The sequence below is a fragment of the Bradyrhizobium sp. genome (assembly GCF_016213215.1).
In the GTDB taxonomy this organism is placed as follows: Bacteria; Pseudomonadota; Alphaproteobacteria; order Rhizobiales; family Xanthobacteraceae; genus Bradyrhizobium.
This window is the reverse complement of the sequence record NZ_JACRAW010000134.1, coordinates 1-56,082: the sequence shown is the minus strand read 5'-3', so window position 1 is coordinate 56,082 and position 56,082 is coordinate 1. Positions and strand designations below refer to the sequence as shown.

Here is a 56,082-nt window from a genome sequence, read left to right as displayed (position 1 = left end):
GGAAGTCATTCACGTGCTGGCGCCCCCGCCAACCGGCGTGGCGCCGGACAAGGCAACGGAGACCTGACCCGTCAGGCGGTCTTGATGTAGTCGCGCAGGGCTTCCTGCTCGCGCTCGTACTCCTCAACGCGCGACTTGACCACATCGCCGATCGAGATCAGCCCGACCACCTTGCCGTTCTCGACCACCGGCACATGGCGGAACTTGCCCGTCGTCATCATTTCCATGATCTCGGCGACCGTATCATTCTCGCGGCAGTTCACGACCTTGCGCGTCATGGCGTTGCTGACCGGCTCCTCCAGCACCGACGCGCCCCGCTCACCAAGCACGCGCACGATGTCGCGCTCCGACAGGATGCCGTCGACGCGGGTCTGGTTCATCACCAGCACCGCCCCGATCTTGCGTTCGCACAGCAGCTTGATCACGGCGGAGAGCTGTGCCTCGGGTTCCACGCTCACGACGTGATGACCTTTGGTGTCGAGGATTGAACGCACCGTCATTGTAGCCTCCCTGAATCCGCCCGGGCTGCGTGGGCCCGGCTTGTTCGCGAGTCTTCAATCAACAGTTCCGGCGCCGATGACCGTTCAGGCGCTCTCGAAGCTCCGCCTCTTGCGGTTTACGGCTTCACGACATTTACGAAGATGATGAATGAAATCGCCTTCTCTCGCAAGTCGACGGTTAGACGCGGTGCGACATGTCCTGAGATGACGCATCCGCAGCAACGATTGCTCGGCGCGGCACCGGGTCGAACAGCGAAAACAACAACAGGCCGGCGAAGAAGCCGCCGATATGCGCCTGCCACGCTACCGTGGCACCTTCGGTACCGATCGAAATCGACCCAAGTCCGAAGATAATGTTGACCGCGAACCAAACGGCGAGGAAACCGACCACCCGGCCGTCGCGCAGCGCGCGCGAAAGAGGCAGCGCCGGTACCTTGGCTGCCGATTCGGCATCGCTGCGGCTGAACGACAGGAAGCTGCCGTGCACGAAGGCAAAGCGGATCGCCGCCGCCATGGTGCCGGCCACCGACGCCGACGCGCCGATCATCGGCGCCACCGCGTGCTCGTGAGTGAGGAAATGGGCGAGCGCGCCGGCCGCCGCGGTCACCGCCATGAACAGGAAGAACCTCGACGCGCCGAAACGCCGCGCCAGCGCGCTGCCGAAAGGCAACAGCCAGAGCACGTTGAAGCCGATATGGGCGAGATTGGCGTGCAGGAGCGAATAGGTGAAGAAGGTCCAGACCTTGGCGCCCGTCCCGCCGGGGAAGCTGATGTTCAGCAGCGTGCTGTCGTAGCGCTTGGGGATGAAACCGAAGACATCGATGGTCCAGTTCTCCAGTTCCGGCGGCAGCAGCACCCGAAGGTGAATGACCGCGATGAGGGCTACGTAAGCCGTCAGCGCCGGCGGCAAGGTGAGGACCGGCTCGCGCGGCGGATCCGGGAGCAATTCGGCCGGCCCATGCGGCGGAGATTGTGGCGGAGCATCCAAGGGATCGATGGCCTTCGGCCCGGTTGAGCGTGGATTCCAGATAGGCGTCTTTTCCCGCGCTGTGCAAGTGCACAAATGCAGACCAGTCGCAATGTGATCCGGCCGCTTACGCCTAAAAGGGAAAAGGGAGAGCTCTGGGAAGCTCTCCCTTTCATGCTTGCCGATCTTTCCGCGCCCCAAGGGACGGGAACATCCCCACCCCTCCCCGCGCGCCGACCAGACTGTTTGACGCCCGTGTTCGTGAGCCGCCGGAGACTGGAAGGAACCGGCAAACTGCAACGGTCGGAACCTTACCAGCCGCGCGTCCCGCGCCAAGGACATCGTTAATTTAACGTTAACGACGCAAAGACGCCGCGGATCGGGCCAAACGGCGCCTGCGGCATGGACGCTGCAAAGCCTCTCCTGCACAACTCCACAGGGATTGCGGTGCGCAGAAGCAGGACAGTCTTGTCCCGCCACGTGTGCCGCGGGGCAAGTTCTAGTCATGAAGCATCCTTCGACCCGCGAATTCTTCGCATATTGGGACAAGAAGCGCGGCACTGCGCGCGCGCCCGACCGCTCTGACTTCGACCCAGGCGCCGTGCGCGAGCTGCTCGGCGACATTTTCGTTCTCGCCTACGAGGCCGCGGGCGGCTTCACGTTCCGCGTCGCCGGCACGCGCGTCTGCGCGCTGACCGGCTGCGACCTCAAGGACAAGAGCTTCAGGGCCCTCTTCTCGGAGGAAAGCCGGTCCGAGATCGACGAGATCGCGACCGTCGTCGCCGAGGAGACGCTCGGCGCCGTCGCCGGCATAACGGCGAAGCGGCCGGACAATTCCCCGGCACAGCTGGAATTGCTGCTGCTTCCCTTCAACGCGCGCGCACACAGCCCGCAAAGCATCACCGGCCTGCTCGCTCCTTTCGACAGCGAGCAAGGCCAGCTCGCCGCCTTCAGGCTCACTTCGTGGCGCTACCTGCACCGGCCCGAAAGGCTCGTGCCGCGGGCCATCCGCAAGCTGCAGATCGCGCGCGGCTTCATGGTTTACGAGGGGCTGAGGTAGTCCGGTTTGCGGCCGATGATGCTGCGCCAACGCATCATTCCGGGTTGGCACCGGCGTAGCGAAGCAATTCCAGACCATCACAGCCGAAGCACTCTGGATAACGCCTTGGCTCGTTGAGCTTCGGCGGACAAGTCGCTCGCAGTGACGCGTCCGACGACAACCCCATTCGACTCTCAAACACCAGACGTGATCTTGCATTCTCGCGGCTCAATGCCCAGCACCGTCATTGCGAGGAGCGTAAGCGACGAAGCAATCCAGACTGTCGATGCGGTGGCAGCCTGGATTGCTTCGCTTCGCTCGCAACGACGAGTCCGACGACAAGCCCATTCGACTCCCACACACCAGACGCGACTTCAACACCAGACACGACTTCGCATTCTCGCCCCGCAATGCTCAACGCCGTCATTGCGAGGAGCGTAAGCGACGAAGCAAACCAGACTGTCGTCGCAGTGGCAGGTCTGGATTGCTTCGCTGAGCCTGTTATCGGGCCGCGCTTCGCGCGGACCCGTTGGCTCGCAATGACGCCTGTGACTGCGTTCGATCCAATTCTCAAACACCAGACGCGCTTTCGTATTCCCGCGGCGCAATGCGTCCGAGTTGTGGGTAATCTCCTCGCCCTCTTCAACGCAGCTTCAACGCAGAGGGCGCAGGGAAGACCGGGTGCCGGCTAGCACCCGCGGTCTCGTGTGCAATTGCGCAAAGCAGCACACGAGCATACAGGTGTAGCCGAGACAACCCGGCCTTCCCTGCGCAGTGGTTTGACGGCTTACTTCGTGATCTCCCCGGCGACGAATTCCTTTTTGTCACCGTCATCCGGCGGATTGGCGGCTCCGCGCACCCGGTTGGGGCAACCAGAACCTCCGCCGGACTTGACTGCAGCAACGGCAGCCAGGACCACACGACTTGGCCGTACGCAGCGCCCGCTCATCGCCACAGGGTTCGAGGTCGCGTGCACGCGAGGCCCCGAAATGTTGGCGAGACGAACTTCCAGCGCCGTTCGTCCGCGCGCCGCCTGATCGCTCACGGGAAACCCGCCCTGCGACCACCTTGCGCGCCGACGCTGCCGCGTCCACCGCATTCCACCCCACGCTCGTGACGATCGCGACCCGCCCCTCCGACGGAATGGAACGGGCGGAGTATAAGCACGATCTACGTTTCGGATAAAGCGAATTATCTTTGTCGCTGAGGATTGACAGGTTTTGTACCGATTTGCCTGTCGGGCAATTGTGTGGAGCACTTTGCTTGTTCGGCTTTGCGCCGGAAGAGGACGCGCGGATCCGCTGTTATGCGATGCTTGTTTCGAGGAACGCTGTTTGTTGAAACTCGCTCTGCGCCACTAGCGCTCGACTGCGAACACTCTTACGCCCTCTTTAAGCCCTTTCAGGGCATGACGACCTTCGTCGCGAAAATGAATGTTTGATCCTGCGACGAGATCGCGGACTGTATTCGACACCAGAACCTGCCCGGGCTGTGCCAGCGTCGCGACACGGGATGCAATATGGACCGCGATACCACTCAGATCGTGATCGGCCATTTCGACCTCGCCCGTGTGAAGGCCGGCCCTCACCTGCAGCCCAAGAGCTTCGATGCCTTCATTTATCGCAAGGGCGCACCGGATCGATCGAGCCGGCCCATCGAAAGTTGCCAAGAAGCCATCTCCCAGAGTCCTCACCTCATGACCCCGATGTCGGAGAAGTTCCCGCCGCACGATCGCATTGTGGCGATCAAGCAGATCATGCCATGCGCGATCTCCGATTGTCTCGGCGCGCTTCGTTGAGTTCACAATGTCGGTAAACAGAACTGTGGCGAGCACGCGATCAGCTTCGACCGCCGACCGCGATCCCGTAAGGAATTCCTCGACTTCGTTCAATACCCGCTCGGTATCGCCCGTCCACAACAGGTGATCGCTGCCTGGAAGTTCGACGTACTTGGCGTTCGGGATTTGCTTGGCCATGAAGCGGCCGGCTTCAACGTTGACCCGGGTGTCCCCTTCTCGATGAATGATGAGCGTCGGTACCCGGATCGACGAAAGGATCGGACGAACATCAATCTGGCTGTTCATTCGCATAAGTGCGACGACTGCCGAAGGACTCGCACCAAGCCGTTCGAAACGTGCCCAGGACTGCTTGAACGTCTCATCTGAAGCCACACTTGGGGCGAACAAGCCCAGGCTCTCGCCAGTCCCCCACGCCTTTTCCATGCGATCGAGGGCCGCTTCGATCTTGTCAGGCGGCAAGACCCAAGAGCGGAAGTGTCCATAGGTGCCATATAGGACCAAGGCTCGCGTACGCTCCGGATACGTGGCAGCGAACAAGATCGACATCGCGCCACCTTCAGAGATGCCGAACAGCGCAGCCTGTTGTGAGCCGACCGCATCCATGACGGCGCGAACGTCGTCCATGCGGTCCTCCAGAGTTGGCACACCTGCCGCTCTGTCGGATAGCCCAGTACCTCGCTTGTCGAACATGATCAGCCGGCAGAAGCCGGCCAGGCGTGCCCATACCCGCGCACGGTAGGGCTCCTCCCAAGCGACGTCGAGATTCGAAATGAAACCAGGAACGAACACGAGGTCGAAGGGCCCTTCACCAACCACCTGATAGGCGATGCGAACATCACCGCTCTTGGCGTATTGGGTTTTCGGAACCATTGCACATCACTCCAAAGCGGCGTGATCCACTTCGTCGATCTTACTCGAACGTCCCCTGATAGTATAAATCCTAACGGTCTGCCCGGATACGAGGAACTCGGAAAAAGCCGTGCAGCTCGGCCAACCCTTCACAGAAGCGCAAGTAAGGCCGCCAAGCCTGCCACGCGGATTGTTCGCTACATTCCGTCCAGAACAACTGGACTTCCGTTTGCTGTTTCCTGGTAGTCGGGCGACTTATGCCAACCTGTGGGTTAAAAAGCGCCGCTTTGCCCAGCGCCAATGATTTCCGGTTAACCCCGGACGCGGTTATTGTCCGTCGGCAGACGGCCTGGCTTCGTCGACTGCTTGCAGGCTTTGGCGTTCGACGGCGAAGATTTCTACCGAAGCCGCGCGCCCACGCAATCGGGTTAGCCCAAGGGCCTCAACGCAAACGCCACTCCCGGCTGGGATCTGCCTCAGGAGATCGGCAGAAACCAGCAATGTCCGACCGGCTTCCTTGCAATGTTCTTGAATGCGCGCCGTGACGTTCATGCTGTCGCCAAAGAACGCTATTTGCCGGCGCGAATCTCCGCATTCGCTGATCACGATCGGGCCCGCATGCATGGCAGCGCGGAAATGTGGCACGACGCCAAATTCACGCCGATACCCGTTGGCTTTCCCGGCGATCTTGTCCTGGATGGCGAGAAAGCAGTCGATGCAACGCGCGGGCGACGTCCACCCGGAGAGGGGCCAGCTTACGATCACCTCATCTCCTACATAGGCATGAACTTCCCCGCCATAGGCAAGGATCGGCTCGTCGATATCGAAGAAGAAGCTGGTCAGCAGGTCGTGCATCCGAAGCTCGCCCATCGTCTCGGCCAGAGACGTCGAACCGGATAGATCGAGAAACATCAGCACCCGTTGCTCTCGCTTCGGCCTTCGATATCGCCCGAGCACGACGTTGAGCAACACCCGGCCGCCAACGAGCTGCGTCAGCTCGAATATCGCACCTGTTGCAATGGACATGGCAAATGCGATGCCGAATATCCGCGGGAATTTGGCAACGAGCCATCCTGCTTCCAGGCGGTTGTAATAGAGTGCGACTTGCAGAGCGAGAACCACCGTTGCGATGACGAGCGCCATGCTCATGGACCGAATGGCGAGCTCAAGCCACAGTGGCGATCTTCTGATCCATCCGCTACCGCGAGAAGTGAAGTAAAGATGAACAGCCCAGCCTGACAGGGCTGTCAGCATTCCATGAACGCCGCTTCGGAGATAGTTTCCGAGCGTAGATTCGGCCGGATCATCCGCGAAATAGCGGTACGTGAAGCCCGCGAACGTGCCAACCAGAGCAATGACGATTGAAGGTGTCACGAGACGCCGCACGTCTCCTCCAAATTGAGCCAGACCAGGTATCCTTCTCCGCAATCCCCCGATAACAGGGCAGTCAGACGATGCCTTTCTGCGGCGCGCGTGTTGACGGCGGCCACATCAACGTCGAACCCGCGATGATCTTCAATCAACTCGCTGTCGAGTTCGCCCCGCGCTTGGAGACGTAATCGCGTTGGCGAAAACTAGCACAGTTCAGGAACGTGGTCGTAAGGTCTCGTATAGGTCCTTAACCGTCGGCCAGGTCCGAAAGGGTCATTCGACTAAACCGCTCGGCAGCAAGCGGATGATCATCCGCGTGGAACAGGGCAGCCGCAAAGGATCGCTACGTAATGCCCTCGCCGCATTTGCTCAATCTGCTGCGCGCCTGGTCGAAAGCGGCGCGGCCTCGGGGCTGGCTGTTCCCGGGCGGCGATCCGGCCAAGCCGATGACCACGCGCCGGCTCAATCTCGCCGGCCACGCTGCCGCGCAGCAGGCGAAACCCTTCACAACATCGGCCCTCAGTAAGTTCGGCTGAACCGACGTTCGGCATGAATTTCTTCGCAATGTGTCACAAGACGATGTAACCTTTGCAGCCTGCGTTTGGCTCGTTGTCGTGAAACTGCCGCAAGGTTCAGGCGCATGAAGCGCCTACAGTACGTTAGTATCGTTGTTGTTGTCGCTGCGGGCCTGCTTGGCGCCGGGGCTCTGGTGGTCCGCCAGTCCCACGTGCCGCCACAAGCCATCGCGTCTTCAGTGACACGCACACCGGAGCTTATGGAGCGCGCGTGGCGCCTGCCAGTGGCAGCCGCATTCCAAAGGCAAGTCAGCTGGCAGTCGAATGGGTCGCGTTGCGGGCCCGCCGCCGTTGCCAATGCGTATCGGTCCCTCGGGGAGGCGGCAAGCACGGAGGACAAGGTGTTGGCTGGCACGGGTCGGTGCTGGACAGGCGTATGCATCCTGGGCCTCACACTTGATGAGTTGGCGGAGGTCGCCAGAACCAATACGAGCCGGAAAGTTACGGTCCTGCGCGATCTCAGTGAACACCAGTTTCGGGAGCATCTGCGTCGCTCCAACGATCCGGGCCGACGCTACATCGTGAATTTCAGTCGCGAGCAAATATTTGGCGCTGGCGTCGGACATCATTCGCCGATCGGCGGCTATCTCGAAGCCGAGGATCTGGTGTTCGTCCTCGACGTCAATCCGGACTATCGGCCATGGCTGGTCGAGCGGGCGCGTCTGTTCACCGCCGTAAATACGCTTGACGGCGACACGAAGCGCGGGCTGTTGCTGATAGAGTAACATCGTCGCAAACGCCGATCATCGCTTGCCTCTCTTCGACGTCCGGCCTCAAGCGGTGAGACCTGCACGTCAATTCCGGCGGCCCAACTGCAGGCTCATGTGGGAACTCATCTCGCGAATTCGCCGCCGACAGCGATCCTAAGCAGCGGACCTCAACCATTCCGAGAAGGCTCGGATGGCCCTCTCGCGGGGATGATCGGGCCTGCGGATCACATAGAACCGATAGCCCGGCAAGCTGAGCTTGAACGCTTTCACAAGCGTACCAGCGGCGAGTTCGTGTGCCACCAGCACGTCACTGAAAATCCCGACTCCCTGCCCGCCGATCACCGCCTCGATGGCATGCAGTTCCTCCCGGAAGCTCAAGTGCTGCATGTCCTTGAATTCGGGCACGTCGCGCCACCTGCGCTGAGCCGCGGCGAGCCATTTCTGCCATGTGGGCGGCTCACGGTCGGCCGGCGACCAATAGGAGTGGATCAGAACGTGCTTTGCGAGATCGGCTGGTCTCTTCAGGCGTCCCGTTGAAAGCAAACGCGGATTGCAGACGGGCCAGAATGTATCGCTCAAGAGGCCTTCGGTGATGCCGTCCGGCGGCGCTGCCCGGCTGGTCGCATAGCGAATGGCGACATCACAGTCCCCGGCCTGCAGATCGAGCACGCTGTCCGTGCCGATCACTTCCAGCGGCAGGTTGGGATGCAGCTTCCGCCACGCGGGCAGGCGGGGCACGAGCCATCGGCTGGCAAATGCATTCGTCGTCGTGACGCGAAGAGGCTGTTGGTCGCCATCCCGCTTGACGGCCGCGATGGCGGTGGCAAACACTTCGAGCCCGCCGCGAATGGCGGGGAACAGCCGCGCTCCGGCATCGGTCAGCGTCAAGGGCCGCGGTCTGCGGCGGAACAGGGCGCGGCCGCAATAGCGCTCGAGCAATCGGATCTGGTGGCTGATCGCAGTGGGGGTCACGCCCAGCTCAAGCGCCGCCTTCTTGAAGCTCATATGGCGGGCGGCGGCGTCGAACGCGCGGAGCTCTACCAGGGGCGGCAGCTTGTGCATGCCGGCAGTTTAGATGAAATCAGTTCACCTTTGGCTGAATTCTTCGCGTTTGCTCCGGGGCCGGATTCGATGATGATACGGGGTCCGAATTCGAGGAGAGCAACGCCATGTTGTCGATCCCATCCGTGACAAACGCTGCGGCCGAGCTTGCCGCCACCTTCCGAGGCCAACTCCTGAAACCCGCGGACGTGGGCTACGAAGACGCGAGGAAGGTCCACAACGGGCTGGTCGACAAGCGCCCCGCACTGATCGCCAGATGCCGCGGCGTGGCCGACGTGGTGGATGCCCTCGATCTCACCCGCAGGCTCGGCCTCGAGGTTGCAGTTCGTGGCGGCGGTCACAACGTGGCGGGACGCGCGACGATCAATGGCGGAGTGATGGTCGATCTCTCGCCGATGAAGGGCATCCGCGTCGATCCGGAGAGCAGAACAGTGTGGGCGCAGGGCGGCGTCACCTGGGGCGAGCTCAATCGCGAGACGCAACTGCACGGCCTCGGGGTCACCGGGGGCGTGGTTTCCAGTACGGGCATTGCAGGGCTCACACTTGGTGGTGGAGTCGGCTGGCTGATGGGCAAATACGGCCTGGCGCTCGACAATCTGCGGGCGGTCGAGCTCGTCACCGCTGGCGGCAAGGTCTTGCGGGCGAGCAAGCACCAGGATCCGGAGCTTTTCTGGGCCCTTCGCGGCGGCGGCGGAAACTTCGGGGTCGCCACCAGCCTCGAGTACGAGCTCCACCCGGTTGGGCCGACCGTTATGGGCGGCCCAATCGTCCACCCGATCGAACGCTCCCGTGACGTGCTTGAGTTCTACCGGGACAGCACGCGATCGCTACCTGACGAGCACATGCTGTTCGCATCCCTGACACATGCGCCCGACGGGTCCGGCAGGGAGGTGGCCGCGCTGGTCACCTGTCATTGCGGTCCCCTGGCCGATGCCGAAAAGGCCATGCGGCCGCTGAAACAGTTCGGGGGTCCCGCCCTGGATGCAGTCGGGCCGATGCCCTACTGCCAGCTCAACAGCATGCTAGATGCCAACTACCCGAAAGGCGCCCTCAACTACTGGAAGTCCAACTTCCTCACCGAGCTGAGCGACGCTGCCATCGACACGATGATTAGCTGCTTCGCGCGGTGCCCGACGCCAATGGGCCAGCTGCTTCTCGAGCATTTTCACGGCGCGGTCGCCCGGATCGACGTTGGCGAGGCGGCCTTCCCGCACCGGAGAGAAGGGTACAACTTCCTCGTGCTCGCGCAGTGGATGCAGCCGGCAGACACCAGCGCATGCATCGCCTGGGCTCGCGAAACGTACGACAGGATGCGGCCCTTCTTCGCCCCTGGTCGTTATGTCAACTACCTGGACGACGACGAGACGGGCGAACCGGTTGCTGCTGCATACGGGCCAAATTACCGGCGGCTTCAGCAGATCAAGGCCAAGTACGATCCGAAGAACTTCTTCCGCATGAACCAGAATATCCGGCCGCTGGCCTGACGCCCCTTCTGGATCAGTCGAGTGAAGGTGCGCGCACCGGACGCGCGCTGAAGGATGCTGCGAGGATGAAATGACGCGAGCCCGGCTAGCCAAGACACGGTTCGCGCATCTATGTGAGGCTGTCCTTCGCCTGCGGGGCGCCGACATTGACTGCTCGAGCAGGAGCAGCATCCAACATGATCAAGGGCGGCGGTTCACGCAAGAGCCTGATCGAATGCTCGATCGCCTCAAGGGAACGGGCCAACAGCTCCGCGGTGGCATCGTTCCCGCGCACAAGGCGATCCAGGAATTCGGCGGGATAGGAATCGAGCAATCGGTGATGTGCGTCAGTCATTTCACAACCTTACCCTCAAACCTTACCTCCATAGTGCCGCGGCGCGCACTTACGCAGGTGAATCGAACGCGACAATTTCCGACGGTTTGACTCCCCGTCCGACCGTCAGCAATGATTCTTTCTGTCGTCGGTCCTTGGACCCGCCGCGCAAGGGAGCTTTGTTCGCCCCTCGGCCATCCGAGGGCCGTTTTCCAAGCGACACGCCCCGGCCTTTTTCGGCCGAGTCATTCACATTTGATAAAGACGGAACCACCGGCCCCGGAACAGATTTTGTCACTTGCTGCGGCCCCAAGTCCGTCAGCAAGGAAGAAGACTGCGGCTCCGGTTTGCCGCTCAAGCCGGAGCCGCCCTGTTTGTCCACTCCAGGGAAACACGACTGCGTCGGCTTCTTGCGCGGATGGGGCGTTGTCAACAGCACCTTCGATGCGAGGAGCAAAGATGCCTGCCGGTCTCGTTCAGACTTACCGTGCTTTCGCCTGCAACAATGCCTGGGCCAACCATCGACTGCTCACGGCATGCGAAAGCCTGTGCCAGGCGGATTTTGAAGCCGAGCGGACCGGCTTCTTCCCGAGCCTGCAGCTAACGTTGAACCACATCTACGTCATCGACCTGTTCTACGTCGACGCGCTCGAAGGCGGATGGCTCGGTCCGAAAGCCTGGGAGAACGAGGTGCCGTGTCGATCCGTTAAGGAACTGAAACCTGCTCAAGCCGCGGTCGACAGGCGCCTGATCGCTGTGTGCGATGCGCTGACGCCCGATCTGCTCAACGACACCGTGCGGGTCAACCGCGATACGCTGGTGCAGACCGAACGGCGCGACCGCCTCCTGATGCATCTGTTCCAGCACCAGATTCACCACCGCGGACAGGCCCACGCGATGCTGTCCGGAACGACGGTCGCCCCGCCCCAACTCGACGAATTCTTCGCAGCCGCGGAAGCTCCGCTCAGGGCCGCCGAGTTCGCCGCTCTTGGCTGGACCGAAGAAACTGTGTGGGGACGATGACTCTGGAGCGAAGCGCTAGCCGAGCGCACGAGCTTCTTTCGGCACTCCCTGTCTTCCGTATCGTGCTCACCCCACCAATTCCGGCCAAGGCACGATGGTCGACTTCACCGTCTTCATGGCCATGGCGTCCGCCACCGCGCTCGCGACGCCTTGTTCCGTGAACGGATAGATCGTCTGCATCTTGAGCCAGGGATACTCATCGCGGGCACGGTAAAGCATGTCGACGCCGAGCGGCAGGTCGTTGCCGGTAAAGCCCCAGGAGCCGAGCACGGTGAGGTCCTTGGTGCAGATACGATGCCAGGAGGTCTCGATCGTCCCGGCGTCGGTGAACTGGCCCATCTCGACATAGGTGCCTCCGTCGCGCAGCATCTCGATGCCTTCGGGGCCGGCGCTCGGATGGCCCGAGCAGTCCATCACGAGGTCGGCACCGAAGCCGCCGACGATGTCGCGCACGGCCGCGATGCGCGCCTCGGGTGTCTTTACCTCATCGATGTTCACTGTTGCCTCGGCGCCGAACTCGCGCGCCAGTTTGAGCCGCGGCTCTTCGGGCGCGCCGACGCAGATCACCCGCCCCGCCCCCATCTCCTGCGCGGCGGCAACCGCGAGGATGCCGATCGGGCCAGAGCCCTGGATGACGACGGTGTCGCCCCAGGCAAAACCGCCCGCGCGCGTCGCGCGGTTGAAGGCGCGGATACAGGAAGTCAAGGGCTCCGACAGCGCGCCGAGCCGCAGCGCCATGTCGTCGGGCAACTTATAGATCTTGGTGCCCGGCAGCATATCGAGGTCGACATAGACATATTCGGCCCAGCCACCCCACAGATGCGGCGCTTTGTCGAAGCCGAGATAGCGGCCGTAATAAACCGGAGTCAGACACTTGTTGGCGTGCTCGGGATAATGAATGCAATAGTAGCAGCGGCCGCAGGGCATCAGCGGCGGGATCATCACCTTCGATCCCACTCCAAGCGGCTTGCTCATGAAATCCTCGGTGAACTCTCCGCCGCATTCGACGATGACGCCGCCAAGCTCATGTCCCAGCGTGAACGGCCAGGGCAGCGGTTTCGGCCAGTGGCCTTTGAGGATGTGCAAGTCGGTGCCGCACACCCCGCAGGCACCGATCTTGATCAGCGCCGCCTTCCTCCCGACCTTCGGCCACGGCACGGTGCGAATGACCGGCTGCGCGCCCGGCCCCGCATGGGTACATACGCGGATTCGGTCCATGATGCTTTCCTCGCTGCCTGTTTCTTCTGTTGATCGATGCGCGGGCTGACGCGAAGCCTATGTCAACCCTGCGACAATGTAACTGGGGCCAAGGTTGCGGACACAATCAACCTCAACTTCCGAAGTGGCGGGCGCTAACTGCGCGTTAACCTTGTGGGCCGTAGGGTCGCTCGACTCCGTCAGCGGGGGGTCGGGTAGCGAGATGGCGTTGGCGAGCAAGAAATCCGTTCTTCCGGCCACGGAGGAGCGACGACGTTTCCAGCGGGTGAAAGTACACCTGCTGGGTCGTTATATGCTGCCGGACCGTCGCGAATTCCCCTGCCAGGTAATCAACATGTCGCCCGGGGGGCTTGCACTGCTCGCGCCCGGCATCGGCAGTGTCGGCGACCGCGTGGTCGCCTATCTCGACCATATCGGCCGGGTCGAGGGACGGATCACCCGGATCATCGACAACGGTTTTGCGATGACCCTGGGGGCAACCCCGCGCAAGCGCGACAAGCTCGCCGCCCAGCTCACCTGGCTCGCCAACCGCGATATCCTCAACCTGCCGGAGGATCGCCGCCACGACCGTATCGTGCCGCGCAACCCGATCGCGGTGCTCACGCTCGACAACGGCACCAAGATGACCTGCCGGATTATCGACGTTTCCCTGTCCGGCGCGGCGATCTCCGCAGAGCAGAAGCCGGCGCTCAATTCGCTGGTCACGCTCGGCCGGGTGCAGGCGCGCGTGGTGCGAAACCTCGAAGACGGCTTTGCCATCGAGTTCATTCACGAACAGCCGGCCGAGACTCTCGAAGAGAGCGTTACCGCGCGGTAAAGGCGCTGGCCTCGCAACTGCCCGCCTCCAGGCTGCAATCGCAGGCTTCCGCTGCGCCGGAGGGCGTCGCGACGTGCCTTGGACGCGCCCGGAATGCGGTTAACGCGCCGCCGCTCGCCGCCGCCAAAGCGCCTGTTTGCAGGCACTTCCCAGGTTAATCCATAAAATTTGAATCAATCTGGCTCTTCTAAAATTCTATTCGAATTTATCTCAAGTATAGATCGAATCCGCCGCTCATTTTACTTGCATTCGCCTCAATAGTACTTGGCTGACTTAGGCGCGGCGCAAAAGCTTTGTGCGAAACGTGGTCCCAACAAGAAGCGGGGGCCACAATGTTCGAGGTCAGGGGACAGGGGAAAAGATGGGCGATTGCCGTCATCCTCCTTGGGATCACTGCATCGGCACAGGCAGGTGAAGGACGGGTGCTCTATGCGAGCCTCGGCGACACCGCTCGGGCGCCGATCGGCTGGGTCGAATTCTGCGCCGAAAATCCCACCGACTGCCGCGGCGGCGCGTCGCAACCGCGCGACATCGTGATGTCGCAGACGGCGTGGCGCGACCTGCTCAAGGTCAATCGCTGGGTCAACGAAACCATCAAGCCGATGACCGACATGGATCATTGGGGCGTGATCGAGAAATGGTCGCTGCCGACCGACGGCTACGGCGATTGCGAGGATTACGTGCTGTTGAAGCGCAAGATGCTGGTCAACGCCGGCTGGCCGCGCGAAGCACTGCTGATCACGGTGGTGCGCGACAAGAAAGGCGAAGGTCACGCCGTGCTGACGGTGAAGACAGACAAGGGCGAGTTCGTTCTCGACAATCAGAACGAGAACGTCCTGTCCTGGACGGAGACCGGCTACCGCTTCGTCAAGCGTCAGTCGCAGGCCGATCCGACTATATGGGTCTCGCTCGGCGACAACCGCCCGGCGGTGGCCACCGCGAGCGCCAAGGATCAAGCCAAGGATCAATAGGCGCAGCGACGACAGAGAATTTGAGAGGAAGAGTTACGCGAGCCGGTCACATCCCCACCCCTCCCCGTCCCAGACCGGTTCGCGCGCGGCCAGCCCTCCCCCAAGGGCTGGCCGCACCCTTTTGGAAAGGCCTCAAACGCCGGAGATCGGCTGGATCACCGGCGCCTGGCGTTAGGGCCGCATCCTAAGTCCCGATGGCAAGTCGGTTCACTGATTGCCACTCGTTTCTTTCTCCGCACAATGGTGGTCCGCATTCACACGGCCTCGTTTTTCGCTCCTCCTCACGCAGGCGGCACATTGGCAAGATCGGACCGTTGTTTTCCTGTACATTCTGCGATCATGAACCTGGCAAGAGAATCTTCCGGGAACTCCTTCAGGATGTCACGGTAGGCACGCTCTGCGGCCGGCAAATCTCCGGCCTCGAACTTTTGCGAGGCTTGCCAGGTCATCGCGCTCAGTTGCTCATCCCGATCGCGAACCTTTACCTCCGGATCATCGCTCGTACGAAGGGCGAGCAATTCATAGATCATGAACTTGGTCTTGCGGCCCTTCACCTGAACCTGCTTCAGCGGCCGCGCGAGTATGTCCGCCTTTGCCTGGTCATAAATGCTGTCGCTGATGCAGATCGTAGTGCCAAACAGCTTGTTGATGCCTTCCAGGCGGGCAGCAACGTTCACGCCGTCCCCCAATGCCGTGTAGCTCAGCCGCGTCGAAGAACCGACATTGCCGACCAGGACGGTGGCGCAATTGAGCCCGATCCTCAGGCGGATTCGTGGCCGTCCTTCCGCCTGCCAGACATCGTTGACGCGTTCCATGCGGCGCGCGGCCCGCAATGCGGCGGTGCAGGCGCGTAGAACGTGGTCAGGGCGTTGCACCGGGGCATTCCAGAACGCCATGACGCCGTCCCCGATGAACTTGTCGACGGTGCCGCCTTCCTCCGAGATCGCAGACGAGACTTCCTCCAGATAGGTCGAGATCTGGATTAGAAGGTCGCCAGGCGCCAGCGTTTCGGCGTGGCTGGAAAAATTCTCCAGATCGGAAAAGAATACGGTGAGGAACCGCGGCTCGACCCCGGGTGTCAGTGGGACGCCCGACTTGATCAGTTGGCGGACCACATCGAGCGGGACGAATGAGGAAAAGGATTTCAGCGATGTTCGCAGCAGCGAAGCCGCCGATTCCAGCTTCGCGATCTCCTCGATACGCGATGGTGGACGCGCGGGCGCATCAAAATTGAGGCTTTCGATGGCCTGCAATTGCAGGGACACGTTTTCGACCGGCCGCGATAGCCGGCTCGAGGCGAAATAGATGAAGAACAACTCCATCATGGTGAGAACAATGATCACGACCATTATCAATCGATTGGTTTTCTTCAACGTCCCCACGAAATCGTCGATCGGCGTCAACGTGACCACCTGCCAGGGCTGGCCGAAGCCGCCCGGAAAACTGGCGAACGCCGCCGCAAAGTCCTCTCCATTCGTCGGCGATCGGAACACAAATCTGTCGGCGCCGGTGCCAACGTGTTGCTGATGTGCCTCGCGCACCACGGGAACGTCGATGTCAGCCAGGGTCGCGATCTTGAGCGCTCCGTTATCGATACGGACGCCCTTCTGCTTGTCCGGAAAGGCAATGATCTTGCCGTTGTTGCGGTCCGCGACGAACGTGGTGCTCCCTGCGCTCGCCCGATTCTTGTCGAGAAAGCGCGACAGGACGTCCACGGTGATGTTGGCCGATGCGCAACCAAGGAACTCAGCGCCGCGGAAGATCGGAATGCGCACCGAAATAATAGGAGAGCCGGTATCGGGATTGATTGAAGGTTCAGTCACGGCAAGGGTGCGCGTGGTCTTGGCGGACTGATAGCCGGGCAAGGTGCGAATGTCGGTCTCGGTTGCGACATCATACTTGCCGACTTCATGGGGCCATATGTCGAAGAATGTTCGATGGCGCACCCGCCGCAGGGCATACGTGATTGCATCGATGTAGCTGGAGTGCCAGTTAGCGGTCGCGGGGATCCGGGGATCGGCGCGCCGGCGGTCGTCGTCGATACGGGTGACCACCCGATGATAACCATCCTCGAAACTGACGTAGACGGCGTCGATATGCGCGGCCGAGGTCAGGGCGCGATACAACAGATCGCGGCTTTGTTCGGTACGGAAATAGCCGGGATCGGTGGCGGCCACTTCGGCTAGAAAGCGCAGCGGGCTTTCGGTGTTGTCGATCAGATCCTGGGTGCGTTCAACGCCGGCCTGGCTGGTCTGTGCGACCGCTTCGTTCAGGATCGATACAATGCCGGCCGAATTCCTGTTGTAATTATAGATCAGGATGAAAATGAGGATAGGAATGCTGAGGCCGATGAACAGCAGCGACATGATAAGGCTCAGTCTCGGCCGCCTCATCCTGACAAACGGGCTAAGCGCGCTCAGCCGCGCTGTTGTGACCCGCAAGGCGCGGCGGTTTCGAAACGCGACCAGCGCCGCAAGCGCCAGTCCGACCAGGACGAGCACGAGAGGAATTAGCCAGCGCCGCAGGCTGCCGTCAGTTCCATCCCAGATCAGCGCCGCGGGTATCGTATCGTCGGTCAGCAGCCCAAGTTGCCGATAGACGGCGGCGATGCGTTGCCAGCGCGCGGGATCCTGTTCGCCGATCCGTTCGGCGTCCCTCCCAACCAACGTCGCCGTCTGCTCCGCCTCAAACAGCAGGGCGTCTCGGCTCTTTTCTTCCGAGTACTTCCGCAGGATCAGATCGACTGTGGCCTCTTTATGCGCGAGGGCATAGGCCCAGCCTTTCACGCTCGCCGCCCTGAATGATGCGACCCTGTCCGGATGGGCTTTCACTTCCGCTTCGGGGGCGCACAAATTATCGCCGTAGAAATCGATGCCGGATGCTGCAGGCGCGAAGGTGCGGTAGGCCGCGCCCAGCTGTTCAAGAACGAACGGCTCGTTGGTGCTGTAGGCGATCATCGCGTCGGCCCGGCCGGCCAGGAGGTCGCGTGGATTTCCCTCGTGCGGGACGCGCAGCATGGACTGATAGTCGATGCCTTCGCGCTTGAGCATCGCGGCGATCTCGTCGCTTCCCGGAGTGTCCATGAGCGTACGGCCGCGCAGATCCGCCACGCTACTGATGTCTGCCCGACGCGCGACCAGGATGACGGCCGCGGAATGCTGGAACATGGCGGCCAGCACGACCAGCCGGCGGCCCGCTGCCCAGTCACGCAGAACGCTGGCGCTGCAGACTCCGAAATCCGCCTTTCCGCCGGCAACCGCCTCGGAGACATCGATGTCGGGGCCGCCTTCTCGGATGGTAACGTCGAGACCAGCTTCGCGGTAGAAGCCCTGCTCAAGTGCCTGGTAGTAGCCCGCGAACTGAAATTGATGCTTCCATTTGAGCTGCATCGATACGGCTTCGAGCGCCGCGGCAGGATGCGCTGCCGCCAGCACCAGCGAAGCGACCACGATCAGCCCTCTCAGCAAGACCGGTTTCGGCATGATTTTCCGCCAAAGCGAAGCCATTTGAGCCGACTCTACGGCCCCGGCTGGCCGAGTTAGGAAGTTCGTCTCTGTCTTAGCTATGCAATTTCGGACGCAGGCAATCTGAGTCGGCTCCGCCGTTACCAGCAGCGTTCAAACAGGTCTCAAAGTCCGCTCAGCACCAGCGCCTTGAGGGGATAACGGTCGTAACGGCCTTTAGAACAAGGTCCACGTCGTGGTGGATGGATGAAGCCATTGGGCTGAGTGACTTGTTCATGTCGTACTCCATTCCGAAAACGCGCTTTGCACCGCAACGGGCAGTCAGATTCGCCGGTTGGAATGTCTCAAACGCACAGGAGCGAAAGTCGTTCGGCGTGAGCATGCAGGCTCGCCTAACGTTTGCACAATGAGCCTGCAACGAGGCGCAACAGCGTCAAGGTGCGCACCCGTTACGACGTTTGTCCCCTCACTCGAAAAAGAGATCAGTCAACACATAGCGCTATCAGTCGTCGTCAAGGCCAAAGTCGTAAGTCTCCGCTGGCGGGCCTTGGTGAGCCGCGGCGAACTGGTTGAGAGGAACGTTCATTGCTACGGTCGAAGAGTTGAAATCTGCTTGTTCGATTTTGAGTGTCTGCCCGGTTTCCATCTCGTCGATCAGCCTTGGGCTCGCGGGGTCTGCGGCGATGCAGATGTTGGTGAGACAAAAACTGTACGGAATTCTGGTGGGCGCACCCTGATCGACGGTCGCCTTGACGCCCATCGCCAGATTCAGCCCTTGTGGAACGAAAAGTTGCAAACGGGCGGCACGACCAGTGCGTTCGACACCATCAGCGCGTTCGATCAGGTCGACACGTATCACTACCTGACCGGTATCCTCCTTGCCGGTCGACGTTGTCCGACATAACGTAACCCCGTCGGACCCCTCGAAACAAAGTTTGCGCCATGCGGAATATTGAATGTTTTGGGGCAATTGCACGCGGGGCGGTCGGAATTGAGGGCCCTCATTTTGAGCTGAGTTGGTGGGGAGTTGCCGCTCTTGCGCCATAGGCGTTGTCGGAAGGAGCATGCAGATCATGCACGATATCCCAAGGCGAACCGGCAGGTATGCACTGCGGAGAATTCGTGTGCTCATGCTGCCCTCCCATTCAATGCTTCTCAAGAAACTGGCTTACCAGCGGTGCCCATAACGGCACCCCATCTGCCGAATCGATCAGAAAGTGGCCGTCGTCCCCGAAGCTTGGGAGCAAATGGTATTCTGCGTCGCCTCCCGCAGCGGTAAAGGCGCCATGCATGCGTTTGGTTAGCTCCGGTCCAAAATAGCTGTCGTTCTCCGCATATATCCAAAGCATTGGTACGCGCGCCGTGCGACCGAATTCGCCGGTCACAGCAACGAGCTTGTCAGGAGCACAGTTGTTGTTTGGCTTGCCAGCGACTCGGCCGCCACGCCCCGCAGCAAATGTGATGATCGCACGAACCGATGGCGGGTTCCGACTGGCAAGCGCAATCGATCCCCAGCCGCCGCCCGACTGACCCACGACAATTACTTTGCCGGGGGCGATCTGTTTTTTCTTCTGCATGTACTCGATGACCCACTCGTTGAGAGTGGCGATGGCGAGCCCCGGGCCGCGGAAGTTCGGGTTGTCGCAACTGCCGACATGCGCGAAGACAGCCCCGTAAAGCCCACGGTCGTGAACATCGAGACTGGTCGCCCCATATCGAACTGGCGAGATTACGAAATAACCGCGGCGCGCGAACCAAAATGCGGCGTCCCGATACTCCACTGTCGGAAACAGGCTCCGCTCGTTGGCGTTGAGCGAAATTCCATGGTTCATGACGACCAGAGGAAATGGTCCATCGCCGAGAGGCCGGACCGCATAGGCAAGCACCGGCAAGGGAAATGGCAGTGCCCACATCTCCTCCTGGATTCTTGGAGACGAAGCGGATTCATCTCCCGAAGCCGGGCGGCAAGCAAACAGAGCAATTGGCGCTAAAAGGAGAATCTGCAGAAGGCGCGTCAGCATTTCCTTCTCCCTCCAATCGCGGGAGTGGAATGCTACCTACCGGAGGGGTGCCTAATTTGATCTAGATCAAACCAAGGTGGGCGGCACGCTGTGCACCGCAACAAGAAAGAGCGACAGGTCCGAAACGGGTCATTCGCGACGAGGTCGGGCCGCCAGCAAATCCGGCCCATCCCCCAGATGTTGAGGCGAGATGCCAAGTTGGCCCGCCATCAGGCGGCCAGGCCCTGGGCGTCAAACACACCCTCGAACAGCACCGTCGACAGGTAGCGCTCGCCGGAATCCGGCAGCACGACGACGATAGTCTTGCCGGCGTTCTCCGCACGCTGTGCCAGACGCGCCGCAACGGCGGTCGCGGCACCCGCGGAAATTCCCGACAGAATCCCCTCCTCGCGCGCCAGCCGCCGCGCGAACTCGACCGCCTCCTCGTTGGAGACCTGCTCGATGACATCCACCAGCGACAGATCGAGCACCTCCGGAACGAACCCGGCACCGATGCCCTGAATCTTGTGAGGTCCGGGCTTGAGCGGCTCATTGGCCCGCTTCTGGCTCAGGATCGGACTTGCCGACGGCTCGACGGCGACTGAGAGGATGTTCTTGCCGCGGGTGCGCTTGAGATAGCGCGATACGCCGGTGATGGTCCCACCGGTACCGACGCCCGAGACGAAGATATCGACCGCGCCGTCGGTGTCGTTCCAGATCTCCGGACCGGTCGTCTCCTCGTGAATGGCCGGATTGGCGGGATTCTTGAACTGCTGGAGCAGCACATAGCGATCGGGGTTCGCCGCCGCGAGTTCCTCGGCCTTGGCGACGGCTCCCGGCATGCCGCGCGCTCCCTCGGTCAGGATCAGTTTTGCGCCGAAGGCCGTCAGCAGTTTGCGACGTTCGACGCTCATGGTCTCGGGCATGGTCAGCGTCAAAGGGATGCCGCCCGCCGCGGCGACAAACGCGAGCGCGATGCCGGTGTTACCGCTGGTCGGCTCGATCAGCTCCTTGCCCGGACCGAGCAGGTTGCGCTTCTGCGCATCCCGAACCATCGCCGCCCCTATCCGGCACTTGACGGAATAGGCCGGATTGCGGCCCTCGATCTTGGCCAAAACTGTCGCGTTGGCATTACCGACGACGCGATTGAAGCGAACCAGCGGCGTCCGCCCGATCGATTGCGCGTTGTCCTTGAACCATCCGGCCATGCCCACTCCTCTAAAGCTCTGATCCATCGCTTTCGGCGATTTCGCTCAGAGCGTTAGCACGGGTTCCAATCGGCGCGACACCATCAGCGAAGACGAACTCGAAATTTGGAATGAAGACACTTTCCGGTCCCGCCGCCGGAGAATTACGCATTCGCAATCGGCCCGCGCGGTAGCATGACATTCATCGCCCATTCGCGCGAATGAAACGCAGAAGCCTGCAACTAAGCGCAGTCCATGCACGGGGAAGCGAAGCGCAGAACAGACCGGCGGAGATTTGAGTGATCGGCTCAGAGGTGAACCGCGGGGCCCGCCGTCGACAGCTCGCCTCGGCGATCTGCGTCCGGAGAGTAGACGCGTCCTTGCAACAGGCGCGAGAGCCTGCCCCGACCGGTGAGCGACGCTCCAGCACGCAGCCTATTCCTATTCTTGTAGCCATATCGCGCCAATGCGCGTAGGCTGAACTCTCCGGTCGCGCAAAGGGGGACACCATGGCGATCCGGCGATTGTTGGAAAGATCCGGCGTCGGGCAAAAGGATGGCGAGCGTCTGTACCGCGCCTATCAGGACGCGCTGCACGCGCTGCATCTGGTCGATCGCAACGACCCCGTCACCGAGATCATCGCGCGGAAGATCATCGAGATCGGCAAGAGCGGTGGCGATCCGGCCGAGATCGCCAAGCTCGCAATCAAGGAGCTCGGGATCGGCGACTTGGCGCGATGAAACGCGTTTTGATCGCCATTGCACGTCGGTGACGTCCGCGCAGAACGCTCGCTTTCGTGGCGCGCAGATCAGCGGCATCCGCCGCTCCGCCAGTGCATCCGTTTGAATCCGGATGTCTGATCTAGGTCATGGTGTCTCGTCATGGCGGCGTCATCTTTCCCTGATGACGAACATCATTTTCCGCTGTCCCGACACGGGAATTGACGTCCAGCAATGGATCGAGGACCAACCCGAGCCTACGCGCGATGCGTTCGCATCCATCAAATGTCCTTCCTGTGGCAAAATCCACTTCATCAATCGCCTGACCCACAAACTGCTGGGGCATGAGAGCAACAGCTGATGCCAAAGTACCGCGGGATCGAGTACAGCGTGATCCAGGGCGTCCAGCCGCGAAGCTGGAAATGGGAGATTGCCGTGCCGGAGGATGGCGCGAAGGTCGGGCAGAGCAGCAGCAAGCTCGATGCGGTCAGGGCCGCGGAGCGTGCGATCGAGCGAGCCCTCGCGCCGGGCCAGAAGCGGCTGATTTCGCCGAAGGGGAACCGGCCGCACTGAGGTCGCAAGACGCCCGCTTTGGACTGCCCCCTTCCGAATGGAGGGTTCCGGCCATGGAACCTGCCCACACCTTTTGGGATACCAGCCTCGTTTTTGTCGGATTCGTTGCCGAAACCTTTCCTCTTCGGGGGTGATCCGTCTGCGCCGGCGAGGGCGCGGACGGGCTCTGGCGAGCCGAGAGGGCTCGCTCTGTTGCGTTCAGCGTCTCTGGTTCGTTTGGGACATTGCAGCCGATGATCGATATCCCTTCAGACTATCCAAGACTTGACCGCTTCACGCGACTCGGCGCTCAGCCGATTGCATTGGCCGCCGCCGTTCTCCTCACGCTTGTGATCGGCGTTGCCGGCATTGCGGCGTGGCGGGGCTATACCGGGACCTCGCCCGAGCTCGACCGGCAGGCCGCCGCGCGCAAGCTGCAGGCGAGAACGGCGCAGGTCTCCGAACAACTGGTAGAGAAGACAAAGGGCATCGAGGCGACCCAGCAGGAATCGATCGATCAGCTCCAACTCGTGCAGGACCAGCTGCAGACCCTCAAGCGCCAGTTCGCCGTCCAGTACGCTGACAACAAGCGCCTGTCGGACCAGGTCGCCGGGCTGACCGAGGCCGTCGATGGTTTGCGGCAGTCCCTTGCCAGCGCCCAGGCGGCCGAGCCGGCCACTCCGTCCAAGACGCGGAAGAGATTGGGCCGGGCGAAAAACGCGCAATGAGACGCAAGGCTGATCACCGCTGCAGCGGGTCGAGATTCTGCAATTTTCCAGTTTGTGAACTGGATCACATTCGTCCGTGTGAATCCGGAACAAGCTGTGTTTCACCGGATGGCGCAAGCCGATTTCAATGTCCGGGGCTGGCAAGGCCGTTGACGGTATATTGCGTCAACGGCCTTGTTTTATCTTGCGCTGCGTAGGCATTCAGCAGCCGCGACAGATACTCTTTATCTTCCTGTCGACAATCGGGTCCTCGGCATCGATCGCCGCGTCCCCCGGCTGGTTCGGGCCCGTCACGGTGCTGCCGGACGAACGCGTACCTGCGGAACCGGTGGTCACCCCTGCCCTGCTGTTCGGCGCCGAGCCGGAGGATTGGGCGGTGCCTGCCGTGTTGGTACCGGGCGCGGGTGGCGAAGGCAGTTTCGACGAATTGCCGGCGCCGCTCGGATCGTTGGCCGAATTGTTCAGGCCGCCGGCATTGGCGGGGCCGGATGGCACGCCGCTGACGCCCTGCGTACCCGCGCCGGCCGAGCCCGCGGACGGCGTGCCCACGGCGCTGGGGCTGCCGGCGGACGGACCGGTCGCGGCGCCGCCGGGGCTTGCGCCGGTCGCGCCACCACCCCCAGCTCCGGTCTGGGCCAGCGCGGCAATCGGCGCTGAGAGGATCGCGAGCGCGACAAGCGAAGCGGTTTCGGAAAAGCGGGTCATCGGAAAATCTCCCTTTCCGCGTCAACGGCCGTACGGGACACCGGTTCCGGAACCAATCCCGACAGCCGTCATTGGGAAAGACAGGTCCGATCATGCGCAAACTGATCGCCTCGACGACGACACCTTGGACAAGCTCAAGCAGTTGGGGCGCGACAGGATGGCCACGTTCCAGGAGCTTGCCGACGAGGCGTTCGCCGATCTGCTGAAGAAGCACGGCGTTCCGATCGACCTCAAGGACGCGCTGCGCAAGAGCGTCGCTGCTGAGCGGCCTGCGGCAAAGGTGGCGCGGACGCGCGGCGGCAGATCCAGGAAAGCCTGACGATGCCGAACAGCCGCGATCCTTTCGAGGAAGGCGAGCGCGCCGCGCGCAAGAACATCCCGGCCGAGGCGAATCCCTATCGGTTCGGCAGCGAAGAACATGCGCTGTGGGCGGCCGGGCACGAGAAGATCGCCGGCGCAAGGGAGGCAGGCGAGTCCGAGGACGATTGAGACGCGGCTGGATCAGCCGATCTTCTTCAGACCCTTCCGGTAATGCGGTCCCTTCATGATGTAAGACATCGCCGCGCCGCTCATGCGCTCGATCTGCTCGGAATCGAGCGAGCGGATCACGCGGGCCGGCGCTCCGATAATCAGTGAACGCTCGGGAAATTCCTTGCCTTCCGTGATCACGGCTCCGGCGCCGACGATGCTGTCGCGGCCGATCCGCGCGCCGTTCATGATGATCGAGCCCATGCCGACCAGCGCGCCGTCCTCCAGCGTGCAGCCGTGCAGGATGACGTTGTGGCCGACGGTGCAGTTCTTGCCGATCGTGAGCGGAAAACCGGGGTCGGTGTGGCAGGTCGCATTGTCCTGGACGTTGGCACCCTCACCGATCTCTATCCACTCGTTGTCGCCGCGCACGACCGCGCCGAACCAGACGCTCGCGCCCGGCTTCAACCGCACCTTTCCGATCACGGCGGCAGTGTCGGCGATGAAGTAATTGCCGTCGGCGGGAAGATCGGGCCGCTGCCCGTCAAGCTCGTAGATCGCCATCAAAGTCTCCTGTAGGGGCTGACCTTGGCATACGGGCGAACGCGTTTTCAAGCCGGGGATGCCGGCCGGTTCCGCAAGATGCGGAACACCATCCGGCGAATGCTTAAGGTGAAAAGTGAAGGGCGATCAGACAAGCAGCCCGGCGGCGCGCAGCGTCATCACGAAGAACGTGCCGGACATCAGGCTCCAGAAACCGGCAATGATGGTCGCCATCATCACGAATTCGAACCGGCGCCGCTCGAGACGCACGCCGCGCAGGGTATTGCGCATGATGATGAAGGGCGCGGCGAACACCAGGAAGGGTACTGCGGCGAAGGTCTTTGGCGCCACCCCTTCGTGAAGCAGGCCGAAGCCGGCCGGGCGCCGGGCCATGGCCTGGTATCCGTTCACGAGCGCGCCGGCGAGCGCAAAGCCGATGCACAGGGAAAACAATGAATTCAGCGCCTCAGGTGACATCGGACGTTCCCCACAACGCAACAGCCGGCGGCTGGTGTGGCAAAATCGCGTGGTGCGCGCCACCTCATCCTTAAGAAAGGGTTAATGAGGGGACGCGGCGGTCCGGCATGACGGCCGCCGGCTGCCTCCGATAAAACAAGCGGCCGTGGCATAGTCGCGCCTGATTCGGCTCCTCGTTGACGGACCCCCTTGCGGCTGTAGCTCTCGAATGACGGTGCTCTCGACAGTTTCCCATCGCCGCCGCCGTGCGCTTGCGCACGCCCATGTCGTACCGATCCTGCTCGGGGGCGCCTTTGCCGCGGCTGCGGTCGCGCTCGTCGCCTATCTGTTGTGGCCGACCTGGACCGCGCAGCGCGCCGGCCTGCCGGACCGGCTCCCGGTCAGCGTCGGCGGCACGCTGTTCAACGTGCCGACGGCCTCGATCCGCATGAAGATCCAGCGGCACTCCGGGCCGCAGGAGCGCGTCGACCTCAGTTTCGTCTATCCCTCGCTGGAAGCGCCCGCGGCGCCGAAGCACGTCACCGCGGAGACGGTGGATCAGGCAATGCAGCCCATCGACCGCATCTTCCTGTCGATCGCGGCGCATCGCGATTCACTGGCGCCGGATGTCCGCGCACGCACGATCTATCCGCGCTATCTCGGGCAGGCTGCCAACTCGGCGGAGGATGGCCTGACGGTCCGCACATTCCGCAGCGACAGCCCTTATGGCAGCGAAGACCTCGTCGCAGCGAACGACCCTGCCCTCACCGCGCGCTGCACACGCGATGCCGCAACGCCCGGCACGTGCCTTTCGGAGCGACGCATCGACGGCGCCGACCTGACGTTCCGCTTCCCGCGGAGCTGGCTCGCGCAATGGCGCGAAGTGGCGGGTGCGATGGACAGACTGACCGCGCAGCTACGCGGCCCGAAGGGATGAGAGCTCGCGCACACGGCGCGACCGGCTAGCCCTGATCGAGGAGATCGTCTTCCAAAATCGCCATCTGGAATTGGAAGGAGCGGTCGTCGTCCTCGTCGTCGACGAAAAGGACGCCGATGAACTCCTCGCCGATATAGACCTCGGCAGAGTCGTCCTTTTTCGGCCGCGGCACCACGCGGATCTTGGGATTGCTGAACACGCGCTTGAGATACGCGTCCAGCTTTCTGACTTCCTTGACGTCCACGGCGCTCTCCAGATCGGGAATTTTTCGTCGGTTTCTCTGCCGGCGGGGGGTTTTAGGACGAGACGACGGCCACCGCCAGCCAAATCGGACAGAATTTAGGGATCATCGGGCCGTGACGTCACAGCCCCATCGCATTGATCATCTGATCCATGGTGCGCGACGGCTCGGCGCAGCCGGCCTCGCCGACGATCTTGGCCGGAACCCCGGCGACCGTGACATTGTGCGGGACCGGCTTGACCACCACCGAACCGGCGGCAATGCGGGCGCAACGCCCGACCTCGATATTGCCGAGGATCTTGGCGCCGGCGCCGATCATCACGCCGCGGCGGATCTTGGGATGGCGATCCTCGTGCTCCTTGCCGGTGCCGCCAAGCGTCACGCCGTGCAGGATGGAGACGTCATCCTCGATGACCGCCGTTTCGCCGCAGACGAATCCGGTGGCATGGTCGAGGAATATGCCGCGTCCGATCCGGGCTGCCGGATTGATGTCGGTCTGGAAGACGGACGAGGATCGGCTCTGCAGGTAAAAGGCAAAATCCTTGCGGCCCCCCTTGTACAGCCAGTGCGCGAGGCGATGAGCCTGGATGGCGTGGAAACCCTTGAAGTAGAGCAAGGGATCGATGAACCGCGAGGTGGCGGGGTCGCGATCGTAGACGGCGACGAGGTCGGCGCGGAAGGCATTGCCGATGTCCGGATCGTCCCTGAGCGCCTCGACATAGGTCTGGCGGATCAGATCGCCCGACATCGCCGAATGGTCGAGACGGTCGGCCAGCCGATGCACGATCGAATCCTCGAGCCGGCTGTGATGCAGCACGGTGGAGTAGATGAACGTCGCAAGCTCCGGCTCGCGGCGGACGATGTCCTCGGCTTCGCCCCGGACTCGATCCCAGATCGGATCAAGCGCCGCCAGCTTTCCCCCCGGATTGACCTGATGCATTGCCATTGGCTGCTCTCGCGAATTCGCTCGTCTGGACGTTGATTTATGGATTTATAGCACGACCGCCTGTGAAAAGTCCTGCCACCCCTTTGCCAAGGTGAACGCCCCTTTGCCCGACAAGGCCTTGAATTGATACCATTCCTCCGGCCAAAGCCACGAACGGTCGGATCAACGTGGTCAGGGATTTGCCAAAATCAAGCCAGGCGGGCTCAAACCATAGGTAAATTCAGATTTGACCCCTGAAACGGGCATGCTAGCCAAGAGGGCGGGGAGGGACACAGCATCACCACGACCGACTTTGCGCGCGCGCGCGCGACCGGCCAGACTTGGCGGGTCGCTGCCATCGCCCTCCCCGTGATCTTGCTCGCTCCGGCCCTCTGGAACCGTTATCCGCTGCTTCAGTGGGATACCGGCGGCTATTTGGCGCGCTGGTATGAAGGCTACCTGGTCCCCAGCCGTTCAACCGTTTTCGGCCTTTATCTGCATCTCGGCGAAACTTCGAGCTTCTGGATCAATCTCGCCGTCCAGTCGCTGGTGACCCTGTGGCTCCTGCAGCTGACCTTGCGCGTGCTCGGGCTGATGCAGGTGCGCCGCTTCGTGGCGATCAGCCTCGTGCTGGCGGTCGCAACCGCCCTGCCCTGGCTTTCCAGCATGCTCATCACCGACATTTTTGCCGGGCTTTCCGTGCTGTCGCTGGTTGTCCTCATCCTCTTTGGCAAAAGGATCTCGGAGATCGAAGCATTCCTGCTGTTCGTCTTCACTGCCTTCGCCTCGGCGACCCACAGCGCGACGCTGGGCGTGCTGTTCGGGCTGTGCTGCGTGGGATGGATCGCCTACCCGTTCCTCAAGACGCGCATTCCGCTCGCCGGACTGGCGCGCGGCAGCCTGGCGCTCGCGGTGGGCAGCCTGATGCTGCTGTCGATGAACTATGCGTTCTCGGGAAAATGGGCCTGGACGCCCGGAGGCTACGGGGTCGCCTTCGGCCGCATGATGCAGGACGGCATCGTGGCGCGCTATCTCAACGACAACTGCAAGCGCCAAGATTTGAAGCTGTGCCCTTACCGCGACGAGCTGCCGGCGACCGCCGACGAATTCCTGTGGGGCAAGAGCGTGTTCAACAAGCTCGGCCGCTTCAATGGGCTCAACGACGAGATGAGCTTCATCGTGCTGCATTCACTGGCCGAATATCCCGCCTGGCAGCTTGAATCGGCCATCGCGGCAACCGCCCAGCAGATGGTGCATGTCGCCACGGGCGAAGGTACCAATGGCTGGATTCCGCACACCTACGGCATCATCGAGCGCTACATCCCCGCGCAGCTGAAGCCGATGCGCGACGCCCGGCAGCAGCATTGGGAGCTCGATTTTCACTACGTCAACTGGCTCCACGTGCCGGTCGCGCTCGCCTCGATGCTGGCGCTCGTGGCCCTGCTCGGACATTGGCTGGCGCGGCGACGGCTCGACGATCTGACGCTGCTCGCGACGACCGTTGCGCTGGCCCTGCTCGGCAACGCCTTCATCTGCGGCGTGATCTCGGGCCCGCACGACCGCTATGGTGCCCGGATGGTGTGGCTTGCGACCTTCGTGGTTACGATCGCGGTGGCCCGACATCTTTCGGGCGACGAACCCAAGCCTCAGGCCTGGCGCGAAAGGAAATCCAGCACGCCGGTCTTGTAGACCTTGTCGCCGACCGCGCGCATGTGATCGCGGTTGGGGATGTCGAGCACTTCCGAGCCCGGAATGATGTCGCCGAGCGCGCTGGCGGAGCCCGCGATTTCATCCGCCGTGCCGACCGCGATCAGAACCGGCACGGAAATCTGTGCGGCTTCCTCCTTCGTCATCAGGCCGCGCGAGCCGCGGAGACAAGCCGTAAGCGCCCGGCGGTCCGAGCGGGTTTGATCGGCAAAGGCACGGAACGTGCGGCCGACCGGATCGCTTACGTGATCAAGCGAGGGCGCTTCCAGCGCCCGCGCCACGTTCTCGCCGGGCCCGGTTCCCTCGATCAGGCCGCCAACGCCGATGCCCCCGAGGATCGCCGAGCGCAGCCGCTGCGGCTCGTTCACTCCGAGCCAAGCCGTCAGGCGCCCGCCCAGCGAATAGCCCATGACATCGGCCTGCGGGATGCCGAGGTGGTCAAGCAGCGCGAGGATGTCGCTAGCCATTGACGGAATGGCATATTGCGCGGGATCGTAAAGCTTCTCCGACTCGCCATGGCCGCGGTTGTCGAGCGCGATCACGCGGCGGCCGTTCTTCCTCAGCTCCGAGACCCAGGTCGGATAGACCCAGTTCACGTTCTTGCTCGAGGCAAAGCCGTGCACCAGCACGATCGGCTCGCCCTCGCCTTCATCGAGATACGCAATTTCAACTGCGCCGTTGCGAAAATTCGGCATCGATGGTTCCGCGCCTTTTTGGGAGAATGGCCCGAACTTAGGCCGATGCAGCGACGCCCGGAAGTGCGGGTTCGGAAAGTGCGGTCTGCCGCCGGCGCAACCGCCGCGCCTTGCGGCGATCGAGCCAGGACTGCGTCAGCCTTTCGGTCGTTGCCTTGATCGACGACACCAGGCCGAACAGCGCGAGCAGCGCACTGAACAGCGACAGCGCGAGGTCGAACACGCCGCCGGCCAGAAGCAGCGCGCCGCGACCCAGCAGCTTGATGATGGCGCGCGTCTTGCCGCCCTGGGACTCGGCAAGCCGCGCGGCGCGCGCGACATCCTTCGGCCCCTCGGCGATACGCAGCATCTCGAGCGCCCCGCGCGTACCGGTCTTCTCGGTGATGCGTCCGACATCCTTGCCCAGCCGCAGCAGGGCGCCGGCCTTTTCGGCGCGAAAGGCCGCCTTGATCGCGCTGACCGTTTGTCCCGGCCGCATCACCGAGCCTGACGCAACCGCCTTCTGCAACATCGGGGCATCGACCATTTCGCGCGCGGAACGGCCGGCCCATTTGGCGAGCCCCTCGCCAAGTCGTCCGACCTTGCGGGCGCCCTTGACCAGAGTGAGCCCGGCGCGCGCGGGCAGAGCCCCGCCCGCGGATAGATAGGTGGCCCCGGTCACGACCAGCCCCGCCGCAGCCAGGCCCAGCACCAGGTGGTCGGTCTCCTCGCCCGTCGCCAGGTGTTTGCCTTCGCGCACGACGTCCCTGATGTCGCCGAACACGATCAGATCGCCGGCAACCGTTCCCGTCAGGCTTGCCGCATCATCGACTTGGCCGGTCACAAGCCCCGTCGCGAAGCTTCTGACCGCGTGTGAGGTGGAAGCTTCTTCGGCAACCGCATCGCTGACCCGGCGCGACAATTCGTCCGGTAATTCAATGCCGCGCGACCGTGCCAGTTCGACAAAGCTGTTGGCCAGATCGGCGTCCTTGGCAGCCAGCGCCTGCTCGATGTTCTGGGCGAGCACGCCCCGGTCATTTCGCAAGAGGGAATTGAGCTTGAGCTCGGACAGTTCCGCCGGGTCCTCCTGCGCAGCCAGCACCGCGCCGGCCTGCCGGGCATGCGGCAGGATCATCGCGAACGCAAGCGCGCATGCCGTCATACCCGTCACGGCAAAGCCGATTCGCAACCAGCTCATTCGGAAAAGCCTAATGATCTCGCGCCTGCCTGCAAAATTTTCCCTGCCATGACATAGTGCGCCAAATTTGAGGCACAACGGCCCCGACGAAAGAAGGGCTTCTCGGAAACAGCAAGATTGTGTCGAATTCCGATGCTCAAATCAGCATGGGGCCGTTGCGAAACTACGATTTCGCTGTACTAGCAATCAATGGGACCCGCCGTTATGGTGCGCGCCACAGGGTGTGCTGCGCCGGTTCACGTATCTGCCGCCATTGCCACTCAAGGTGAACTACGATGTCTGATCATGTCGTTCCGCATTTCCACAACGATGCCGGCGTAGCCGTCATCGAGATTGGCTCGCAGGAGTTCATGTGCGTGGGTGCCAATCCGCCGTTCGATCACCCGCACGTCTTCCTCGATCTCGGCAACGACAGCGAAATCATCTGTCCTTACTGCTCGACGCTGTACCGCTTCGCGGCGGATCTAGGCGAAGGCGAAGCCCGCCCGCCGGAATGCGTCCTGAAGGACAAGGCTGCCTGATCGGAGGCGCACATGTCGGCCTCGCGTACCATCATCGTCGTGGGTGCCGGAATCGGCGGATTGACGGCATCGCTGACCCTTGCGTCGAAGGGCTTCCGCGTCGTTGTGCTGGAGAAGTCCGATCACCTCGAAGAGGTCGGCGCCGGACTGCAACTCTCCCCAAACGCCAGCCGCGTGTTGACTGGTCTCGGTCTACAGGAGCGCCTCGCCCTGCAGGCGGTCGTCCCCGAGGCGATCAGCATCATGAGCGCGCGGGCCGGCGGCGAGCTCGTGCGCCTGCCCCTGGGAGATGCCGCAAGCGCCCGGGCCGGTGCGCCCTATTGGGTGGTCCATCGCGGCGAGCTGCAGCAGGCCCTGGCGGCCCAGGCCAGTGAGAATCCGCATATCGAGCTGCGACTCGGATGCCATTTCGAGGACACCGCTCCCCACGCCAAGGGACTGACGGTCGCCTATCGCAACGGCAGTTCGCACCAGCAGGAGCTGGCAACGGCGCTGATCGGAGCCGACGGCGTGTGGTCGACCGTGCGCCAACACATCTTCCCGGAAGTGCAGCCGCGCTTCTCCGGCCTGATCGCCTGGCGCGCGACGCTGGAGATCTCGCAATTGCCGCGCGAGTACAGCGCGCGGCGCGTGCAGCTGTGGATGGGCCCGAATGCGCACCTGGTGGTCTATCCGATCTCCGGCGGACGCAAGATCAACGTGGTCGCAGTCGTACCCGGAACCTGGAACCGGCCTGGCGTGAGCCCGCCGGGCGACGCGTTCGAGATCAGGGACGTGTTCTCGCCATCGCAGTGGCCGGCCCCGGCGCGGATGATCGTGGGCGCGGTCGACAAGTGGCTCAAATGGGGCCTGTTCGGAGTCCCGGAAGGCAGCCCATGGAGCAAGGGCCCGGTGGCGCTGCTCGGCGATGCCGTGCACGCCATGCTGCCCTTCGCCGCGCAGGGCGCCGCCATGGCGATCGAGGATGCGGCGGTGCTCGCCAACCTGTTGGCTGACGGTGCGGCAAGCCCGGCGGAGGTGACCGCGACTTTCAAACGTTATGGGGATCTACGGCGCGCCCGCGTCATGCGGGTGCAGCGGACCGCGCGGCAGGCCGGGCACATCTATCACCTCACCGGGCCCATGGCGCTGGCACGCGACACCGTGATCCGCGCGCTCGGCGCGCAGCGCATGCTCGCGCGACAGGAGTGGATCTACAGCTGGCGGCTCGATCGGCCGCCGCAGGGCGCCAGCCTCTCAACGGCTCAGTAGACCGCGCTTCCGGATTTTGGCGGCGACGGAAATTTCGGGCGGACCGGCGGCGCGCCCGACGAATCCCCTGCGGAAGCGCCCTCGCGACACCGGTTGCGCTGCCAGGCCTCGTCGGCAAAGCGCGCCTGCCCGCGCACCGCGATGTGCTCGTTACGGTAGGCCATTTCGGCGACCAGCGGGCCGGCCACGCCGGTCTCGGCTTTCGCCATCAGGCCTTCCAGTTCGGCAGAGCGAGTGGCGAGCCGCTTGCGTTCGGGCTCGAGCTGCTTGCAGTCCCACAATTCATATTTGGCAGGGTCGGCAAAGGCCGTGCTGACGTTGTCGCCCACGCTGGCGCACCCCCCCAGCATCGCGCCTAGCGCAAGGAGCGCGAGAAACGCCGGCGCGGCGGCCCGGCAGGTGAAGGTACGAACGGACATGCGGCTCTAGTAACCTGTTTCGATTGAGATTGCCTAAAGCGACGGGTTTATGCCGTAGCGCTTCAGGTCCGTTTTGCTGGAGCATGATCCTTGCGCAACGCTTTGCCGTTTGCCGCGAGGAAAACCACGCCCCACCTTCCGGATCATGCTCTAAGCAAGGCCGGATGTCCGCATTGAGGCTTTGCCTTTACCTTTGCCTTGGGCCGGCGGCTTCTTTAAGGAAGTGCCATCTCTCCGGCCGGACAAGCTCATTCCAAACGGGCGGAAAACGCGCTAAGTATCTGATCTCGCTGAATCAATGCGGACGTGGCGGAACTGGTAGACGCAAGGGACTTAAAATCCCTCGATGGCAACGTCGTGTGGGTTCGAGTCCCACCGCCCGCACCAATGCTCAAGCTTGAGCGCACCGCCATCAAACACCCGGAGGACTCTCGGCCAGCGTCTTGTCGCGCCAGGCTCTGAGCCGCAATACGCAAATGGCCGGGGCAAGGCCCCGGCCATCGCGCATTGCGTCCGGATCAGGTCCCTCGCCCTAATCCTTCTTCTCGATGTTCCAGAACACCGGGGTTGCCGGGCCGTCGAGCACGCCGGTCAGCGACTTCCGCCAGGCGCTCGGCGCAAGATACTGGCCGAGCGGGATATAGATGACCTGCTCGAAGGCCTGCTTCTGGATGTCGGCGGCGATCTTCTTCTGCTCGTCCGGCGAAGAGGCGCGCACGAAGACATCCTTCAGCTCCTCGATCTTTGCGTCCTCCGCCCAGCCAAACCAGCCGCCATTCTTGCCGCGACCGCCGATCGAAACGTTGGCGATCGGGTTCATCACGTCGGCGGCGACCCAGTTGGTGAAGAACATGTTCCAGCCGCCCTCCTTCACCGGCTTCTGGCTGGCACGCCGAGCGACCACGGTCTGCCAGTCGGTGGCCTGGAGATCGACCTTGAAGCCGGCTTCGCGCAACAGCTGCGCCGCGACAATCGGCTGCGCCTTCAGGGTCACGACGTCACCGGGCGCCATGATCGCGATCGGCGTGCCATCATAGCCGGACTCGGCGAGCGCTTTCTTCGCTTCCGCCATGCCGCTGCCCTTCACCAGCTTTTCCGATCCGACGTCCGTCGCCAGCGGAGTGTCGCAGATGAAGAATGCACCGCAGATCTTGTAGTACTTGGGATTGCCGACCAGCGCGTCGAGCACGTCCTTCTGGTTCATCGCCAGCATGGCCGCGCGGCGTACCTTGACGTTGTCAAACGGCGGCAACAGGAAGTTCATGCGACCGAGGGTCTGGAAGCCGAACTTGTTCAAGGTTTCGACCTTGATGTCCTTGTTGCCTTCGAGGATCGGCAACAGGTCGAAGGACGGGTTCTCCATGAAGTCGACATCGCCCGACTGCAGCGCGTTCACCGCGGTCTGCGCATCCGGCATGGTGATCCATTCGACGCGATCGACCTTCACCACCTTGCCGCCGGCCGTCCAGCTCGCCGGCTCCTTGCGCGGCACGTAGTCGGGGTTCTTGACATAGACCGCCTTCACGCCGGGCTGGAACTCCGAGAATACAAACTTGAACGGTCCCGAGCCGATGTGCTCCGAAATCTGCTTGCCCTTCTCTGTCTCGGCGAGCCGCTTCGGCATCATGAAGGGCACCAGCGAAGACGGCTTGGCGATCGACTCCAGCACCAGCCCGTAGGGCTGCTTCAGCTTCAGCGTGATGGTCTTGGCGTCGGTGGCCTCGATGCTGGCGGTGAAATCCATCAGCTTCTGACCCATGCCATCGTTCCTGCCCCACCGCTGCAGGGACGCGACGCAATCTTCCGCCGTCACCGGCGCGCCGTCATGCCATTTCAGTCCGTCGCGCAAGGTGAAGGTGTAGGTGAGCTTGTCGTCGGAGACCTTCCACTCCGCCATCTGCGGCTGGACCTTGAAGTTGGCATCGGTCGACAGCAGCGTATCGTAGATCATGTAGCCGTGATCGCGAGTGATGTACGCTGTGGTGAACCCTGGATCGAGGGTGCGCAGATCGGAGTGCATCACCGCTGTGAGGGTCTTGCCCGCGGCGAAGGCCGGCGAAATCAACGCGACCGAGAGCGCAATGGCCGACAGTGCGGTACGTCGCCAGCGCGAGAAGTTGGACATTCGAGTTTCTCCTGACGTGAAACTGGTCAAAGGCAGGACATTCCGTGTGCATGCGGTCCGTTATTTAGGCGAACTAACATGCTGCAATGCCTCGAATTTTGAGACTTGCATCAAGACAGGGGGCCGTCAATCCGGTTTCGTTGCATGGGGAGTGCTGCCGGTCCGGGGACCGCCCGCCCTATTTCGCTTTACAAAGCCAACGCCACGCCGTCTCGTAAGCGCGCCGAGCCCATCCATTCGATCGACGCCTAGGATCAACTTAAGAGCCAACTAATGAATCCAGCCAATCTTCCCTTTGATACCGAAGCCATGCTGCAGGGCCTGCGCACCTGGGTCGAGTGCGAAAGTCCGACCTGGGACGCCAATGCCGTCGATCGCATGCTCGACCTCGCAGCACGCGACCTGGCGATCCTGGGTGCGACGATCGAGCGCATCGCCGGCCGGCAGGGCTTCGGCGGCTGCATCCGCGCTCGTTTGCCGCATCCCAAGCAGGGCGAGCCCGGAATCCTGATCGTCGGCCATTTCGATACCGTGCATCCCGCCGGCACGATCGAGAAGCTGAAGTTTCGGCGCGAGGGCAACAAAGCCTACGGCCCCGGCATCTTCGACATGAAGGGCGGCAATTACCTCACGCTGGAAGCGATCCGGCAATTGGCTCGCGCCTCCGTCGGCACGCCGCTGCCGATCACCGTGCTATACACTCCCGACGAGGAAGTCGGCACGCCCTCGACGCGAGACATCATCGAGGCGGAAGCCGCGCGCAACAGGTATGTGCTCGTGCCCGAGCCGGGCCGGCCCGACAATGGCGTCGTCACCGGCCGTTACGCGATTGCGCGATTCAATCTGGAAGCCATCGGCCGCCCGAGCCATGCCGGCGCCACGCTGACCTCCGGCCGCTCGGCGATCCGCGAGATGGCGCGGCAGATCCTCGCCATCGACGCCATGACCACGGCAGACTGCACCTTCTCCGTCGGCATCGTGCATGGCGGCCAATGGGTCAACTGCGTCGCCACCACCTGCACCGGCGAGGCGCTGAGCATGGCCAAGCGCCAGGCCGATCTCGATCGCGGCGTCGAAAGGATGCTGGCGCTGTCCGGTACCAGCAACGATGTGACCTTCAATGTGACGCGCGGCGTGACACGCCCGGTCTGGGAACCGGATGCCGACACGATGGCGCTCTACGAGAAGGCGCGCGGCGTCGCCAAGCAGCTCGGCATGGAGTTGCCGCACGGCAGCGCCGGCGGCGGCTCGGACGGCAACTTCACCGGCGCGATGGGCATCCCGACTCTCGACGGCCTGGGCGTGCGTGGCGCCGATGCACACACGCTCAACGAGCACATCGAGGTCGACAGCCTCGTGGAACGGGGCCGCCTGATGGCGGGTCTCCTCGCGACGCTGGAGTGAGCGCGCAGCCGTCATTCCGGGGCGATGCCAAGCATCAGTCGGCTCCAGCCGGCTTCGACAGTCAGATCGCCGAACTCGGGTAAACCCGAGTTCGGTGGACCATCCCGAATGACAAGCGCTTCCAATGGCACAGGATTTGCTCAATTGGTACGCTTGATTGGGTGGAATGCCGGGCGTCGCAAATGGTACGCTTGGCCGGGGGACAAGGCGGACGACCACGGAACGTGATTGACGCTTAGCGCAATGGATTAGGATGCTCGGATATCTCTTTCGCCGCGTGCTCGCTGCCATTCCCGTGATGGGAGTGGTCGCGCTGTTCGTTTTTCTCCTGCTCAGGCTCACCCCGGGCGACCCCGCCGCGATTCTCGCCGGAGACAACGCATCACCGGAACAGCTCGAGCGTATCCGCACCTCGCTCGGCCTGAACGAGCCGCTATATCAGCAGTTCTTCACCTGGATCGGCCGGCTGCTGCATGGTGACCTCGGCGTGTCGCTGATCTCGAACGTGCCGGTCCTCAAGATGATCGGGCAGCGCGTCGAGCCCTCGATCTCCATCGCACTGTCCACCATCATCCTTTCGGTCGTCGTCGCAGTGCCGCTCGGCGTCATCGCGGCTTGGAAGCACGGCACCTGGATCGATCGCTTCGTGATGGGACTGTCGGTGATGGGCTTTTCCGTCCCCGTCTTCGTCATCGGCTACGTCCTGATCCAGATCTTCGCCATCGACCTGCGCTGGGTGCCGGTGCAGGGCTTCAGGAGCATCACCACGGGCTTCGGCCCGTTCTTCGAGCGCATGATCCTGCCGACGTGCGCGCTGTCCTTCATTTATGTCGCGCTGATCGCGCGCATGACGCGCGCCTCGATGCTCGACGTGCTCGGCGAGGATTACGTCAGGACGGCACGCGCCAAGGGCATCAACGAGGTCGCGGTGCTGCTGCGACACGCGTTGCGCAACGCCGCGGTGCCCGTGATCACCGTGATCGGCACCGGCTTCGCGCTTCTGATCTCCGGGGTCGTGGTCACCGAGAGCGTGTTCAACATCCCCGGCATCGGACGGCTTACCGTCGATGCCGTGCTGGCGCGCGACTATCCGGTGATCCAGGCGATGATCCTGCTGACGTCGCTGGTCTACGTGACGGTCAATCTGCTGATCGACGTCGCCTACACCCTGCTCGACCCCAGAATCCGGTATTGAGAGGTCGGGACCGATGGCGATCGAAACCCTTCCCGAACCGTCAATTCCGATCACGACACCGTTGCGGCCTCGCTTCGGATTCCTGACGGCGACGCCGATCATCGCGGTCGCGACGGTCTGCCTCGTCCTGATCGTGCTGATGTCGATCCTGGCGCCGCTGCTTGCCCCGCACGACCCGATCCAGCTTGCGCCGGCGCAGCGGCTGAAGCCGTCCAGCGCGCAGTTCCTGCTCGGCACCGACGCCTTCGGCCGCGACCTGTTGTCCCGCATCATCCATGGCGGACGCATCTCGCTGATTATCGGCGTCGGTGCGGCCGTCCTTTCGGTCGCGATCGGGCTCCTCATCGGCCTCGTCTCAGGCTTCTTCAAATGGGTGGATGCCGTGATGATGCGGGTGATGGACGGCTTGATGGCGATCCCGAGCATCCTGCTTGCCATAGCCGTCGTGTCGCTCTCCGGCGCCAGCCTCTGGACCGTGCTCGTCGCGATCACGATCCCGGAGATTCCGCGCGTGGCGCGCCTGGTGCGCTCGGTGGTGTTGTCGGCGCGCGAGGAGCCCTATGTGGAAGCGGCGATCTCGGTCGGCTCCAGCCTGCCGAAGATCATGTGGCGACACCTGATGCCGAACACGATCGCCCCGCTGATCGTGCAGGGCACCTATGTCTGCGCCTCCGCCATCCTGACGGAGGCGATCCTCTCCTTCCTCGGCGCCGGCATCTCGCCGGAAACGCCGACCTGGGGCAACATCATGGCAGAGGGCCGCCAGTACTTCCAGATCAAGCCTGCCCTGATCTTCTGGCCGGGCGTGTTGCTGTCCATCGCGATCCTTTCCATCAACCTGATCGGCGATGCCGCGCGGGACGCGCTCGATCCGCGCATGAAGCAGCGGGAGGGCGTGAAGTGATGATCTCACCGCGTCATTGCGAGGAGCACAGCGACGAAGCAATCCAGGCTGCCAGCATGAGGCTCCATTTCTGGATTGCTTCGCTTCGCTCGCAATGACGGAAGAAAGCGAGCAGATGACCGATCCCATCCTCGATATCGACAACCTCGTGGTCTCGCTCGGTAGGAAACCGAACGGGCCCAAGATCATCGACGGCGTCTCTTTACGGGTAGCCCAGCGCGAGACGCTGTGCGTGGTCGGCGAAAGCGGCTCCGGCAAGTCGGTGACCTCCCTCACCGTCATGGGCCTGTTGCAGAAGGGCGCGCTCACGGCAACGGGCGGCAGCATCAAGCTCGTCGGCGAGGACTTGCTGAGCGCGAGTGATCGCCGGCTGCGCCAATTGCGCGCCACGCGCATGGCGATGATCTTCCAGGAGCCGATGACGGCGCTCAACCCGGTGGTGCCGGTCGGCCGGCAGATCGACGAGGTGCTGCGCGCCCATACCGATCTGGATGCCAGGACTCGGCGCAAGCGCATCCTCGACATGATGGAACAGGTGCACCTGCCCCAGGTCGATCGCATCTTCGCTTCCTACCCGCACCGGCTGTCCGGCGGCCAGCGCCAGCGCATCATGATTGCGATGGCGCTCGTGCTCGAGCCGAAGCTTCTGATTGCCGACGAGCCGACCACAGCGCTCGATGTCACGACCCAGAAGCAGATCCTCAGCCTGATCCGCGAGCTGCAGCGCAATCACGGCACTGCCGTGCTCTTCATCACCCACGACATGGGCGTGGTCGCTGAGATCGCCGACCGCGTCGCGGTGATGCGCGAGGGACGGCTGGTCGAGACGGGACCGCTCGAGACGATCCTGCGCAACCCGACCATGGAATACACCCGCGACCTGCTCGCCTCCGTTCCGAGCCTGGTGCCGCGCCCGCCGCGGCCCGAGTCGCAGGAGCCGGTCGTGCTGGAAGCGAACGAGCTCGGCAAGGTCTATCGAGAGCGCTCCTTCTTCGGCAAAGCGCGCGAGGTGGTTGCCGCCCAGGACGTCACCCTCACCCTGCGCAAGGGCCGCACGCTCGGGATCGTCGGCGAAAGCGGCTCCGGCAAGTCGACCGTCGCGCGTTGCATCGTGCGCCTGATCGATCCGACCTCCGGCGGCATTCGCCTGGTCGGGCGCGAAATTTCCGATTTGTCGCGGCAGCTGCTGCAGCCGCACCGCAAGCGGATCCAGATCGTGTTCCAGGATCCCTACCGCTCGCTCAATCCCCGCATCACCGTCGGCGAGAGCATTGCAGAAGGTCCAGTCAACTACGGCATGCCTCGCGAGGAAGCACTCAAGAAGGCATGCGAACTGCTCGAGCTGGTGCACCTGCCTCCGGACGCGGTCTCGCGCTACCCGCACCAGTTCTCCGGCGGCCAGCGCCAGCGCATTGCGATCGCGCGGGCGCTCGCGCTGGATCCCGACGTGCTCGTCGCAGACGAAGCAGTCTCGGCCCTCGACGTCTCTGTGCAGGCCCAGGTGCTCGACCTCCTGGACGAGATCCAGAGCCGGCTCGGGATCGCGCTGCTGTTCATCACCCACGATTTGCGCGTTGCAGCACAGATCTGCGACGACGTCGTCGTGATGCAGCATGGGCGGATCGTCGAACAGGGACCGGCGGCGGGAGTCCTGACCCATCCGAAGCAGGCCTATACCCGGGCGCTGCTCGATGCCGCCCCCGGCCGCGGCTGGGACTTTGCCAATTTCCGCCCTGTGGACGCGGGCGCGGTGACAAGTGCGTGAGCCACACAATTCTTCATTCCGGGGCGCGGCAAAGCCGCGAGCCCGGAATCCATGCTCATGACTGTGGCGATGGAGTCCGGGCTCGCCGCTACGCGGCGCCCCGGAATGACGGCGGAGTGGTTGCGCGCGCTTGCAATGACCCAACTCCCTGCACGGCATGCAAAACGGAATTGCTTCCTCGCTTGCGCTTGCTGCAAGGCCGGGGCTAACGTCGCACGCCCAGAACCTGGACTGAACTGATGACACGTATCGCCGTAGGCGGCTTCCTGCACGAGACCAACACCTTCGCTCCGACCAAGGCAACTTATGCGGACTTCCAGCATGGCGGCGGCTGGCCGGCGATGGCGCAAGGCGCCGACGTGCTCAAGGTGATGCGCGGAATCAATGTCGGCATCGCCGGTTTCGTCGATGCGGCGGAAGCCAACGGCTGGAAACTGGTCCCGACGATTGCGTGCGGCGCAAGCCCATCGGCGCACGTGACAGAAGATGCGTTCGAACGCATCGTCAAGGTGATGGTCGACGGCATCGCTTCGGCCGGCGCGCTCGACGGCGTCTATCTCGACCTTCACGGCGCCATGGTCACCGAACATTTCGACGACGGCGAAGGCGAAATCCTTGCGCGCGTGCGGCGGGTGATCGGCAGCGACGTCCCGCTCGTCGCCAGCCTCGACCTGCACGCCAACGTCACGCCCGAGATGATCGAGCACGCCGACGCGCTGATCGCCTACCGCACCTATCCGCATGTCGACATGGCCGATACGGGGCGGGCCGCGGCCGAGCATCTCGCCTTGATGCTGAAGACGAAGCAACGCTTTGCCAAAGCGTTCCGGCAATTGCCGTTCCTGATCCCGATCAGCTGGCAATGCACCAACGACCAGCCAACCAAAGGCATCTACCAGAAGGTCGCGGCGCTGGAAGGCGATGCCGTGCCGACAATTTCCTTCGCACCGGGCTTTCCGGCCGCCGATTTCGAGCATTGCGCACCCAGCGTGTTCGCCTATGGCAGGTCGCAAGGAGACGCCGATGCCGCCGCCGATGCGATCGCCTCCCTGGTAGCCGGCCATGAGGACGATTTCGACGGCAAGATCTATTCACCCGACGAAGGCGTGCTTGTCGCGATGGAGCTGGCAAGACACGCACGCAAGCCGATCGTTATCGCCGATACGCAGGACAATCCCGGTGCCGGCGGCGATTCCGACACCACGGGCATGCTGCGGGCGCTGGTGCGCAACCGGGCGACCCGTGCCGCCACCGGCGCCATCTATGACCCCGACTCGGCAAGAGCGGCGCATCAGGCCGGCGTCGGCGCCAGCGTGACCCTGTCGCTCGGTGGGAAGTCGGGCATTCCGGGCGATGCGCCTTACACGGAAACCTTCGTCGTGGAGCGGTTGTCGGACGGCAGGTTCATCGCGCCCGGCCCCTATTACGGCGGCCGCGAGATGGAGATGGGTCCCTCGGCCTGCTTGCGCATCGGCGACGTCCGCGTCGTGGTGAGCTCGCACAAGGCGCAGCTCGCCGACCAGGCGATGTACCGCTACGTCGGCATCGAGCCGACCGAACAGGCCATTCTGGTCAACAAGAGCTCGGTGCATTTCCGCGCCGATTTCGAACCGATCGCCGAAAGATTGTTGATCTGCGCCGCCCCCGGCGCGATGCCCGCCGACACCGCCGCCCTGCCCTGGACACGGCTGCGCCCGGGCATCCGCATGAGGCCGAACGGCCCCGCGTTCACTCCCCGAGACAAATAACAAAACAACCGGATTCAGGAACGATGCCCACGCTCGAACGTATCGAAGGCTTCGCCGACGAACTCACCGCCATCAGGCGCGACCTGCACGCCCATCCCGAGATCGGATTTCAGGAGGTCCGCACCTCCGGCATCGTCGCCGACAAGCTCAAGAGCTGGGGCGTCGAGGTGCACCGCGGTCTTGGCGGCACGGGCATCGTCGGCGTGCTCAAGGGCAAGGGCAACGGGACGAGGCGCATCGGCCTGCGTGCCGACATGGACGCGCTGCCGATGGAAGAGAACACCAACCTGAAATGGCGCTCGACCATTCCCGGGCGCTTCCACGGCTGCGGCCACGACGGCCACACCACCATGCTGCTGGGCACGGCGCGCTATCTTGCCGAAACCCGCAACTTCGACGGCACCGTTCACTTCATTTTCCAGCCGGCCGAGGAAGGCCTCGGCGGCGCGCGCGCGATGATCAAGGACGGCTTGTTCGAGAAATTTCCCTGCGACGAGCTGTACGGGCTGCACAACGCACCCGACCTCAATCACGGCGAGATTGCGATCCTGCCCGGCCCCGCGATGGCAGGCGCGGATTTCTTCGACATCACCATCAACGGCTATGGCGCGCACGGCGCCATGCCGGAGCGCTCCAAGGACGCGGTCGTGATCGCGATGACGCTCGGCAAGGCGCTGCAGACCATCGTCAGCCGCAACGTCGACCCGCTGCAGGCGGCGGTGGTGTCGATCACCCAGATCCATGCCGGCTCGGCCTACAACGTCATTCCGGGCGAAGCGAAACTCGGCGGAACTGTGCGCGCCTTCTCCGACGAGGTGCGCGCACTGATCCGCGAACGCATGCGGGCGATCTGCGCCGGTGTCGCCACCGCTTTCGACTGCGAGATCGACGTCGACATCCGCGACACGTTCAGCGTGCTGGTCAACCAGGAAGAGCAGTCCAGGGTGGTGGAGGAAGTGGCGCGCACGGTCGTCGATCCGAAGAAAGTCTTCACCCGCACTCAGCCGAAGATGGGCAGCGAGGATTTTGCCGACATGCTTCAGGCGATACCCGGCGCGTATTTCTGGATCGGGCACGAAGGCTCGGTCCCCGTGCACAATCCAGGCTACGTGCTCGACGACAAGATCCTGCCCGTCGGCGCCAGCATGTTCGCCCGTATCATCGAAACCCGCATGCCGGCCGCCGCAAATGTCTAAGACCCGTCCCGAACAAGGCGTCACCTCACTGCACGACCTTTCCGCCGTCGACCTGATTGCAGGCTATCGCACCAGGCAGTTCTCGCCCAGCGAGGTGCTGGAAGACGTGCTGACGCACGTCGCCAGGTGGGAGCCGCACATCAAGGCGCTCTACGCCTTCGACGCCGACGGCGCGCGGCAGGCCGCCAAGGCTTCGACCGATCGCTGGACCAGCGGCGAGTCGTCCGGCCCGCTCGACGGCGTTCCTGTCACCATCAAGGAGAACATTGCGACCAAGGGCGTGCCGATGCCGCTCGGCGCGGCCAGCGTCAAGCTGGTGCCCGCGTCTGCGGATGCGCCGCCGGCCGCGCGCCTGCGCGAAGCCGGCGCCATCATCTTCTCCAAGACCACGATGCCCGATTACGGCATGCTGTCGTCGGGACTGTCGAGCTTCCATGCGCTGACGCGCAATCCCTGGGACGTCTCCAAGAATCCCGGCGGCTCCAGCGCCGGCGCCGGCGCGGCGGGTGCGGCCGGTTACGGTCCCCTTCATCTCGGCACCGATATCGGCGGCTCGGTACGCCTGCCCGCCGGCTGGTGCGGCCTCGTCGGGCTCAAGCCGAGCCTCGGGCGGGTGCCCATCGATCCGCCTTATGTCGGCCGCGTCGCCGGCCCGATCACGCGCACGGTCGACGATAACGCGCTGATGATGAGCGTCTTGTCCAAGCCGGACCGGCGCGACGGGATGAGCCTGCCGCCCGACAACATCAACTGGAAGGGGTTGGAAAAATCCCCACGCAAGCTGCGGATCGGCTTGATGCTGAATGCCGGCGTCGGCCAGGATGCGGAGAAGCCCGTGCACGAAGTCGCGGTCAAGGCCGCCAAGGCCTTCGAATCTGCCGGCGCCGTCGTGACCGAGGTCAAGGGCATCCTGACCCGTGAAATGCTCGACGGGCTCGACAATTTCTGGCGCGCCAGGATGTGGGACGATTTCGAGAAGCTTGACCCGGAACAGCGCGGCAAGGCGCTGCCCTATATCCGCCAGTGGGCGGAGCGCGGCGCGAAGCTGTCGGGCGTCGAGGTCATCCGCGGCTTCAACCAGACCATGGCGATCCGCGCCGCCGCGGCGAAGCTGTTCTGCGAGATGGACTATGTCATTTCGCCGACCTCGCCGGTCGTGAACTTCGCGGCCGACCTCGCCGCGCCCATCAATGATCCGGATAAGCCGTTCGAGCACATCTGCTTTACCGTGCCATGGAATATGTCGGAGAATCCGGCGATCTCGATCAATGGCGGCTACGATGCGAAGGGCTTTCCGATCGGCGTACAGATCGTCGGGCGCCGCTTCGACGACATCGGCGTGCTCGGCGTGGCCAAGGCCTTCGAAGGCCTGCGCGGCGCGCAACGGTCCTGGCCCAGCGTGCCGGCCAGATAACCAGGAAGGCGCCGCCGTGTGCCCAGTCCGCGCAAGACGGACGGCGACGGCCGTGCATAACGGCCCTTCAAACGCTGAATTTCAGGGTAACAGGGAAGGAAACCATCCATGGCGTATGAGACGATCAAATACGAGGTCGCCGAGCAGATCCTCACGATCACGCTGAACCGGCCCGACAAGCTCAACGCCTTCAACACCGCCATGCAGCAGGAGCTGATCGACGCGTTCGAGCGCGCCGACAAGGACGACGGCGTCCGCGCCATCATCGTCACCGGCGAGGGCCGTGCGTTCTGCGCGGGTGCCGACCTCTCCACCGGCGCCGACACCTTCGACCGCGACGCCCGCCGTGGGGCGGTGCGACGCCTTGCCGGCCAGGTCGACTACAGCGATCCGCAGGTGCGCGACGGCGGCGGCCAGGTCACGCTGCGCATTTTCAAGTGCCTAAAGCCGGTGATCGCCGCGGTGAACGGACCCGCGGTCGGCATCGGTGTCACCATGCAGCTTGCGATGGACGTCCGCATTGCCTCGGAAGCGGCGCGCTTCGGGTTCGTGTTCTCCCAGCGCGGCATCGTGCCGGAAGCCGCCTCGAGCTGGTTCCTGCCGCGCATCGTCGGCATCGCGCAGGCACTGGAGTGGTGTTACACCGGCCGCGTGTTCCCCGCGCAGGAAGCGCTGGCGGGACGGCTCGTCAGCAGAGTGGTGCCCCCCGAGCAGTTGCTGCCGACGGCACGCGCGCTCGCCAAGGAGTTCGCCGCGAAAACCGCGCCGGTGTCGATCGCGCTGATCCGGCAGATGATGTGGCGCATGCTGGGCGCCGACGACCCGATGGAAGCCCACAAGGTGGACAGCCGCGGCATATACGCACGCGGCCGTTCCGGCGACGTCAAGGAAGGCGTGGTGTCGTTCCTGGAGAAGCGGCCGGCCGTGTTCAAGGACAAGGTATCGAGCGATATGCCTGACTATTTTCCATGGTGGCAGGACCGGGAGTACAAGTAACCGGATCTCGTCACTGCGAGGAGCGCGAGCGACGAAGCAATCCAGTTCGCTGAAGCAGTGCTGGATTGCTTCGCGGAGCCTGTCATCGAGCGGCGCTTCGCGCCGACCCGTTGGCCCGCAAAGACGATTTCAACTCATCATCAGCGCGACGCGGCCGATGGCCTTGCGCTCGATCAGGAGCCGCATGGCTTTCGCATAATCTTCGAGCGGCAGGCGGTGCGAGACGTTGGGGCGGATCTTGCCAGCCTCGGCCCACGCCATCAGCGCCTTCTGGCGCGCCGGACCGAGCGCGGGATTCTTTCGCGTCGCCTCGCCGGCGCGCACGCCGACTACGCTCGCGCCCTTGATCAGGATCAGGTTGGTGCGGGCGATCCCGATGCCGCCGGTGAAGCCGATCACCAGGATGCGCGCGCCCCAGGCGATGCAGCGCAGGCTGTTCTCGAAAACCTCGCCGCCGACCGGATCGAACACGACGTCGGCGCCGCGGCCGTCGGTGACACGCTTGACGGCGTCACGGAACGGCTCGCGCGAATACAGCACCAGATGATCGGCGCCCCTCGCCTTCGCCACCGCCAGCTTTTCCTCGGACGAAGCGGCCGCGATCACGGTCGCCCCCAGCAGCTTGCCCATCTCGACCGCGGCGAGCCCGACGCCGCCGCCCGCGCCATGGACCAGCAACACCTCGCCCGGCTGCAACTGTCCGCGGTCGACCAGCGCGTGATAGGCGGTGCCATGGCCGGCGAGAAAGGTCGCTCCTTCCGCAAAGTCGAAGGTCGACGGCATGGGCGTGAGCTGTGAACTCGCAACCACGGCCTCGTCGGCATAGGCGCCATAGCGCATCTTGACGATGATCCTGTCTCCGACCGCAACGCCTTGCGCAGCCGCATCGACCTCGATCACTTCTCCCGCCGCTTCGACTCCCGGGGTGAAGGGCAGCTCCGGCTTGAGCTGATATTCGCCAGCCACCATCAGAATGTCGGGAAAATTGATGCCCGCGGCGCGAATGGCGACGCGCACCTCGCCCGCCTTGAGCCGCCGTGACGGGAATTCTTCCAGCCGCAATTTCTCGGGCGGCCCGAGCTCGCGGCAAACGACGGCGCGCACCATCAGGCCGCGCTCGCTTTGCGGCGCTGCAGGGCCTCGCGGATCAGCGGCAGCCGGTCGTTGCCGAAATACATGTCGGTCTTCTCGACGAAGATCGTCGGCGAGCCGAAGCCGCCGCGCGCCACAAGCTCCTCCGTGTTGGCCTTGAGCTGGTCCTTGATCGCCTGATCCGAAATGCCGGCAAGGAATTTTTCAGGATCGACGCCGACGTTCCGGCAGATCTCGGCGAGGACGGCGTCCTGCGAGATGTCCTTGTCCTCGCCCCAATAGGCCTCGAACACGGCGCGGGCAAACGGCACCATGTCCTTGCCAAACCAGATGCAGCCGCGCATCGCTTTGACGCTATTTACCGGGAACACGGTGGGCGGCATCTTGATCGCAAGGCCCGACGAGCGCGCCCAGTCGGAAAGATCCTTGAGCATGTACCGGGCCTTCAGCGGCACCGGCTTCTCGCGCTGCGCGTAGACGCTCGGATTGACGGTGTTGAAAATGCCGCCGACCAGGATGGGCCGCCACGAAATCTCCGCGCCCAACTCCTTCGCCAAAGGCTGGATGTTATGGAAGGCGAGATAGGTCCAGGGGCTGGAACAGTCGAAGAAGAATTCGATCATGGCGTTTCCTTGTACTTAGTGGCGCAGCCTATCAACGTCTCCCGTCATTCCGGGGCGCGGCGCAGTCGCGAGCCCGGAATCCATAACCACGGCCTGGGGTTATGGATTCCGGGCCTGCGCCTTTCGGCGCATCCCGGAATGACGATCGGTTAGTTTTGCCTTAGCAGTTCCTTGGCACGTTCACCGAACATATTCCGTCGCGATTCCTCATCGAACGGCTCCTTGACGAACTTGCCGATGGCAAGACCCGCCTGAACCTGCGGCCGGGCGCGCACCTGCGCGTACCAGCGCTTGATATTCGGATAGTCGTCGAGGGTGAAGCCCTGGGCCTTGTGGGTCATTGTCCAGGGAAAGCAGGCGATGTCGGCGATCGAATAGTCGTCGCCTCCTACATAGGCTCCGGTCTTGCCGAGCTGCCCGTCGAGCACGCCGAAGAGTCGCGCCGCCTCGTCGCGATAGCGCGCGATCGCGTACGGAATCTTCTCCGCCGCATAGAGCGCGAAGTGGCCGTGCTGGCCGAGCATGGGACCTAAGCCCGCCATCTGCCACATCACCCACTGGACCACCCTGGAGCGGCCGCGAAGATCCTGGGGCAAAAAGCGGCCGGTTTTCTCGGCGAGATAAATCAGGATCGCGCCGGTCTCGAACACGGAGAACCGCTCGCCGCCGTCGGCGGGCTCGTGATCGACGATGGCGGGAATGCGGTTGTTCGGACTGATCGCGAGAAACTCAGGGCGAAACTGTTCGCCGGCGCGGATGTTGACGTTGACGACCTTGTAAGGCAGGCCGAGTTCCTCCAGCATGATCGAGATTTTCCAGCCGTTCGGCGTCGGCGCGTAATAGAGGTCGATCATGGGCCTTCCCTGCTCGAATCGTCCCGCGCGGGACGACGTTTGTTGTTCTGTACCTCGACGTTAAGACATGGCAGACAGTGACGCAAATCTCAACCGACCGGGAGCGCCCCATGCTGTTTCCAACGACCATCGCTGGATCCCTGCCGAAGCCGGAATGGCTGGCCGAGCCCAACATGCTGTGGGCGCCCTGGAAGTCGCAAGGCGCCGAGCTTGCGCGCGCCAAGCGCGATGCGACGCTGCTGGTGTTGAAGCTGCAGGAAGATGCCGGCATCGACATCGTCACCGAGGGCGAGCAGTCGCGCCAGCATTTCGTGCACGGCTTCCTTGAGAAGATCGAAGGCATCGACTTCGCCCACAAGGTCGAGATGGGAATCCGAAAAGAGCGCTACAAGGCGATGGTGCCGCAGGTGGTGGCCCCTCTCACCCTCAAGGGCCGGGTCCACGCGGACGAGGCCCGCATCGCCCGAACCCACACCGCGCGAGCACTGAAATTCACCCTGCCCGGTCCGATGACCATCATCGACACCATCGCCGACCGCTATTACGGCGACCGGGTGAAGATGGCGTTTGCGTTTGCCGAACTGCTCAACGAGGAAGCCAAGGCGTTGCAGGCCGACGGCGTCGACCTGATCCAGTTCGATGAGCCAGCCTTCAACGTCTACATGGACGAGGTCAACGACTGGGGCATCAAGGCGCTCGAACGCGCCGCCGAAGGGCTGACCTGCTCGACCGCCGTGCACATCTGCTACGGCTACGGCATCAAGGCCAACACCGACTGGAAGGAAACGCTGGGCGCGCAATGGCGACAGTATGAACAGATCTTCCCGGCGATTGACGCCAGCTCGATCCAGCAGGTCGCGGTGGAATGCCGCAATTCCAAGGTGCCGCTGGAGCTGCTCGCGCTGCTCAAGGGCAAGATCGTACAGGCCGGCGTGATCGATGTCGCCAGCGACACGGTCGAGACTGCCGAAGACGTGGTCAAGGTGATTGAGGACGTTTTGCAATTCGTGCCGAAGAGCAACATCATGGCCACCACCAATTGCGGCATGGCCCCGATGCGGCGTGAAATCTCCGAAGCCAAGCTGGTCGCGCTCGGCGCCGGCGCAGCGCTGGCGCGGCAGAAGCTGGGGTAAGCGCCCTGCGTGCAGTGACGCTTGCGTAGACGTTGCGCAGCCCTACAGCAACGTGCACCGCTCCGTTCCCTCTCCCGCTTGCGTGGGAGGGTCAGGGTGGGGGCAGCCCCACGAGCGGTTCCTGTCGCTCGCCCCCTCCAGCTCTCCCCCGCAAGCGGGGGAGAGGGCAGACCGAGCATGCGGCGGACATCAAACGACCGTTCCGATCAAAGCTATCGTTATTGGAGTTGCAGAGCACTAGGATGCAGCAGGGGCTGATAGCCTGCCATGATCGCCCGCAGGGTCGAGGGCGGCGTCAGCAGCATGGCGTGATCGAGCGCATGGTCCGCTTGGGCGTAGCCGCCGGGCGACCATAACAGCGCCCTGCCCTGCGCGATGAGGAAGCCGTCTGCCCCCTGCTGCACCATGGCGCCGTCGGGCAAGCGAGCAAGCTCGACCGGCAACGGATGCAGCCGCTTCCTGCCGCGATCGAGCCGCTCATGATGCAGCACCGCGTCGATCTCGTGTGCGCGAATGCCTTGCACGCGATTGCCCCTCTCCCATGCCGCGCAGAATCGTTTCGCATCCTCGCGCCGGCAGAAGAAGCACGGACGGTGCCCGGCCGCCAGCGCCGTCGCTTCGTCCAGGAAGAACAGTTCGGTCCAGCTTCGTGTGCCCATCACCTTGCGCCGGCGGCCGCGGAATTCGCACACGCAGGTGAGCCAGGCGGGGCTGGACCAGCGCTTCTTCAGAAGCGTCCTGGTCGCGGGATCGTGGATGATGCCACGATTGCCCGTGAACATCCCGCGATGCGGTGTCGCAATGATGTCGCCGGTCGGCGTGACGCGATTTTGCAGCGGCATGAGATGCCCCAACGCGTCATTGCGAGCGAAGCGAAGCAATCCAAAGCCGCTTTCGCCGAACCATACTTGGATTGCTTCGTCGCTTCGCTCCTCGCAATGACGGAGAACTTTACGCCGCGCCGTCCCGGAGCGGCGGGTGATAGGATAGCGCGGTGTCCCAGGGGAAGAAGATCCAGGTGTCCTGCGACACTTCCGTGATGAAGGTGTCGACCAGCGGCCTGCCCTGCGGCTTGGCGTAGACAGTGGCGAAATGCGCATCAGGGAGCATATCGCGCACCAGCCGCGCGGTCTTGCCGGTGTCGACGAGATCGTCGACGATCAGAAGATCCTTTCCGGTGCCCTGACCCAGCCTCGCCACATCATCGCAAACGCCCTTCAGAACCCGCAGTTCGCCCTGCGTGGTGTGCTCGTAGCTCGAGATGCAGACGGTATCGATGACGCGCACACCGAGCTCGCGCGCCACGATAGCCGCGGGCACCAGTCCACCGCGGGTGATGGCGACCACCGCCTTGAACGGGCCGATCTCGTTCAGCCGCCAGGTCAGCGCCCGGCAATCCTGGTGGAACCGATCCCATGATACGGGAAACGGCCTGCCGGCCCGTTCCTGCGCGCCGAGTTCCGGCTTGTTGTCGACCATCGCGTACTCCCGCACTCCCCGATCACTGCTAATGGGCGACGTTCAATCGCGTCAGCATCTCCTTCACCGCGGCCATGGCGGCGGCAAGCTTGTCCGGATCGCGCGAACGCACCACCAGGTTGGTGTTCGGCTTCTTGTCCTCGTCGATGAAGGGGTAGCTGCCGATCATGGTCTCGGGGTGGGCATTGGCGATGTCGCGCAACGGGCCGCCAATATCTCCCTCCCGGGCGTTGGCGCGCACGGTCTCCGACAGCATGCGGACGCCGGACTTCAGCTTGGGCGACACGATGTCCATCATCGCCTGCATGATGGACGGCACCCCGGCCATCACGATGACGTTCCCGATCTTGAATCCCGGCGCGAGGATGGTCGCGCTCTGAATCAGCTCGGCACCGTCCGGGATGCGCGCCATGCGCAGCCGCGCGTCATTCAAGTCCTGCTCGGCCCAGCGTTCGCGAAAGCGCGCCACTACTTCGGGGTGGTGGTCGATCCCGACCCCGAACGCCTTTGCCACGCTGTCGGCCGTGATGTCGTCATGGGTCGGCCCGATACCGCCGGTGGTAAAGACGTAGGTGTACCGCTGCCGCAAGGCGTTCAAGGCGTCGACGATGTCGGTCTCGTCGTCCGCCACGACCCGGACCTCCTTCAGGTCGATACCGATATTGGTGAGGTATTCGGCGATAAAGCCGATGTTCTTGTCTTTGGTTCGGCCGGACAGGATCTCGTCCCCGATCACCAGAAGACCCGCCGTGACGATTTCAGTCATCAGTTTCAACCTCACCTGTCCCTTAGACTTGGCTGCCGTCCATTTAAGCAGGCATCCGCCATTTTTTCAGGCAGCGGCGCGACCGTCCACACCAAATGCCGCTCCACAATGCATATCCCGCTGGCCCGGGCCTTGCTACCATCCCTTCGAGTCATGCACTCTTTCGCATGGGCTCGTAAGAAGTCAGGTTATATGGCAGCTGCGTTCGATGAAATGAACGGCCCTGGCGGAGAGCTTCGCCCAGCCTATCAGGAGCTCTCGCGCTGGCTTAATGAGACGCCCCCCGAGGCCCTTGAGTATCGCCGCCAGGAGGCGGAGCTCCTGTTCCGCCGCATCGGCATCACCTTCGCAGTCTATGGCGACGCCGAAGCCCAGGAAAGGCTCATTCCCTTCGACGTGATCCCGCGCATCCTGTCCGGCAGGGAATGGACCATCCTGGAGAAGGGCTTGAAGCAGCGGGTGCGCGCGCTCAACATGTTCCTGCGCGACATCTATCACGGCCGCGAGATCCTGAGTGCCGAGGTGGTCCCGGACGACCTGATCTTCCAGAATCCGGTCTTCCGCCCCGAAATGAACGGCCAGCACGTGCCGCACGATGTCTACGTCCACATCGCCGGCATCGATATCGTGCGGGTCGATGCCGCCGACTTCATCGTGCTGGAGGACAATGCGCGGACGCCCTCCGGCGTCTCCTACATGCTGGAAAACCGCGAGATCATGATGCGGCTGTTTCCGGACCTGTTCGCCCGCCACAGGATCGCGCCGGTCGAGCAGTACCCGGACGAACTGCTCGCCGCCCTGCGATCGGTCGCGCCCCAGAGCGCCTCGGCGGAGCCGACGGTCGCACTGCTGACGCCCGGCGTCTACAACTCCGCCTATTACGAGCACACCTTCCTCGCCGACAAGCTCGGCATCGAGGTCGTCGAGGGGCGCGACCTCATCGTCAAGAACGACGAGGTGTTCATGCGCACCACCGAAGGTCTAAAACAGGTCGACGTCATCTACCGCCGCGTGGACGACGACTTCATCGATCCCCTCACCTTCCGCCCGGACTCGGCGCTCGGCGTCCCCGGGCTGATGTCGGCCTACGCCGCCGGCAATGTCACCCTCGCGAACGCGGTCGGCACCGGCATTGCCGACGACAAGGCGATCTATTCCTACATGCCTGACATCGTGAAGTTCTATCTTGGCGAAGAGCCGATCCTGAAGAACGTGCAGACCTGGCGCTGCCGCGAGCCGAAGGACCTCGCCTACGTGCTCGATCACCTCGACGAACTCGTGGTGAAGGAGGTCCACGGCTCCGGCGGCTACGGCATGCTGATCGGACCGGCCGCGACGAGAGCGACCATCGAGGCGTTCCGCGACAAGCTGAAGCGCGAGCCGGAAGGGTTCATCGCCCAACCGACGCTGGCGCTGTCGACCTGTCCGACCTGCACCGCCAAGGGGCTGGCGCCGCGCCACGTCGATCTGCGCCCCTTCGTGCTGACCGGCAGCAAGCGTACCACCATCGTGCCGGGCGGGTTGACCCGCGTCGCGCTGAAGGAAGGCTCGCTGGTGGTTAATTCGAGCCAGGGCGGCGGCACCAAGGACACGTGGATACTGGACGAGTAAGAGCCGATGCTGTCGCGTACCGCCGAAAACCTGTACTGGCTGGCCCGCTACGTCGAACGGGCGGAATATCTCGCCCGCACCATCGACGCGACGCTGCGCGTCACGGCGCTCCCCGCCGCCTATATCGGCAAGACCAACGAATGGGACTCGGCGCTGCTCACCGCGGGGGCCGCCGCGAGCTTCTATGAGCACTATCAGGAAGCCAACGAGCACAACGTCATCGAATATCTGTCGTTCTCGCCGACCAATCCGTCCTCTATCAGGAACTGCATCGAGGCCGCGCGGCTGAACGCGCGTTCGGTCCGCACGGCGCTGACATCCGAGATGTGGGACACCATCAACGGCGCCTGGATCGAGCTGCAGGAAGTCTGGAGCAAGGGTACTTTGTCGCGGGACGATCTCGCCAAGTTCCTGCGCTTCGTGCAGGAGACCTCGCTGCGCTTCGACGGCTCCGCCTACCGCACCATGCTGCGCAACGACGCCTACTGGTTCTCGCGCATGGGCGTTCATCTCGAGCGCGCCGACAACACCGCGCGCATCCTTGATGTCAAATATCACGTGCTGCTGCCGGAAGAGGAGCACGTCGGCGGCCCGCTCGACTTCTACCAGTGGAGTTCCATCCTGCGCTCGGTCTCGGCGCTGACCGCCTATCACTGGGTCTATCGCGAGACCCTGAAGCCCTGGCTGATCGCGGACCTTCTGATTCTCAACGACGCCTTGCCGCGATCACTGGCAAGCTGCTATGGCAACCTCGTGCGCAACCTCGACCAGATCGGCGTCGCCTACGGCCGCCAGGGCCCGGCACAGCGCCACGCCCGCGGCATCCGTAATCGGCTCGAGCACTCCAACATGAACGACATCTTCCAGCACGGCGTGCACGAGTTCATCCAGGAGTTCATCGCCGACAACTTCAGGCTCGGCGAGATCATCACCAAGCAGTATCTGATCTAACGGCACCATGCGCCTGCGAGTCACCCACATTACGAGCTACCGCTACCAACCGGCGGCAACCAGCATTATCCAGGTGCTGCGCATGACGCCCGGCAGCCATGACGGGCAATACGTGGCGGAATGGCAGATCGACGTCTCGGCGGACACGCGGCTCGACGCGCATGAGGATGCATTTGGCAACATCACGCATGTGCTGTCTTGCGGACCCCTTGACGACATCACGATCACCGCGGAAGGGCTGATCGAGACCCACGACACCGGCGGCGTGGTGCGCGGCACCGACGAGCGGTTTCCGCCGGGCCTGTTCCTCCGTTCGACGACGCTGACCGAAGTCAACCCGGCAATGGCGACCTTCGCGCGCGAGCTGCGCGCCGAGGCCGAGAGCGATGCCCTCGGCTTCCTGCACACGTTGATGACGCAGGTCAACGAGCACATGACCTTCGACGAGGACCCGACCCACAGCGGCACGTCCGCCGCCGAAGCGTTCGGGCTCAAGCGCGGCGTCTGCCAGGACTATGCGCATATCTTCATTGCCTGCGCGCGCACCGCCGGCGTGCCCGCGCGGTTCGTGTCCGGCCATTTCCTGCGCGCGGACGGCATGGTGAACCAGGTTGCCGGACATGCCTGGGCGGAAGCCTTCGTGCCCGATCTCGGCTGGGTCGGCTTCGACCCGGCCAATGGCATCTGCACCAGCGATGCGCATGTCCGCGTCGCGGTCGGCCTCGATTATCTCGGCGCCGCGCCCGTTCGCGGCACCCGCTACGGCGGCGGCACCGAGACGCTGACAGTCGCGGTCAAGGTCGAACAGGCCGGGCGTCCCGGACAGTCGCAGTGGCAGCGGCAGTCGTAATTAGTGCAGCCACGAGTACGTCCTCGTCCTGAGGAGCTTGCGAAGCAAGCGTCTCGAAGGACGGGCCGCGGGTAGGCCTCATGGTTCGAGGACGCGCCTTCGGCGCTCCTCACCATGAGGGTCGCTTTTCTGCTGCGTTGCGCCCGGCCGAACTTCGGCGTTCACTTGTCCAGCCAGACGCCCTCGAAGCGCAGATTATTGTACAGGCTGTTGTCGTGCGGCTTATAGCCCCTCACATAGGGCTGCCAGCAATTGCCGGCCGCGCCCCACACGATGCTTGGCCGCGCGGCGTCTTCGGCCAAGAGGCGCTCGATCTCCCACACGATCTTCTCGCGCTTTCCCCTGTCGAGTTCACGCGATTGCGCGGGAAGCAGACGGTCGACCTCCGCATTGCAGTATTGCGTGTAATTGCGCTCCGAATTGCAGGAGTAATTCTCGACGATATTGGCATCGGGATCGTCAACGGACACGCCGGTGATGTTCAGCCCGATGGTGTAGTCCTTCTTGGCTAGCCTGGTGTACCAGCGCGGCGTTTCCAGAATGTCCAACTCTCCGCTGATATGGATCTTCTTGAGCTGATCGAT

Annotated in this window: 54 protein-coding genes, 1 tRNA gene and 2 pseudogenes (1 of these 57 only partly in view); 30 read left to right on the top strand and 27 right to left on the bottom strand. The window is 63.4% G+C overall.

What is annotated here, in order from left to right:
* Nucleotides 1-67, top strand: the end of a protein-coding gene (locus HY852_RS22070) for a patatin-like phospholipase family protein (protein ID WP_291607021.1). Its footprint begins 956 nt before the window's first position; 67 of the gene's 1,023 nt are visible here — the last part of the coding sequence; the start codon falls outside the window, past its left edge; the stop codon is at nt 65-67.
* Nucleotides 68-71: 4 nt separating this feature from the next.
* Here the strand turns inward: HY852_RS22070 and HY852_RS22065 are convergent, their stop codons facing one another.
* Together HY852_RS22065 and HY852_RS22060 are read right to left on the bottom strand one after the other, a co-directional pair.
* Nucleotides 72-500, bottom strand: a complete 429-nt coding sequence (locus HY852_RS22065) for a CBS domain-containing protein (protein WP_291607010.1) — start codon at nt 498-500, stop codon at nt 72-74.
* A gap of 178 nt (nt 501-678) precedes the next feature.
* Complete coding sequence (locus HY852_RS22060; protein WP_291607009.1) at nt 679-1,488, bottom strand: rhomboid family intramembrane serine protease; 810 nt, start codon at nt 1,486-1,488, stop codon at nt 679-681.
* A gap of 484 nt (nt 1,489-1,972) precedes the next feature.
* Between HY852_RS22060 and HY852_RS22055 the strand changes: the two genes are divergently transcribed.
* Nucleotides 1,973-2,527, top strand: a complete 555-nt coding sequence (locus tag HY852_RS22055) for a PAS domain-containing protein (RefSeq protein ID WP_291607008.1) — start codon at nt 1,973-1,975, stop codon at nt 2,525-2,527.
* A 1,336-nt stretch (nt 2,528-3,863) separates the two neighbouring features.
* Here HY852_RS22055 and HY852_RS22050 read toward each other — a convergent pair.
* Both HY852_RS22050 and HY852_RS22045 read right to left on the bottom strand, forming a co-directional pair.
* Nucleotides 3,864-5,174: an adenylate/guanylate cyclase domain-containing protein gene (locus HY852_RS22050; RefSeq protein ID WP_291607007.1), complete on the bottom strand. Its 1,311-nt coding sequence runs from the start codon at nt 5,172-5,174 to the stop codon at nt 3,864-3,866.
* 306 nt (nt 5,175-5,480) lie between these two features.
* Entirely contained in the window at nt 5,481-6,527 is a 1,047-nt protein-coding gene (locus HY852_RS22045) for an adenylate/guanylate cyclase domain-containing protein (protein WP_291607006.1), read from the bottom strand.
* A gap of 347 nt (nt 6,528-6,874) precedes the next feature.
* Here HY852_RS22045 and HY852_RS22040 point away from each other — a divergent pair, with 347 nt between their 5' ends.
* Nucleotides 6,875-7,060, top strand: a complete 186-nt coding sequence (locus HY852_RS22040) for a hypothetical protein (protein WP_291607005.1) — start codon at nt 6,875-6,877, stop codon at nt 7,058-7,060.
* Nucleotides 7,061-7,164: 104 nt separating this feature from the next.
* On the top strand, nt 7,165-7,824 hold the full coding sequence (locus HY852_RS22035; RefSeq protein WP_291607004.1) for a phytochelatin synthase family protein: 660 nt from the start codon (nt 7,165-7,167) through the stop codon (nt 7,822-7,824).
* Nucleotides 7,825-7,962: 138 nt separating this feature from the next.
* Here the strand turns inward: HY852_RS22035 and HY852_RS22030 are convergent, their stop codons facing one another.
* Entirely contained in the window at nt 7,963-8,871 is a 909-nt protein-coding gene (locus HY852_RS22030; protein WP_291607003.1) for a LysR substrate-binding domain-containing protein, read from the bottom strand.
* Nucleotides 8,872-8,978: 107 nt separating this feature from the next.
* On the opposite strand from HY852_RS22030, the gene HY852_RS22025 reads away from it, so the two are divergent.
* Nucleotides 8,979-10,355 carry an FAD-binding oxidoreductase gene (locus tag HY852_RS22025; RefSeq protein WP_291607002.1) on the top strand — a complete coding sequence of 459 codons (1,377 nt, stop codon included), beginning with the start codon at nt 8,979-8,981 and terminating at the stop codon, nt 10,353-10,355.
* Nucleotides 10,356-11,127: 772 nt separating this feature from the next.
* Nucleotides 11,128-11,691, top strand: coding sequence for a DinB family protein (locus tag HY852_RS22020; protein WP_291607001.1), 564 nt, complete (start codon nt 11,128-11,130; stop codon nt 11,689-11,691).
* Nucleotides 11,692-11,757: 66 nt separating this feature from the next.
* On the opposite strand, the gene HY852_RS22015 is transcribed toward HY852_RS22020, so the two are convergent.
* Entirely contained in the window at nt 11,758-12,909 is a 1,152-nt protein-coding gene (locus HY852_RS22015) for a zinc-binding dehydrogenase (RefSeq protein ID WP_291607000.1), read from the bottom strand.
* Between the two features lie 202 nt (nt 12,910-13,111).
* Here HY852_RS22015 and HY852_RS22010 point away from each other — a divergent pair, with 202 nt between their 5' ends.
* Nucleotides 13,112-13,726 (top strand): PilZ domain-containing protein, encoded by a 615-nt coding sequence (locus HY852_RS22010; RefSeq protein ID WP_291606999.1) that lies wholly within the window; start codon nt 13,112-13,114, stop codon nt 13,724-13,726.
* A 332-nt stretch (nt 13,727-14,058) separates the two neighbouring features.
* Complete coding sequence (locus HY852_RS22005; protein ID WP_291606998.1) at nt 14,059-14,697, top strand: transglutaminase-like cysteine peptidase; 639 nt, start codon at nt 14,059-14,061, stop codon at nt 14,695-14,697.
* A 281-nt stretch (nt 14,698-14,978) separates the two neighbouring features.
* Here HY852_RS22005 and HY852_RS22000 read toward each other — a convergent pair whose 3' ends face one another.
* The 4 genes from HY852_RS22000 to cysK all read right to left on the bottom strand — a co-directional run bounded on the left by HY852_RS22000 (nt 14,979) and on the right by cysK (nt 21,369).
* Complete coding sequence (locus HY852_RS22000) at nt 14,979-18,179, bottom strand: ABC transporter substrate-binding protein (protein WP_291606997.1); 3,201 nt, start codon at nt 18,177-18,179, stop codon at nt 14,979-14,981.
* 484 nt (nt 18,180-18,663) lie between these two features.
* Nucleotides 18,664-19,236, bottom strand: a complete 573-nt coding sequence (locus tag HY852_RS21995; RefSeq protein ID WP_291606996.1) for an invasion associated locus B family protein — start codon at nt 19,234-19,236, stop codon at nt 18,664-18,666.
* Between the two features lie 70 nt (nt 19,237-19,306).
* Nucleotides 19,307-20,182: a dienelactone hydrolase family protein gene (locus HY852_RS21990; RefSeq protein ID WP_291606995.1), complete on the bottom strand. Its 876-nt coding sequence runs from the start codon at nt 20,180-20,182 to the stop codon at nt 19,307-19,309.
* Between the two features lie 209 nt (nt 20,183-20,391).
* On the bottom strand, nt 20,392-21,369 hold the full coding sequence (cysK, locus tag HY852_RS21985; protein ID WP_291606994.1) for a cysteine synthase A: 978 nt from the start codon (nt 21,367-21,369) through the stop codon (nt 20,392-20,394).
* A gap of 488 nt (nt 21,370-21,857) precedes the next feature.
* On the opposite strand from cysK, the gene HY852_RS21980 reads away from it, so the two are divergent.
* Entirely contained in the window at nt 21,858-22,088 is a 231-nt protein-coding gene (locus HY852_RS21980) for a hypothetical protein (protein WP_291606993.1), read from the top strand.
* A gap of 139 nt (nt 22,089-22,227) precedes the next feature.
* Here HY852_RS21980 and HY852_RS21975 read toward each other — a convergent pair whose 3' ends face one another.
* Nucleotides 22,228-22,413, bottom strand: a complete 186-nt coding sequence (locus HY852_RS21975) for a hypothetical protein (protein ID WP_291606992.1) — start codon at nt 22,411-22,413, stop codon at nt 22,228-22,230.
* 14 nt (nt 22,414-22,427) lie between these two features.
* Between HY852_RS21975 and HY852_RS21970 the strand changes: the two genes are divergently transcribed.
* A complete protein-coding gene (locus HY852_RS21970; protein WP_291606991.1) occupies nt 22,428-22,640 on the top strand; it encodes a hypothetical protein in 213 nt (70 codons plus the stop codon).
* A gap of 233 nt (nt 22,641-22,873) precedes the next feature.
* Nucleotides 22,874-23,347, top strand: a complete 474-nt coding sequence (locus tag HY852_RS21965) for a hypothetical protein (RefSeq protein ID WP_291606990.1) — start codon at nt 22,874-22,876, stop codon at nt 23,345-23,347.
* Between the two features lie 201 nt (nt 23,348-23,548).
* Here the strand turns inward: HY852_RS21965 and HY852_RS21960 are convergent, their stop codons facing one another.
* Nucleotides 23,549-24,052 (bottom strand): hypothetical protein, encoded by a 504-nt coding sequence (locus HY852_RS21960; RefSeq protein WP_291606989.1) that lies wholly within the window; start codon nt 24,050-24,052, stop codon nt 23,549-23,551.
* 92 nt (nt 24,053-24,144) lie between these two features.
* Here HY852_RS21960 and HY852_RS21955 point away from each other — a divergent pair.
* A pseudogene (locus HY852_RS21955) lies at nt 24,145-24,371 on the top strand (hypothetical protein).
* Between the two features lie 2 nt (nt 24,372-24,373).
* Nucleotides 24,374-24,541 carry a hypothetical protein gene (locus tag HY852_RS21950; protein WP_291606987.1) on the top strand — a complete coding sequence of 56 codons (168 nt, stop codon included), beginning with the start codon at nt 24,374-24,376 and terminating at the stop codon, nt 24,539-24,541.
* 12 nt (nt 24,542-24,553) lie between these two features.
* Here HY852_RS21950 and HY852_RS21945 read toward each other — a convergent pair whose 3' ends face one another.
* A complete protein-coding gene (locus HY852_RS21945; RefSeq protein WP_291606986.1) occupies nt 24,554-25,084 on the bottom strand; it encodes a gamma carbonic anhydrase family protein in 531 nt (176 codons plus the stop codon).
* A 126-nt stretch (nt 25,085-25,210) separates the two neighbouring features.
* Nucleotides 25,211-25,540 (bottom strand): hypothetical protein, encoded by a 330-nt coding sequence (locus HY852_RS21940; RefSeq protein WP_291606985.1) that lies wholly within the window; start codon nt 25,538-25,540, stop codon nt 25,211-25,213.
* A 208-nt stretch (nt 25,541-25,748) separates the two neighbouring features.
* On the opposite strand from HY852_RS21940, the gene HY852_RS21935 reads away from it, so the two are divergent.
* Entirely contained in the window at nt 25,749-26,456 is a 708-nt protein-coding gene (locus HY852_RS21935; protein ID WP_291606984.1) for a hypothetical protein, read from the top strand.
* A gap of 25 nt (nt 26,457-26,481) precedes the next feature.
* Here the strand turns inward: HY852_RS21935 and HY852_RS21930 are convergent, their stop codons facing one another.
* Entirely contained in the window at nt 26,482-26,700 is a 219-nt protein-coding gene (locus HY852_RS21930) for a DUF3126 family protein (protein WP_291606982.1), read from the bottom strand.
* Between the two features lie 118 nt (nt 26,701-26,818).
* A complete protein-coding gene (gene cysE / locus HY852_RS21925; protein ID WP_291606981.1) occupies nt 26,819-27,643 on the bottom strand; it encodes a serine O-acetyltransferase in 825 nt (274 codons plus the stop codon).
* Nucleotides 27,644-27,919: 276 nt separating this feature from the next.
* Between cysE and HY852_RS21920 the strand changes: the two genes are divergently transcribed.
* Nucleotides 27,920-29,311: a hypothetical protein gene (locus HY852_RS21920; protein WP_291607020.1), complete on the top strand. Its 1,392-nt coding sequence runs from the start codon at nt 27,920-27,922 to the stop codon at nt 29,309-29,311.
* Here HY852_RS21920 and HY852_RS21915 read toward each other — a convergent pair.
* Nucleotides 29,269-30,024, bottom strand: coding sequence for an alpha/beta hydrolase (locus tag HY852_RS21915; RefSeq protein ID WP_291606980.1), 756 nt, complete (start codon nt 30,022-30,024; stop codon nt 29,269-29,271). The two genes, HY852_RS21920 and HY852_RS21915, sit on opposite strands and share 43 nt — an antisense overlap.
* 37 nt (nt 30,025-30,061) lie before the next feature.
* Complete coding sequence (locus tag HY852_RS21910) at nt 30,062-31,201, bottom strand: hypothetical protein (RefSeq protein ID WP_291606979.1); 1,140 nt, start codon at nt 31,199-31,201, stop codon at nt 30,062-30,064.
* Nucleotides 31,202-31,476: 275 nt separating this feature from the next.
* On the opposite strand from HY852_RS21910, the gene HY852_RS21905 reads away from it, so the two are divergent.
* On the top strand, nt 31,477-31,722 hold the full coding sequence (locus HY852_RS21905; RefSeq protein WP_291606978.1) for a zinc-finger domain-containing protein: 246 nt from the start codon (nt 31,477-31,479) through the stop codon (nt 31,720-31,722).
* A gap of 12 nt (nt 31,723-31,734) precedes the next feature.
* Nucleotides 31,735-32,973: an FAD-dependent monooxygenase gene (locus HY852_RS21900; RefSeq protein WP_291606977.1), complete on the top strand. Its 1,239-nt coding sequence runs from the start codon at nt 31,735-31,737 to the stop codon at nt 32,971-32,973.
* On the opposite strand, the gene HY852_RS21895 is transcribed toward HY852_RS21900, so the two are convergent.
* Nucleotides 32,967-33,392, bottom strand: coding sequence for a twin-arginine translocation pathway signal (locus tag HY852_RS21895; RefSeq protein WP_291606976.1), 426 nt, complete (start codon nt 33,390-33,392; stop codon nt 32,967-32,969). The two genes, HY852_RS21900 and HY852_RS21895, sit on opposite strands and share 7 nt — an antisense overlap.
* 300 nt (nt 33,393-33,692) lie before the next feature.
* Here HY852_RS21895 and HY852_RS21890 point away from each other — a divergent pair.
* Nucleotides 33,693-33,779: transfer RNA gene (locus tag HY852_RS21890), tRNA-Leu, on the top strand.
* Nucleotides 33,780-33,924: 145 nt separating this feature from the next.
* Here HY852_RS21890 and HY852_RS21885 read toward each other — a convergent pair.
* Nucleotides 33,925-35,517, bottom strand: coding sequence for an ABC transporter substrate-binding protein (locus HY852_RS21885; protein ID WP_291606975.1), 1,593 nt, complete (start codon nt 35,515-35,517; stop codon nt 33,925-33,927).
* Between the two features lie 273 nt (nt 35,518-35,790).
* Between HY852_RS21885 and HY852_RS21880 the strand changes: the two genes are divergently transcribed.
* The 8 genes from HY852_RS21880 to HY852_RS21845 all read left to right on the top strand — a co-directional run bounded on the left by HY852_RS21880 (nt 35,791) and on the right by HY852_RS21845 (nt 46,139).
* The gene (locus HY852_RS21880; protein ID WP_291606974.1) at nt 35,791-36,921 is read left to right on the top strand and encodes a M20/M25/M40 family metallo-hydrolase; all 1,131 of its coding nucleotides are present in this window, start codon (nt 35,791-35,793) and stop codon (nt 36,919-36,921) included.
* Nucleotides 36,922-37,174: 253 nt separating this feature from the next.
* Nucleotides 37,175-38,116, top strand: coding sequence for an ABC transporter permease (locus tag HY852_RS21875; protein WP_291606973.1), 942 nt, complete (start codon nt 37,175-37,177; stop codon nt 38,114-38,116).
* A 13-nt stretch (nt 38,117-38,129) separates the two neighbouring features.
* Entirely contained in the window at nt 38,130-39,020 is an 891-nt protein-coding gene (locus HY852_RS21870) for an ABC transporter permease (protein WP_291606972.1), read from the top strand.
* 115 nt (nt 39,021-39,135) lie between these two features.
* Nucleotides 39,136-40,785, top strand: a complete 1,650-nt coding sequence (locus HY852_RS21865) for an ABC transporter ATP-binding protein (RefSeq protein WP_291606971.1) — start codon at nt 39,136-39,138, stop codon at nt 40,783-40,785.
* A 239-nt stretch (nt 40,786-41,024) separates the two neighbouring features.
* Complete coding sequence (locus HY852_RS21860) at nt 41,025-42,533, top strand: M81 family metallopeptidase (RefSeq protein WP_291606970.1); 1,509 nt, start codon at nt 41,025-41,027, stop codon at nt 42,531-42,533.
* Between the two features lie 23 nt (nt 42,534-42,556).
* Nucleotides 42,557-43,729 carry a M20 aminoacylase family protein gene (locus HY852_RS21855; RefSeq protein WP_291606969.1) on the top strand — a complete coding sequence of 391 codons (1,173 nt, stop codon included), beginning with the start codon at nt 42,557-42,559 and terminating at the stop codon, nt 43,727-43,729.
* Entirely contained in the window at nt 43,722-45,143 is a 1,422-nt protein-coding gene (locus HY852_RS21850; RefSeq protein WP_291606968.1) for an amidase, read from the top strand. Before HY852_RS21855 ends, HY852_RS21850 begins: the two co-directional genes overlap by 8 nt.
* Nucleotides 45,144-45,251: 108 nt before the next feature.
* Nucleotides 45,252-46,139 (top strand): crotonase/enoyl-CoA hydratase family protein, encoded by an 888-nt coding sequence (locus tag HY852_RS21845; RefSeq protein WP_291606967.1) that lies wholly within the window; start codon nt 45,252-45,254, stop codon nt 46,137-46,139.
* 129 nt (nt 46,140-46,268) lie between these two features.
* On the opposite strand, the gene HY852_RS21840 is transcribed toward HY852_RS21845, so the two are convergent.
* The 3 genes from HY852_RS21840 to HY852_RS21830 all read right to left on the bottom strand — a co-directional run bounded on the left by HY852_RS21840 (nt 46,269) and on the right by HY852_RS21830 (nt 48,708).
* Complete coding sequence (locus tag HY852_RS21840; RefSeq protein WP_291606966.1) at nt 46,269-47,246, bottom strand: NADPH:quinone oxidoreductase family protein; 978 nt, start codon at nt 47,244-47,246, stop codon at nt 46,269-46,271.
* Nucleotides 47,246-47,854 (bottom strand): 2-hydroxychromene-2-carboxylate isomerase, encoded by a 609-nt coding sequence (locus HY852_RS21835; protein WP_291606965.1) that lies wholly within the window; start codon nt 47,852-47,854, stop codon nt 47,246-47,248. Before HY852_RS21835 ends, HY852_RS21840 begins: the two co-directional genes overlap by 1 nt.
* A gap of 149 nt (nt 47,855-48,003) precedes the next feature.
* The gene (locus HY852_RS21830) at nt 48,004-48,708 is read right to left on the bottom strand and encodes a glutathione binding-like protein (RefSeq protein WP_291606964.1); all 705 of its coding nucleotides are present in this window, start codon (nt 48,706-48,708) and stop codon (nt 48,004-48,006) included.
* A gap of 110 nt (nt 48,709-48,818) precedes the next feature.
* On the opposite strand from HY852_RS21830, the gene HY852_RS21825 reads away from it, so the two are divergent.
* Nucleotides 48,819-49,841, top strand: coding sequence for a methionine synthase (locus HY852_RS21825; protein ID WP_291606963.1), 1,023 nt, complete (start codon nt 48,819-48,821; stop codon nt 49,839-49,841).
* Between the two features lie 218 nt (nt 49,842-50,059).
* Here the strand turns inward: HY852_RS21825 and HY852_RS21820 are convergent, their stop codons facing one another.
* The 3 genes from HY852_RS21820 to HY852_RS21810 all read right to left on the bottom strand — a co-directional run bounded on the left by HY852_RS21820 (nt 50,060) and on the right by HY852_RS21810 (nt 52,086).
* Nucleotides 50,060-50,683 (bottom strand): hypothetical protein, encoded by a 624-nt coding sequence (locus HY852_RS21820; protein WP_291606962.1) that lies wholly within the window; start codon nt 50,681-50,683, stop codon nt 50,060-50,062.
* A 109-nt stretch (nt 50,684-50,792) separates the two neighbouring features.
* Nucleotides 50,793-51,320 carry a xanthine phosphoribosyltransferase gene (gpt, locus tag HY852_RS21815; protein ID WP_291606961.1) on the bottom strand — a complete coding sequence of 176 codons (528 nt, stop codon included), beginning with the start codon at nt 51,318-51,320 and terminating at the stop codon, nt 50,793-50,795.
* Between the two features lie 28 nt (nt 51,321-51,348).
* A complete protein-coding gene (locus tag HY852_RS21810) occupies nt 51,349-52,086 on the bottom strand; it encodes a molybdopterin-binding protein (protein WP_291606960.1) in 738 nt (245 codons plus the stop codon).
* A gap of 192 nt (nt 52,087-52,278) precedes the next feature.
* Between HY852_RS21810 and HY852_RS21805 the strand changes: the two genes are divergently transcribed.
* The 3 genes from HY852_RS21805 to HY852_RS21795 are packed head-to-tail and all read left to right on the top strand — an operon-like array spanning nt 52,279 to nt 55,498.
* Entirely contained in the window at nt 52,279-53,697 is a 1,419-nt protein-coding gene (locus tag HY852_RS21805; protein WP_291606959.1) for a circularly permuted type 2 ATP-grasp protein, read from the top strand.
* A 6-nt stretch (nt 53,698-53,703) separates the two neighbouring features.
* Nucleotides 53,704-54,648 (top strand): alpha-E domain-containing protein, encoded by a 945-nt coding sequence (locus HY852_RS21800; protein WP_291606958.1) that lies wholly within the window; start codon nt 53,704-53,706, stop codon nt 54,646-54,648.
* A gap of 7 nt (nt 54,649-54,655) precedes the next feature.
* Nucleotides 54,656-55,498 carry a transglutaminase family protein gene (locus HY852_RS21795; protein ID WP_291606957.1) on the top strand — a complete coding sequence of 281 codons (843 nt, stop codon included), beginning with the start codon at nt 54,656-54,658 and terminating at the stop codon, nt 55,496-55,498.
* 161 nt (nt 55,499-55,659) lie between these two features.
* Here the strand turns inward: HY852_RS21795 and HY852_RS21790 are convergent.
* Nucleotides 55,660-56,082 (bottom strand): annotated as a pseudogene (locus HY852_RS21790) (peptide ABC transporter substrate-binding protein); the annotation flags it as partial.

Coding starts and splice junctions, on each gene's coding strand:
- HY852_RS21835 (WP_291606965.1), bottom strand. CDS start 47,854: ATGATCGAATTCTTCTTCGACTGTTCCAGCCCCTGGACCTATCTCGCC.
- HY852_RS21810 (WP_291606960.1), bottom strand. CDS start 52,086: ATGACTGAAATCGTCACGGCGGGTCTTCTGGTGATCGGGGACGAGATC.
- HY852_RS21935 (WP_291606984.1), top strand. CDS start 25,749: ATGACGGTGCTCTCGACAGTTTCCCATCGCCGCCGCCGTGCGCTTGCG.
- HY852_RS21840 (WP_291606966.1), bottom strand. CDS start 47,246: ATGGTGCGCGCCGTCGTTTGCCGCGAGCTCGGGCCGCCCGAGAAATTG.
- HY852_RS21965 (WP_291606990.1), top strand. CDS start 22,874: ATGATCGATATCCCTTCAGACTATCCAAGACTTGACCGCTTCACGCGA.
- HY852_RS21990 (WP_291606995.1), bottom strand. CDS start 20,182: ATGCTGACGCGCCTTCTGCAGATTCTCCTTTTAGCGCCAATTGCTCTG.
- HY852_RS21845 (WP_291606967.1), top strand. CDS start 45,252: ATGGCGTATGAGACGATCAAATACGAGGTCGCCGAGCAGATCCTCACG.
- HY852_RS21960 (WP_291606989.1), bottom strand. CDS start 24,052: ATGACCCGCTTTTCCGAAACCGCTTCGCTTGTCGCGCTCGCGATCCTC.
- cysK (WP_291606994.1), bottom strand. CDS start 21,369: ATGGCCGGATGGTTCAAGGACAACGCGCAATCGATCGGGCGGACGCCG.
- HY852_RS21945 (WP_291606986.1), bottom strand. CDS start 25,084: ATGGCGATCTACGAGCTTGACGGGCAGCGGCCCGATCTTCCCGCCGAC.
- HY852_RS21795 (WP_291606957.1), top strand. CDS start 54,656: ATGCGCCTGCGAGTCACCCACATTACGAGCTACCGCTACCAACCGGCG.
- HY852_RS21830 (WP_291606964.1), bottom strand. CDS start 48,708: ATGATCGACCTCTATTACGCGCCGACGCCGAACGGCTGGAAAATCTCG.
- HY852_RS21850 (WP_291606968.1), top strand. CDS start 43,722: ATGTCTAAGACCCGTCCCGAACAAGGCGTCACCTCACTGCACGACCTT.
- HY852_RS22040 (WP_291607005.1), top strand. CDS start 6,875: ATGCCCTCGCCGCATTTGCTCAATCTGCTGCGCGCCTGGTCGAAAGCG.
- HY852_RS21820 (WP_291606962.1), bottom strand. CDS start 50,683: ATGCCGCTGCAAAATCGCGTCACGCCGACCGGCGACATCATTGCGACA.
- HY852_RS22020 (WP_291607001.1), top strand. CDS start 11,128: ATGCCTGCCGGTCTCGTTCAGACTTACCGTGCTTTCGCCTGCAACAAT.
- HY852_RS21855 (WP_291606969.1), top strand. CDS start 42,557: ATGCCCACGCTCGAACGTATCGAAGGCTTCGCCGACGAACTCACCGCC.
- HY852_RS22055 (WP_291607008.1), top strand. CDS start 1,973: ATGAAGCATCCTTCGACCCGCGAATTCTTCGCATATTGGGACAAGAAG.
- HY852_RS22025 (WP_291607002.1), top strand. CDS start 8,979: ATGTTGTCGATCCCATCCGTGACAAACGCTGCGGCCGAGCTTGCCGCC.
- HY852_RS22050 (WP_291607007.1), bottom strand. CDS start 5,174: ATGGTTCCGAAAACCCAATACGCCAAGAGCGGTGATGTTCGCATCGCC.
- HY852_RS21995 (WP_291606996.1), bottom strand. CDS start 19,236: ATGATCTGCATGCTCCTTCCGACAACGCCTATGGCGCAAGAGCGGCAA.
- HY852_RS21910 (WP_291606979.1), bottom strand. CDS start 31,201: ATGAGCTGGTTGCGAATCGGCTTTGCCGTGACGGGTATGACGGCATGC.
- HY852_RS21800 (WP_291606958.1), top strand. CDS start 53,704: ATGCTGTCGCGTACCGCCGAAAACCTGTACTGGCTGGCCCGCTACGTC.
- HY852_RS21970 (WP_291606991.1), top strand. CDS start 22,428: ATGCCAAAGTACCGCGGGATCGAGTACAGCGTGATCCAGGGCGTCCAG.
- HY852_RS21885 (WP_291606975.1), bottom strand. CDS start 35,517: ATGTCCAACTTCTCGCGCTGGCGACGTACCGCACTGTCGGCCATTGCG.
- HY852_RS21915 (WP_291606980.1), bottom strand. CDS start 30,024: ATGCCGAATTTTCGCAACGGCGCAGTTGAAATTGCGTATCTCGATGAA.
- HY852_RS21980 (WP_291606993.1), top strand. CDS start 21,858: ATGGCGATCCGGCGATTGTTGGAAAGATCCGGCGTCGGGCAAAAGGAT.
- HY852_RS21975 (WP_291606992.1), bottom strand. CDS start 22,413: ATGCCCCAGCAGTTTGTGGGTCAGGCGATTGATGAAGTGGATTTTGCC.
- HY852_RS21905 (WP_291606978.1), top strand. CDS start 31,477: ATGTCTGATCATGTCGTTCCGCATTTCCACAACGATGCCGGCGTAGCC.
- HY852_RS21825 (WP_291606963.1), top strand. CDS start 48,819: ATGCTGTTTCCAACGACCATCGCTGGATCCCTGCCGAAGCCGGAATGG.
- HY852_RS21895 (WP_291606976.1), bottom strand. CDS start 33,392: ATGTCCGTTCGTACCTTCACCTGCCGGGCCGCCGCGCCGGCGTTTCTC.
- HY852_RS22030 (WP_291607003.1), bottom strand. CDS start 8,871: ATGCACAAGCTGCCGCCCCTGGTAGAGCTCCGCGCGTTCGACGCCGCC.
- HY852_RS21880 (WP_291606974.1), top strand. CDS start 35,791: ATGAATCCAGCCAATCTTCCCTTTGATACCGAAGCCATGCTGCAGGGC.
- gpt (WP_291606961.1), bottom strand. CDS start 51,320: ATGGTCGACAACAAGCCGGAACTCGGCGCGCAGGAACGGGCCGGCAGG.
- HY852_RS22005 (WP_291606998.1), top strand. CDS start 14,059: ATGTTCGAGGTCAGGGGACAGGGGAAAAGATGGGCGATTGCCGTCATC.
- HY852_RS22065 (WP_291607010.1), bottom strand. CDS start 500: ATGACGGTGCGTTCAATCCTCGACACCAAAGGTCATCACGTCGTGAGC.
- HY852_RS21875 (WP_291606973.1), top strand. CDS start 37,175: ATGCTCGGATATCTCTTTCGCCGCGTGCTCGCTGCCATTCCCGTGATG.
- HY852_RS21870 (WP_291606972.1), top strand. CDS start 38,130: ATGGCGATCGAAACCCTTCCCGAACCGTCAATTCCGATCACGACACCG.
- cysE (WP_291606981.1), bottom strand. CDS start 27,643: ATGGCAATGCATCAGGTCAATCCGGGGGGAAAGCTGGCGGCGCTTGAT.
- HY852_RS21900 (WP_291606977.1), top strand. CDS start 31,735: ATGTCGGCCTCGCGTACCATCATCGTCGTGGGTGCCGGAATCGGCGGA.
- HY852_RS22015 (WP_291607000.1), bottom strand. CDS start 12,909: ATGGACCGAATCCGCGTATGTACCCATGCGGGGCCGGGCGCGCAGCCG.
- HY852_RS21950 (WP_291606987.1), top strand. CDS start 24,374: ATGCCGAACAGCCGCGATCCTTTCGAGGAAGGCGAGCGCGCCGCGCGC.
- HY852_RS22010 (WP_291606999.1), top strand. CDS start 13,112: ATGGCGTTGGCGAGCAAGAAATCCGTTCTTCCGGCCACGGAGGAGCGA.
- HY852_RS21860 (WP_291606970.1), top strand. CDS start 41,025: ATGACACGTATCGCCGTAGGCGGCTTCCTGCACGAGACCAACACCTTC.
- HY852_RS21940 (WP_291606985.1), bottom strand. CDS start 25,540: ATGTCACCTGAGGCGCTGAATTCATTGTTTTCCCTGTGCATCGGCTTT.
- HY852_RS21865 (WP_291606971.1), top strand. CDS start 39,136: ATGACCGATCCCATCCTCGATATCGACAACCTCGTGGTCTCGCTCGGT.
- HY852_RS22035 (WP_291607004.1), top strand. CDS start 7,165: ATGAAGCGCCTACAGTACGTTAGTATCGTTGTTGTTGTCGCTGCGGGC.
- HY852_RS21805 (WP_291606959.1), top strand. CDS start 52,279: ATGGCAGCTGCGTTCGATGAAATGAACGGCCCTGGCGGAGAGCTTCGC.
- HY852_RS22000 (WP_291606997.1), bottom strand. CDS start 18,179: ATGCCGAAACCGGTCTTGCTGAGAGGGCTGATCGTGGTCGCTTCGCTG.